Annotated in this window: 53 protein-coding genes and 1 pseudogene (2 of these 54 only partly in view); 17 read left to right on the top strand and 37 right to left on the bottom strand. The window is 66.0% G+C overall.

The genetic code is table 11. The annotated features are described in order from the left end of the window. Both istA and RJ03_RS34460 read left to right on the top strand, forming a co-directional pair. On the top strand, window positions 1-1,050 hold the 3' portion of the coding sequence (gene istA / locus RJ03_RS34455) for an IS21 family transposase (RefSeq protein ID WP_036511438.1). It extends 498 nt beyond the left edge of the window; 1,050 of the gene's 1,548 nt are visible here — the last part of the coding sequence; the start codon falls outside the window, past its left edge; the stop codon is at window positions 1,048-1,050. Further along, window positions 1,047-1,854, top strand: a pseudogene (locus RJ03_RS34460) (ATP-binding protein). The gene istA and the pseudogene RJ03_RS34460 overlap by 4 nt, the downstream one beginning before the upstream one ends. Before the next feature lie 156 nt (window positions 1,855-2,010). Here the strand turns inward: RJ03_RS34460 and RJ03_RS35515 are convergent. The 5 genes from RJ03_RS35515 to RJ03_RS34485 all read right to left on the bottom strand — a co-directional run bounded on the left by RJ03_RS35515 (window position 2,011) and on the right by RJ03_RS34485 (window position 7,237). Then, entirely contained in the window at window positions 2,011-2,289 is a 279-nt protein-coding gene (locus RJ03_RS35515; RefSeq protein WP_373281748.1) for a helix-turn-helix domain-containing protein, read from the bottom strand. Window positions 2,290-2,784: 495 nt separating this feature from the next. Beyond that, window positions 2,785-3,696 (bottom strand): enoyl-CoA hydratase-related protein, encoded by a 912-nt coding sequence (locus tag RJ03_RS34470; protein ID WP_051025657.1) that lies wholly within the window; start codon window positions 3,694-3,696, stop codon window positions 2,785-2,787. Beyond that, window positions 3,693-5,210: a class I adenylate-forming enzyme family protein gene (locus RJ03_RS34475; RefSeq protein ID WP_036511442.1), complete on the bottom strand. Its 1,518-nt coding sequence runs from the start codon at window positions 5,208-5,210 to the stop codon at window positions 3,693-3,695. The genes RJ03_RS34470 and RJ03_RS34475 overlap by 4 nt, the downstream gene beginning before the upstream one ends. A gap of 238 nt (window positions 5,211-5,448) precedes the next feature. Next, window positions 5,449-6,246: an enoyl-CoA hydratase-related protein gene (locus RJ03_RS34480; protein WP_036511445.1), complete on the bottom strand. Its 798-nt coding sequence runs from the start codon at window positions 6,244-6,246 to the stop codon at window positions 5,449-5,451. 37 nt (window positions 6,247-6,283) lie between these two features. Next, window positions 6,284-7,237 (bottom strand): PDR/VanB family oxidoreductase, encoded by a 954-nt coding sequence (locus tag RJ03_RS34485; RefSeq protein WP_036511449.1) that lies wholly within the window; start codon window positions 7,235-7,237, stop codon window positions 6,284-6,286. A 154-nt stretch (window positions 7,238-7,391) separates the two neighbouring features. Between RJ03_RS34485 and RJ03_RS34490 the strand changes: the two genes are divergently transcribed. From RJ03_RS34490 to RJ03_RS34500, 3 genes are read left to right on the top strand one after another with little or no spacing between them, the layout of a single operon-like run. Next, window positions 7,392-8,177: an SDR family NAD(P)-dependent oxidoreductase gene (locus RJ03_RS34490; protein WP_036511453.1), complete on the top strand. Its 786-nt coding sequence runs from the start codon at window positions 7,392-7,394 to the stop codon at window positions 8,175-8,177. Between the two features lie 36 nt (window positions 8,178-8,213). Further along, on the top strand, window positions 8,214-9,122 hold the full coding sequence (locus tag RJ03_RS34495) for an alpha/beta fold hydrolase (protein WP_051025658.1): 909 nt from the start codon (window positions 8,214-8,216) through the stop codon (window positions 9,120-9,122). A 34-nt stretch (window positions 9,123-9,156) separates the two neighbouring features. Continuing rightward, window positions 9,157-9,828 (top strand): TetR family transcriptional regulator, encoded by a 672-nt coding sequence (locus RJ03_RS34500; protein WP_036511457.1) that lies wholly within the window; start codon window positions 9,157-9,159, stop codon window positions 9,826-9,828. A gap of 71 nt (window positions 9,829-9,899) precedes the next feature. Here the strand turns inward: RJ03_RS34500 and RJ03_RS34505 are convergent, their stop codons facing one another. The 16 genes from RJ03_RS34505 to RJ03_RS34580 all read right to left on the bottom strand — a co-directional run bounded on the left by RJ03_RS34505 (window position 9,900) and on the right by RJ03_RS34580 (window position 28,399). Further along, window positions 9,900-11,393 (bottom strand): aldehyde dehydrogenase, encoded by a 1,494-nt coding sequence (locus RJ03_RS34505; protein WP_036511621.1) that lies wholly within the window; start codon window positions 11,391-11,393, stop codon window positions 9,900-9,902. 13 nt (window positions 11,394-11,406) lie between these two features. Further along, a complete protein-coding gene (locus RJ03_RS34510) occupies window positions 11,407-12,231 on the bottom strand; it encodes a mycofactocin-coupled SDR family oxidoreductase (RefSeq protein ID WP_036511461.1) in 825 nt (274 codons plus the stop codon). A 324-nt stretch (window positions 12,232-12,555) separates the two neighbouring features. Further along, complete coding sequence (locus RJ03_RS34515; protein ID WP_036511464.1) at window positions 12,556-14,961, bottom strand: CaiB/BaiF CoA transferase family protein; 2,406 nt, start codon at window positions 14,959-14,961, stop codon at window positions 12,556-12,558. Then, complete coding sequence (locus RJ03_RS34520) at window positions 14,958-16,427, bottom strand: aldehyde dehydrogenase (RefSeq protein ID WP_036511467.1); 1,470 nt, start codon at window positions 16,425-16,427, stop codon at window positions 14,958-14,960. The genes RJ03_RS34515 and RJ03_RS34520 overlap by 4 nt, the downstream gene beginning before the upstream one ends. Before the next feature lie 18 nt (window positions 16,428-16,445). After that, window positions 16,446-17,630: a thiolase C-terminal domain-containing protein gene (locus RJ03_RS34525; RefSeq protein ID WP_036511470.1), complete on the bottom strand. Its 1,185-nt coding sequence runs from the start codon at window positions 17,628-17,630 to the stop codon at window positions 16,446-16,448. After that, the gene (locus RJ03_RS34530; protein WP_036511473.1) at window positions 17,627-18,076 is read right to left on the bottom strand and encodes a Zn-ribbon domain-containing OB-fold protein; all 450 of its coding nucleotides are present in this window, start codon (window positions 18,074-18,076) and stop codon (window positions 17,627-17,629) included. Before RJ03_RS34530 ends, RJ03_RS34525 begins: the two co-directional genes overlap by 4 nt. Further along, window positions 18,073-18,387, bottom strand: a complete 315-nt coding sequence (locus RJ03_RS34535) for a hypothetical protein (RefSeq protein ID WP_036511476.1) — start codon at window positions 18,385-18,387, stop codon at window positions 18,073-18,075. The genes RJ03_RS34530 and RJ03_RS34535 overlap by 4 nt, the downstream gene beginning before the upstream one ends. A gap of 124 nt (window positions 18,388-18,511) precedes the next feature. Then, window positions 18,512-19,999, bottom strand: coding sequence for an acetyl-CoA acetyltransferase (locus tag RJ03_RS34540; protein WP_036511480.1), 1,488 nt, complete (start codon window positions 19,997-19,999; stop codon window positions 18,512-18,514). Next, entirely contained in the window at window positions 19,996-21,033 is a 1,038-nt protein-coding gene (locus RJ03_RS34545) for an LLM class F420-dependent oxidoreductase (protein ID WP_036511483.1), read from the bottom strand. Before RJ03_RS34545 ends, RJ03_RS34540 begins: the two co-directional genes overlap by 4 nt. Window positions 21,034-21,078: 45 nt before the next feature. Next, window positions 21,079-21,888, bottom strand: coding sequence for an enoyl-CoA hydratase/isomerase family protein (locus RJ03_RS34550; RefSeq protein WP_036511487.1), 810 nt, complete (start codon window positions 21,886-21,888; stop codon window positions 21,079-21,081). A 172-nt stretch (window positions 21,889-22,060) separates the two neighbouring features. Next, window positions 22,061-22,807, bottom strand: a complete 747-nt coding sequence (locus tag RJ03_RS34555; RefSeq protein WP_036511490.1) for an SDR family oxidoreductase — start codon at window positions 22,805-22,807, stop codon at window positions 22,061-22,063. Then, window positions 22,804-24,345: a class I adenylate-forming enzyme family protein gene (locus RJ03_RS34560; RefSeq protein ID WP_036511493.1), complete on the bottom strand. Its 1,542-nt coding sequence runs from the start codon at window positions 24,343-24,345 to the stop codon at window positions 22,804-22,806. The genes RJ03_RS34555 and RJ03_RS34560 overlap by 4 nt, the downstream gene beginning before the upstream one ends. 197 nt (window positions 24,346-24,542) lie before the next feature. Continuing rightward, entirely contained in the window at window positions 24,543-25,793 is a 1,251-nt protein-coding gene (locus RJ03_RS34565; protein ID WP_036511496.1) for a CaiB/BaiF CoA transferase family protein, read from the bottom strand. Next, a complete protein-coding gene (locus tag RJ03_RS34570; protein WP_036511499.1) occupies window positions 25,790-26,434 on the bottom strand; it encodes a PaaI family thioesterase in 645 nt (214 codons plus the stop codon). The genes RJ03_RS34565 and RJ03_RS34570 overlap by 4 nt, the downstream gene beginning before the upstream one ends. Continuing rightward, entirely contained in the window at window positions 26,431-27,207 is a 777-nt protein-coding gene (locus RJ03_RS34575) for an enoyl-CoA hydratase/isomerase family protein (RefSeq protein WP_036511624.1), read from the bottom strand. The genes RJ03_RS34570 and RJ03_RS34575 overlap by 4 nt, the downstream gene beginning before the upstream one ends. Window positions 27,208-27,214: 7 nt before the next feature. Then, complete coding sequence (locus RJ03_RS34580; RefSeq protein ID WP_036511501.1) at window positions 27,215-28,399, bottom strand: aromatic ring-hydroxylating oxygenase subunit alpha; 1,185 nt, start codon at window positions 28,397-28,399, stop codon at window positions 27,215-27,217. An 87-nt stretch (window positions 28,400-28,486) separates the two neighbouring features. Between RJ03_RS34580 and RJ03_RS34585 the strand changes: the two genes are divergently transcribed. After that, entirely contained in the window at window positions 28,487-29,125 is a 639-nt protein-coding gene (locus RJ03_RS34585; RefSeq protein ID WP_051025659.1) for a TetR/AcrR family transcriptional regulator, read from the top strand. A gap of 75 nt (window positions 29,126-29,200) precedes the next feature. Here the strand turns inward: RJ03_RS34585 and RJ03_RS34590 are convergent, their stop codons facing one another. From RJ03_RS34590 to RJ03_RS34635, 10 genes are all read right to left on the bottom strand, one after another. Next, on the bottom strand, window positions 29,201-29,866 hold the full coding sequence (locus tag RJ03_RS34590) for a hypothetical protein (RefSeq protein ID WP_036511504.1): 666 nt from the start codon (window positions 29,864-29,866) through the stop codon (window positions 29,201-29,203). Between the two features lie 58 nt (window positions 29,867-29,924). Then, on the bottom strand, window positions 29,925-30,881 hold the full coding sequence (locus RJ03_RS34595) for an MlaD family protein (protein ID WP_036511508.1): 957 nt from the start codon (window positions 30,879-30,881) through the stop codon (window positions 29,925-29,927). Further along, the gene (locus tag RJ03_RS34600; RefSeq protein WP_051025660.1) at window positions 30,878-31,876 is read right to left on the bottom strand and encodes an MlaD family protein; all 999 of its coding nucleotides are present in this window, start codon (window positions 31,874-31,876) and stop codon (window positions 30,878-30,880) included. Before RJ03_RS34600 ends, RJ03_RS34595 begins: the two co-directional genes overlap by 4 nt. After that, on the bottom strand, window positions 31,873-32,970 hold the full coding sequence (locus RJ03_RS34605) for an MlaD family protein (RefSeq protein WP_036511513.1): 1,098 nt from the start codon (window positions 32,968-32,970) through the stop codon (window positions 31,873-31,875). Before RJ03_RS34605 ends, RJ03_RS34600 begins: the two co-directional genes overlap by 4 nt. A gap of 1 nt (window position 32,971) precedes the next feature. After that, window positions 32,972-33,955, bottom strand: coding sequence for an MlaD family protein (locus tag RJ03_RS34610; RefSeq protein WP_036511516.1), 984 nt, complete (start codon window positions 33,953-33,955; stop codon window positions 32,972-32,974). Next, entirely contained in the window at window positions 33,943-34,953 is a 1,011-nt protein-coding gene (locus RJ03_RS34615; protein WP_036511519.1) for an MlaD family protein, read from the bottom strand. The genes RJ03_RS34610 and RJ03_RS34615 overlap by 13 nt, the downstream gene beginning before the upstream one ends. Beyond that, a complete protein-coding gene (locus RJ03_RS34620; protein ID WP_036511633.1) occupies window positions 34,950-36,038 on the bottom strand; it encodes a hypothetical protein in 1,089 nt (362 codons plus the stop codon). The genes RJ03_RS34615 and RJ03_RS34620 overlap by 4 nt, the downstream gene beginning before the upstream one ends. A gap of 4 nt (window positions 36,039-36,042) precedes the next feature. Further along, window positions 36,043-36,915: an MlaE family ABC transporter permease gene (locus RJ03_RS34625; RefSeq protein ID WP_036511522.1), complete on the bottom strand. Its 873-nt coding sequence runs from the start codon at window positions 36,913-36,915 to the stop codon at window positions 36,043-36,045. Window positions 36,916-36,917: 2 nt separating this feature from the next. Beyond that, a complete protein-coding gene (locus tag RJ03_RS34630) occupies window positions 36,918-37,601 on the bottom strand; it encodes an ABC transporter permease (protein WP_373281749.1) in 684 nt (227 codons plus the stop codon). Window positions 37,602-38,477: 876 nt separating this feature from the next. Then, window positions 38,478-39,482, bottom strand: a complete 1,005-nt coding sequence (locus tag RJ03_RS34635; RefSeq protein WP_051025661.1) for an ABC transporter ATP-binding protein — start codon at window positions 39,480-39,482, stop codon at window positions 38,478-38,480. A 458-nt stretch (window positions 39,483-39,940) separates the two neighbouring features. Between RJ03_RS34635 and RJ03_RS34640 the strand changes: the two genes are divergently transcribed. Continuing rightward, window positions 39,941-40,786, top strand: coding sequence for a lytic transglycosylase domain-containing protein (locus RJ03_RS34640; RefSeq protein ID WP_245552487.1), 846 nt, complete (start codon window positions 39,941-39,943; stop codon window positions 40,784-40,786). Window positions 40,787-40,829: 43 nt separating this feature from the next. Here RJ03_RS34640 and RJ03_RS34645 read toward each other — a convergent pair whose 3' ends face one another. After that, window positions 40,830-41,822 (bottom strand): GNAT family N-acetyltransferase, encoded by a 993-nt coding sequence (locus RJ03_RS34645; protein ID WP_036511644.1) that lies wholly within the window; start codon window positions 41,820-41,822, stop codon window positions 40,830-40,832. Between the two features lie 142 nt (window positions 41,823-41,964). On the opposite strand from RJ03_RS34645, the gene RJ03_RS34650 reads away from it, so the two are divergent. Both RJ03_RS34650 and RJ03_RS34655 read left to right on the top strand, forming a co-directional pair. Then, the gene (locus tag RJ03_RS34650; RefSeq protein ID WP_036511526.1) at window positions 41,965-43,134 is read left to right on the top strand and encodes an aromatic ring-hydroxylating oxygenase subunit alpha; all 1,170 of its coding nucleotides are present in this window, start codon (window positions 41,965-41,967) and stop codon (window positions 43,132-43,134) included. A gap of 43 nt (window positions 43,135-43,177) precedes the next feature. Further along, entirely contained in the window at window positions 43,178-44,329 is a 1,152-nt protein-coding gene (locus RJ03_RS34655; RefSeq protein WP_036511528.1) for an acyl-CoA dehydrogenase family protein, read from the top strand. A gap of 61 nt (window positions 44,330-44,390) precedes the next feature. Here RJ03_RS34655 and RJ03_RS34660 read toward each other — a convergent pair whose 3' ends face one another. Next, on the bottom strand, window positions 44,391-46,034 hold the full coding sequence (locus tag RJ03_RS34660; protein ID WP_036511531.1) for an FAD-dependent oxidoreductase: 1,644 nt from the start codon (window positions 46,032-46,034) through the stop codon (window positions 44,391-44,393). Between the two features lie 146 nt (window positions 46,035-46,180). Here RJ03_RS34660 and RJ03_RS34665 point away from each other — a divergent pair, with 146 nt between their 5' ends. After that, on the top strand, window positions 46,181-47,350 hold the full coding sequence (locus RJ03_RS34665; protein ID WP_036511534.1) for a thiolase family protein: 1,170 nt from the start codon (window positions 46,181-46,183) through the stop codon (window positions 47,348-47,350). 95 nt (window positions 47,351-47,445) lie between these two features. On the opposite strand, the gene RJ03_RS34670 is transcribed toward RJ03_RS34665, so the two are convergent. After that, window positions 47,446-48,207, bottom strand: a complete 762-nt coding sequence (locus tag RJ03_RS34670) for a 3-hydroxyacyl-CoA dehydrogenase (RefSeq protein ID WP_036511537.1) — start codon at window positions 48,205-48,207, stop codon at window positions 47,446-47,448. An 83-nt stretch (window positions 48,208-48,290) separates the two neighbouring features. After that, on the bottom strand, window positions 48,291-48,614 hold the full coding sequence (locus RJ03_RS34675; RefSeq protein ID WP_036511540.1) for a hypothetical protein: 324 nt from the start codon (window positions 48,612-48,614) through the stop codon (window positions 48,291-48,293). Between the two features lie 440 nt (window positions 48,615-49,054). On the opposite strand from RJ03_RS34675, the gene RJ03_RS34680 reads away from it, so the two are divergent. The 7 genes from RJ03_RS34680 to RJ03_RS37695 all read left to right on the top strand — a co-directional run bounded on the left by RJ03_RS34680 (window position 49,055) and on the right by RJ03_RS37695 (window position 55,256). Next, window positions 49,055-49,921 carry an SDR family NAD(P)-dependent oxidoreductase gene (locus RJ03_RS34680; protein WP_036511543.1) on the top strand — a complete coding sequence of 289 codons (867 nt, stop codon included), beginning with the start codon at window positions 49,055-49,057 and terminating at the stop codon, window positions 49,919-49,921. Continuing rightward, window positions 49,921-50,157 (top strand): ferredoxin, encoded by a 237-nt coding sequence (locus RJ03_RS34685; protein ID WP_036511547.1) that lies wholly within the window; start codon window positions 49,921-49,923, stop codon window positions 50,155-50,157. Before RJ03_RS34680 ends, RJ03_RS34685 begins: the two co-directional genes overlap by 1 nt. After that, window positions 50,154-51,386: a cytochrome P450 gene (locus RJ03_RS34690; RefSeq protein ID WP_036511550.1), complete on the top strand. Its 1,233-nt coding sequence runs from the start codon at window positions 50,154-50,156 to the stop codon at window positions 51,384-51,386. Before RJ03_RS34685 ends, RJ03_RS34690 begins: the two co-directional genes overlap by 4 nt. 303 nt (window positions 51,387-51,689) lie before the next feature. After that, window positions 51,690-52,301: a TetR/AcrR family transcriptional regulator gene (locus tag RJ03_RS34695; RefSeq protein WP_036511552.1), complete on the top strand. Its 612-nt coding sequence runs from the start codon at window positions 51,690-51,692 to the stop codon at window positions 52,299-52,301. Between the two features lie 191 nt (window positions 52,302-52,492). Then, entirely contained in the window at window positions 52,493-52,828 is a 336-nt protein-coding gene (locus RJ03_RS34700; RefSeq protein ID WP_036511555.1) for a histone-like nucleoid-structuring protein Lsr2, read from the top strand. Window positions 52,829-52,934: 106 nt separating this feature from the next. Continuing rightward, window positions 52,935-53,978: a site-specific integrase gene (locus RJ03_RS34705; protein WP_036511558.1), complete on the top strand. Its 1,044-nt coding sequence runs from the start codon at window positions 52,935-52,937 to the stop codon at window positions 53,976-53,978. Window positions 53,979-54,242: 264 nt separating this feature from the next. After that, window positions 54,243-55,256: a hypothetical protein gene (locus tag RJ03_RS37695; RefSeq protein WP_157163610.1), complete on the top strand. Its 1,014-nt coding sequence runs from the start codon at window positions 54,243-54,245 to the stop codon at window positions 55,254-55,256. Between the two features lie 811 nt (window positions 55,257-56,067). On the opposite strand, the gene RJ03_RS34710 is transcribed toward RJ03_RS37695, so the two are convergent. Together RJ03_RS34710 and RJ03_RS34715 are read right to left on the bottom strand one after the other, a co-directional pair. Continuing rightward, complete coding sequence (locus RJ03_RS34710) at window positions 56,068-56,499, bottom strand: pyridoxamine 5'-phosphate oxidase family protein (protein WP_036511562.1); 432 nt, start codon at window positions 56,497-56,499, stop codon at window positions 56,068-56,070. A gap of 28 nt (window positions 56,500-56,527) precedes the next feature. Beyond that, on the bottom strand, window positions 56,528-56,851 hold the 3' portion of the coding sequence (locus RJ03_RS34715) for an alpha/beta fold hydrolase (protein ID WP_036511565.1). 576 nt of this gene lie beyond the right edge of the window; only the last 324 of its 900 coding nucleotides appear in the window; its start codon lies beyond the right edge, outside the window; the stop codon is at window positions 56,528-56,530.

The raw sequence follows: 56,851 nt of genomic DNA on the forward strand, positions 1-56,851 counted from the left end.
GGCCGGGTGGTGAAGGGGTTGATCTTCACCGCGGTGTATTCGCGGCACATGTTCGTGTTCCCGACCTACCGAGAAACGTTGAACGACGTCATCGCCGGATTCGAAGCTGCGTGGGTGTTCTTCGACGGCGTGTTCGCCGTGGTGGTGCCCGACAACATGAAAGCCATCGTGGACCGGGCGAACGCGACCGATCCGCGGTTGAACGACTCGTTCCGCGAGTATGCCGAGTCCCGTGGGTTCGTGGTGGATCCAGCCCGGGTCCGCAGTCCACAGGACAAGCCACGCGTCGAACGCTGCGTTCCCTATGCTCGTTCGAATTTCTTTGCCGGCGAACGATTCCGGGATCTCGACGACTGCCGCGACAAGGCTGCACGGTGGTGCCGGGAGATCGCGGGCATGCGCGTGCACGGCACCGCCCGGCTACGCCCGGCCGAGGTGTTCGCCGCTGAGGAGCACCCGATGCTCAAACAGTTGCCCGACACAGTGTTCGACATCCCGACCTGGTCGAATCCGAAGGTCGCTCCGGATCGGCATGTTCAGATCAGCCAAGCTCTCTACAGCGTTCCCGGTGATCTGGTCGGGCAACGGCTGACCGCTCGCGTCGACCCGGCCACCGTGAAGCTCTACTTCCGCGGCGAGCTGATCAAAGTCCATCCCCGCATCGAGGCCGGCCGTCGGCAGACCGATCCGGCGGACCTGCCCAGCGAGTTGACCGCCTACGCGATGCGGGACTTGACTACGTTGCAACGCAAAGCTTTCGATCACGGAGCTCATATCGGCGCCTACGCCGCAGCGGTGCTGGAACATCCGCTGCCCTGGACGAAAATGCGGCAGGTCTACCGGCTGCTCGGACTGGTGCGCCGCCACGGCCCCGACAGCGTCGATGACGCCTGCCGCCGCGCCCTGGACGCCGAAGTGGTCGACGTCGGGCTCATCGACCGCATGCTCACACGCGGCGCTACCGGCCAGCAGTTGACGTTGCTGCCGCCACCTGCACCGTCCCGATTCGTCCGATCCACCACCGATTTCGCGGTCAGGAGGCCCTCATGAGCACCACCCGCCGACCCGCCGCGTCCCCGGCGGTCAAACCGATCGAGATCACACCGGAACTGAAATCGCTGATGCGTCGGCTAAAACTCGGCCAACTGCTGGACACCCTGCCCGAACGGCTGGCTCTCGCACGATCGAATCGGTTGCCGCACCACGACTTTCTGGAAATGCTGTTCGCCGACGAGGTCGCCCGCCGCGACCGGCAATCCGAGCAACGCCGCGCCAAGATCGCCCACCTGGACCCGCAGATGCAGCTGCAAGCATGGGACGACTCGACCGCGGTCACCTTCGACCGCGAACTCTGGGCCGAGCTGACCTCGCTGCGGTTCCTCGCTGACGCCTACAACGTCTTGATCATGGGACCAGTCGGTGTTGGAAAAACGTTCCTGGCCAACGCATTAGGACACGTTGCCGTTCGCCGCAACCACAGCGTCCACACCGAACGCGCCGACAAACTGTTTCAAACGACTACGCGGCGCACGCCTGGACGGCAGCTACGAAGACGAGATGCGCAAGCTGCACCGAGTCGACCTGCTGATTATCGACGATCTGGCTCTGCACCGGCTCGAAGCGCCCGAGACCAACGATTTCTACGAACTGATCGTCGAGCGCCACCGCAAGGCCTCCACCGTGATCACAAGCAACCGGGAACCACCGGAAATCCTGACCATGATGGCCGACCCTCTGCTGGCCCAATCAGCGATGGACCGACTCCAATCCGTCGCCTACGAACTCGTCGTCGAGGGCGAGTCATACCGGCAACGCCAGAAACCACGCCGCGGCAACCCCGCCGCCTCGGATTGACCAACCACCCGATCGTCGGCCACGATCATCACGCGGCCCGCGACCGGACCAACTGGTCCCATGCTCATGGCAAACCGGTGGTCCCATAACCCTGGCAAGCGACAGAAATAGAGGCCCTGATAAATGGTCTCGTGGCAGACATGCCAGTGCAGCTGGTCAGGGTATTCGGTGCGCAGCCATCTCGCGGACACCGCATCCTTGCTCGCGCAGCACCGCGATGCGTTCGCGTTCGAGCAGTGACAGGAAGCGGGACGAGCGCAAATCCTCACGCAGGACAGTCGGAGGCAGACCTCCACGCTGAGATCGCCAGTAGTACCCGGTGGTTCGGCCGATCCCGAGCCGTCGACACGCCTCGACCGTGCCGACACCGGCCGTCGTCAGCTTCCAGTACTCGTGCTCCAGAGCCAGTCGACGCTTGCGGCCCGGTCGTCCCATCTCCACCCGATTCTTCTAGCAGGGCGTTGCGACGAATCCTCGAACCCACGGCCCGCAGTGATCAGTATTCACGTTCCGCCGACAGCTGAAGGCGCGAGCGGTTCCAGGCTTCGTCAGCCGGTCATGCCCGGTATGAATCAGAAACAAGCTCTTTCGTCGAGCTTCTCGTCCGGACGTCGGGCGGTGCGACGGGGGTGGCTGCCTCGAAGTCCGTTGGTGTTCGAGCTGCCCGACACCGAGCGGGGTGGATGCGAACGTCCACAACGGAAGCGGCGACCGAATACGTCTTCGGTCTGATCGACGGGCTGACTCCCCGGCCGCCCGGGATGGTACGTAACATCTTGTATTGCAGGGCATTTCGCGGCCGCTTCACACAAAGTGTTTCGAGCTGGGTTCGAACCAGGAACCTCTCACGTGAGAGGCGCGAAGTTCACACAGTCCCTCGGACTGACGCGGGATGGGACATTCGTTCTCGTCTACGGAGCGCCTAGGGCATCAACCCGCGGCTGCGGTGCTGGACTCGCCGGACTCGCTGCGGGGACCGGGCAGAAAGTCGAACAAGTCAGGCAAACCACCCGAGATCCGATCCGGAAACTGCGGTGCCCGCTTGGCCAGAAAGGATTCGACGCCTTCCTGTACATCATCCGATACGCCGCGCAGGTAGATCGCCTTCGATTCGGCCTGGTGCGCTGTCTCGGGGCTATCGGCGCCGAGCATGCGCCACATCAGCTGGCGGGTCAGCGCGACCGAGACCGGGGCGGTGCCCGAGATCAGTTCCCGGGCCAGCTCGATCGCACGGTCCAGTACCCGCTCGGCAGACACCAGTTCACGAACCAGCCCGGAGTCGAGCGCCTGTCGCGCACTCACCATGCGACCGTTCAGGGTCCATTCCAATGCGGTGGAGATGCCGACGACGCGAGGCAAGAACCAGGTCGAGCATGCTTCGGGAACCAGCCCGCGGCGGGTGAACACGAAACCGAATTTCGCTGTGTCCGAGGCGATTCTGATATCGGCGGGCAGGGTCATGGTGGCGCCGACGCCGGCAGCAGGCCCGTTGATCGCGGCGATCACCGGCTTGAGCGAACGGTAGATTCGTAGTGTGACCCGGCCGCCCTGGTCGGCGGGCGCGCCCCCGGTGTCCGGATCGTCGCCCAGCACGAAGGTGTCACCTCCGGCGGCAAGGTCGGCTCCGGCGCAGAATGCACGCCCGGTGCCGGTGAGTACGACCGCGCGGATCGTGTCGTCGGCGTCGGTTTCGTCGAACGCAGCGATGATGCGCTCGCACATAGCATCGGTGAACGCGTTGAGCCGGTCCGGGCGATGCAAGCGCACGATCGCGATGTCGCCGCGCCGCTCGGTCAGGACCGGATTGTCGTCGACGGTCACCGTGTCTGTGTTCGCACTCATCGCACCTTCTCGAATCGCTCTGCGACATCGCGGTATTCGTCGCGGATCGCGGTTTTGGACAGTTTGCCGCTGGGCAGGCGCGGCAGGGGCTCATCCCGGATTACCACGTAGCGCGGCACTTTGTAGTCGGCCACCAGGGCGTCGCAGTGCGCGACGATGGCGGCGGCGTCGACATTGCCGCTGATGGTGACGATGGCCGCGGGGGTCTCGCCGAATCGCTCGTCCGTCGCGGCGATCACGGCCACTTCCTCGACTCCGTCCAGATCGGCGATGACGCGCTCGATCTCGACAGGCGAAATATTGATGCCGCCGGTGATGATCAGATCCTTCATCCGATCGACGAATTTCACCCGACCTTGTTCGTCGCGGGTGCCGAGGTCGCCACTGTGCAGCCAGCCCTCGCGCAGCGCCTGCGCAGTGGTCTGCGGGTCGTTCCAATAGCCAGGGGTGACGCCCGGCCCCCGGACCACGATCTCGCCTTCCTCCCCCGGCGCCGCTTCGGTGCCGTCGGGGCGGACGACCTTCAATTCGGTGAATATCGAACCGGTGCCGCACCTTTCGGGGTGACTGAAGGCTTCGTCACGGGTGGTCGCGGTCGCGACGCCGCCCGCCTCGGTCATGCCGTAGATCTGTCGCAGGGCCACGCCCTTGTCCGCCCAAGCCTGCAGCAGCGCCGGCGCGACCGCCGCACCGCCGACGATGGCGGTGCGCAGCGATGACAGGTCGGTATCGGCGAATTCCGCACTGCGAGCGATGGATTCCCAGATCAGCGGCACGCCGAACAGCGCGTTGACCTGGTGTCGTCCGATGAGCCCGACCGCGCGTCCCGGCCGGAACTCCTTTTCCACGACGAGCGTGTTGCCCAGGACCACCGACATCAGCAGGCCCCAGACCAGGCCCGGGGTGAACACCAGCGGCAGCAACAGGAGCGAGGTGCACCCGGGCCGGAAGCCTTCCTCGGTGAGAGTCGCCTCGAAGACGATGCTCAGCAGTGTCCGGTTGGTGCAGATGACGCCCTTCGACAGCCCGGTGGAACCGCTGGTGAACAGCAGCGCGACGGGCTCGTCCGGCTCGACGTCGATGCGGAAATCGTCGCGTTCACCCGATCGCAGCGCGGTGAAGTCGTCGAAGGACAGCGACCGGAAATCACCGCCCAGCGTACGCGTCTGCTCTATCCGTTCGGCGAACTCGACCGGTGCGATGGTCAGTACGGCGCCGGAGTCGTCGAGCACCTTGCGCAGCTCGGCCGCGGTGAGCCGCGGGTTGAGCGGCACCAGCACCGCCCCAGCCTTCAGCACACCGAGCGCGAGTACCGGCCAGGTGAGCGAGTTCGGCCCCAGCACGCCGACCCGCTCGCCCGGCTGGATTCCTGATTCGGTGATGCGGCGCGCCACCCGGCTCGACCAGTCCTGCAGCTCTCGGTAGGTGAGCGTCTCGTCCTCGACGATCAGGGCGGGACGGCCCGGTGTGGTGTCGGCCCACCAGTACAGGGCGGAGGCGATTGTCGCAGCCATTGTGGTCCTTCTCGTTGTGAAATGGCCTCGGGCTCAGTGGTTTCGGAGCGCTACTCCGGGGGACTCACGAGCCGGGACGGCCGGCGATCCGGCGTCGGAATTCTGGATGATTCGCGATGGGCACCGGATACGGCGCGGGGTGCTCGCCGCCGTCTCGTCCGGTGGTGTGACCCACACTACAGTTAGTTACATATTACGTCAATCGATATTTGTCATATGTTTCACGATCGGTCCGCCGCTACTGCCCGCTCCAGTTCGGTTTCCGTTTCGCCGCGAAGGCACGCGGCCCCTCCTTGGCATCCTCGCTGCTCATCACCACCCGGGTAGCGGCGCGGCTGAGCTTCCAATCCCCCTCGGCCCAGCCGTTGTGCGCCATGGCGCTTTCGTGCATGACGCGTTTGCTCTCCTGCACCGCCACCGGCGCGTTGGCGGCGACGACCTCGGCCAGCTCGAGCGCGGCAGCGAGGGCGCCGCCGGCCGGAGCGACGGCATTGACCAGGCCCAGTTCGAATGCCCGCGCTGCCGAGATCGGCCTGCCGGTCAACGCGATCTCGGCCGCGACCTTCGGCGGCACCTGCCGGTGCATGCGCAGAACCCCGCCGGCCGCGGCGATGAGTCCGCGAGTCACTTCGGGCAGCCCCAGCGACGCGCCTTCATCGATGACGGCCAGGTCCGCCGACAATACGATTTCGGTGCCACCCCCGAGCGCGAAACCGTTGACCGCGGCGATCACGGGTTTGGGAATCCAGTGGCGCACGATGCCGGCGAAATCCCATTCTCGATGTTCCGGGTCGTAGACGTTGTTTCCGGCTGCCAGTTCCTTGAGATCGGCTCCGGCACAGAACGCCCGGCCGGCGCCGGTGACGACCACGACGCGGACCTGCGGGTCGCCGGCCGCGCTCTCCAGCGCCGCTCCGGCCGCCGCGGAAAGATCCGAGTTGACGGCGTTGAGCGCGTCGGGGCGATTCAAGGTCACCACCGCGATGTGGCCGTTCACTTCGTAGCGTGCGGCAGGTTCCGGCTGGGGCACGGTCATCTCCTGACGTAGGGATTCGGTAGTGGCGGAATAGTTTTCAGAGATCGAGAATGAGCCTGGGTGTCCGGCTTCGAGACACGCAGATCATCATCGCGTCATCGGCGGCTTGCTCGTCCTCGGAGAGAACGGAATCGCGATGGTCGGGCCGTCCGCCGAGCACCGCGACCTCGCAAGTCCCGCAGGTTCCTTCGCGGCAGGAGAACTCGGCGTCGACGCCGGAGCGTTCGAGCGCGTCGAGTACGGATTCATCGGCACCGACCGTGATCACCGAGCCGGTGCGCGCCAGCTCGACCTCGAACGAGTCGGACACCGCATTCGGATCCGCCGCCTTCGGCGCGAACCGTTCCACATGCAAGGTGAGGTGATCTCTTGCGGCACAGGCGGTTTCCACCGCCCGCAGCAGCGGCTCCGGCCCGCAGCAGTACACCGCCGCGCCCGCGCCCAGGCCGTCGAGCGCGGCCTCGAGGTCGAGCAGGCCGGATTCGTCTTGCGGGCGCGCGTCGACCCGATCCGGATGCGCTGCGGCCAGGTCGTCGGCGAAGGCCATACTCGTGCGTGTGCGGCCGCCGTACAGCAGCCGCCACGGCAGCCCGCGGGCGTCGATCGAGCGCAGCATCGGCAGCAACGGTGTGATGCCGATACCGCCGGCGATGAACAGGTAGGACTCGGCCGCGGACAGCCGGAAAGCGTTGCGCGGACCCGCGATCGTGATCAGGTCGCCGACCTCGAGCTTGTCGTGCACATAGGCCGAGCCGCCGCGACCGTCCGGCTCCAGCAGGACGGCGACCATCAACGATCCCCGATCGGACGGATCACCGCACAAGGAATACTGCCGGGTCATGTCGCCGAGGACGAGGTCGATATGGGCACCGGGTTCCCACGTGGGCACCGGGCCACCGTCCGGGTCGGCCAGCGTCACCGTGACGACCCCGACGGCCGCCACTTTCTTGCCGATCACCCGCATCCCGCGGGGCGCCCGATCTTCGCTCATCGAACCGATCCGTTCACTACAGCCATTCTCTAAATCTTAAGCCATTAGTTTTACAGTACGCAATACCCAGCTAGATGGCCGCTTGCTTCTCGCCAGATGCCCGTATAAAACCTATAGGCGATAGGACAGCGAGAACCCGACGGGAGAGCAGCACATGGACACGGCAGACCATCGCGGCGGATCGGTTCTCGACCTCTTCCGGCTCACCGGCCGCGTCGCGGTGGTCACCGGGGCCGGCACCGGACTCGGAGCGGGTTTCGCGCGTGCGCTGGCCGAGGCGGGCGCGGATGTCGTCGTCGCCGCCAGGAGGCGTGACAAGCTCGAGAACGTCGCGGAAAGTGTTGCGGCACTGGGCAGGCGGTGCCTGGTGGTGCCGACCGACGTGACCGACCCCGACCAGTGCGACACCTTGGCCCGGGCTGCGATCGACGCATTCGGCCGGGTGGACATCCTGGTCAACAATGCCGGGGTCACCCATGCCGCAGCGGCGACCCGCGAAGATCCCGACGATTACCGAAGGGTCGTGGAGGTCAACCTGTTCGGCGCGTACTGGGCAGCTCGCTCCTGCGCCCGGGTCATGCTCCCCGGATCGAGCATCGTGAATGTCGCGAGCATGCTCGGCCTGATCAAATCGGTGCTGCCTCAGGCCGCCTACGCCTCCAGCAAAGCTGGGCTGATCGGACTCACTCGCGACCTGTCCCACCAGTGGTCGGGACGCAAAGGCATCCGCGTCAACGCCATAGCCCCCGGTTTCGTCGACACCGACATGATCGGCGAGATGGCCGACGACACGCTGTCGGAATTTCTGCGGGACTGCTCGCTCGGGCGCACGGCCACCCAACGCGAGATCGACGCGGCGGTCGTCTTCCTGGCCGGCCCCGCGTCGGGCTACATCACGGGGTCGACACTCGCCGTCGACGGCGGAACATCCGGACACTGAACCATTCACGCATCGCGACCGAGGAGCCCGACACCTATGACAGCTTCCGCCACCGTCGTCCGACTGCCCGGCGACGGCATCACCCTCGTCGCCGACCACTGGCGCGCCGACGGCGACGCGCCGGGCACCGTGGTTCTGCTGCACGGCGGCGGGCAGACCAGGCATTCGTGGCAGCGCACCGGGGCCAGGCTGGCCGAAAACGGCTGGCATGCAGTGGCAGTCGACGCCCGGGGACACGGCGACAGCGACTGGGCGGCCGACGGCGATTACGCGATCACCGCGCATGCACGGGACGTGGTCGCGGTGGCGGGCGCACTCGCCGGGCCGGTCGTGCTGGTCGGCGCGTCGATGGGCGGGCTGGCCGCGCTCGTGGCGCAAGGCGGTCATCCACAGCTGGCCCGCGCACTGGTTCTCGTCGATATCACGCCGAAGTCCGAACCGGCCGGGGTCGACCGGATCACCACCTTCATGCGCGACGGGCTGGCCGGATTCGACTCGCTCGACGCGGCCGCCGACGCCGTCGCCGCCTACAATCCGCACCGGCCCCGGCCGTCTCGATCGGACGGTCTGCGCAAGAATCTGCGGCTGCGTGACAACCGCTGGTACTGGCACTGGGATCCGCGCATCCTGAGTGAACGCGACAACGGCCCCGACCGCGCCGGCGTGCGCGAGCAGCGCGCCCGCGCGGCAGCGCGCCGTATCTCGGTGCCCACGTTGCTGCTTCGCGGCGACCGGTCCGATGTGATCGGCGACGACGGCGTCCGCGATCTGCTGGCGTTGATTCCCGGCGCGCGCCACATCGACGTGGCCGGCGCCGGCCATATGGTCGGCGGGGACGACAACGACGTCCTGACTGGCGGTCTGCTCGAATTTCTCGCCGACGCGGTGGCGCACCCCGGCCCCGCTCGGGCACCGGCTACCATCAAATTTAAAGGCGCTAGGTAACTGACCTGGTGCGCCACCGAGTGGAAAGCCGCAGATGCCCCGACCGTCGCAACCGTTGATCAGCCGCTCCGCCGTGATCGCGGCGTCCATCGAGATCATCGATTCGGAGGGTCTCGATGCGTTCAGCCTGCCGAAGCTCGCCAAATACATCGGCGTGAGCGCGCCCTCGCTGTACCACCATTTCGCCGACCGATCGGCGATCCTGTCGGCGGTCGCGCGCCACATCGCCGGTGCGGGCTCGATTCCGCGTCGCAAACCCGGGCCGGATTGGCCGGAATTCTTCGTCCAGCTCGCGCTGAACTTCCGCCGGTCGATTCTGCGTCACCCCAATGCTGCGCCGATTCTGCTGCAGTATCTGCCGCGCGATCTGCTCATCGGCACCTACGAGGAGACGGCTCGGTTCCTCGAGGCCTCCGGTGTTCCGACGCACCTGCACGTACAGATCCTCGACGGGATGGAACGACTGACACTGGGGGCGGCCCTCACCGACGCCGTGCGCGGCGCCAGTACGCGCACCACGATCTTTCCCCACGTGGATCCCGGGTCGCAGCCGGTGCTGGCGCGGGCGCTGGCGCAGAACACGCTGACCTCCAAGGGCCTGTACGAGGAGATGGTGCGCAGTTTCCTCTACGGCGTGACGCGTAAAGAGAACACCGCGGTGACCCAGGACTCGGAAACCTCGTCGGTGTCGGCCCAGGGCCACTGACCCACTCATCGGAGCCCGGTCGGTAAACCGACCGGGCTCCGGTATCGCGCTGCGGCCGAGCCGTATTCGAGCTATTGCTGCGGGGCCGGCATGTGCACGGTCTTGGTCTCGAAGAATTCGTCGAGTCCCTCGACGCCGCCTTCGCGGCCGATTCCGGACTGCTTGTATCCGCCGAAGGGCAGCGTGAAGTCGATGACCGAACCGTTCACACTGACCGTTCCGGTCCGAATCCGTTGTGCCAGTGCGTAACCGCGGTCCAGGTCCTCGGTGTAGACAGCGCCCGACAGACCGTAGATCGAGTCGTTGGCGATCGCGACCGCGTCGTCCTCGTCTTCGTAGGTGATCACCGAGATCACCGGGCCGAACACCTCCTCCTGGGCGATGCGCATATCGTTGCGCACCCCGTCGAGCAGCGTCGGGGCGACGAAGTATCCCTGAGTGACGCCCTCGGGTGCGCCTCCTCCGACCACGACGTGGGCGCCGTCGGCGACCGCGGAATCGATGTAGCTTTGTACCCGGTCGCGATGGCGCGCACCGGCGAGCGGGCCGAGGAAGTTCTGCGGCTCCCACGGATTTCCCATAGGCAGTGCCCCATATGCCGCAGCCAGCGCCGCGACCACCTCATCGTGACGCTGCCGGGACACCAACACGCGGGTCAGCGCGATACATGCCTGCCCCGACTGCATACATCCGCCCATCGGCAAAGACTGCAGCACGTGATTCAGGTCCGCGTCGTCGAGCACGATCGCGGCGGATTTGCCGCCCAATTCCAGGGAGACCCGGGCGATCCGGTCACCCGCCAGCGCCGCGATCCGGCGACCGGCCGCCGTGGAACCGGTAAAGGTGACGTGATCGACGTGGGGGTCGGTGACCAGCTTCTCGGAGACCTCACGATCCGCCACGAGCACGCTGACCACGCCCGCGGGCAACACGCCCTCGTCGACCAATTCGGCGATCACGTCCGCGAAAACCGACGGCGACAACGGTGCGTCGGGGGCGGCCTTGAGGACCACCGAACATCCGGCGGCCAGAGCGGGGGCCACTTTGAAGGCGATGGTGCCGATGGGCCCGTTCCACGGGATGATCGCGGCGACCACACCGGTGGGCTCGCGCAGAATCCGGGATACGCCGCCGTCGGCGCGCACCCGGTCCTCGCGTTGCTCGAACCGGCGCGCCTCGGCGGCCACCGCGTGGAACAGTCCCGCGCTCATCTGCTGGGTCGGCCCGCTGACGCTTACCGGGACCCCGACCTCGAGCACCCCGATGGTGGTCAATTCCTCGATCCGGCGTTCGAGACGGGTACCGATCTCCTCGATCACGTCGGCCCGCTCGGCCATTGTCTTCGCCGACCAGACGCCGGAATCGAAACTGCGCCGGGCCGTTTCGACCGCGCGCGCGACATCGTCGGCGGTGGCGCTGCGAATCCGAGCGTCGCGTTGCTCACTCCACGGGTCGATCAGATCGATCCATTCGGCACCGGACGAGTCGACCCAGCGCCCTCCGATGAAGACCTGTTCCCGGTCGGCGACCGTCGGCGCGGCGACGGCGGTGTCGGTGGTGGTCATCGACATTCCTTTCTCAGCGGTTGTTGTAGCCGGCATCGACGGGCAGGGTGACGCCGGTGATGTATCGCGCCTCGTCGGAGGCGAGGAAGACCAGCGCGTTGCTGACATCGACGGCCTCGATCAGCTCGACCGGCATCGGGTTCTTGTAGGCCTCGTCGTTCATGACCTCGGGATGGGCATTCACGAAGGCGCCATACTCGGCATTGGCCACCATCGGCGTATTCACACCGGTCGGATGGATCGTGTTCACCCGGATCGAATGCTCGGCCAACTGCTTGGAGTACAGCCGCATCAGCCCGACGACGCCGTGCTTGGCGGCCGAGTAACCGGCCTGTCCCGGAAAGGTGTTGAGCCCCATACTGGTCAGCCCTGCCGCGGAACTGGTGATCGTGATCGAGCCGCCTCCGCCGCGCTCGATCATCGGCGCGACGACCACCTCGAGGGTGTGCCACACCCCGGTGAGCATGGTGTCGACGGCGTCGTGCCACGCCTGCGCTTCGACACCCTGGTCGATCACCGGCATGATGCCCGCGTTCGCGACGACGACGTCGACGAATCCGAACTGTTCGACCCCGGCGTCGTAGGCGCGCTGCACATCTTCGAGGTTGCGGACGTCGCCGATCGAGGTGACGATGCGCCCGCCGGCCTCCTTCACCAGACGAGTCGTCTCCGCGAGGTCCTCCTCGGTGGCCATCGGATAGAACACCGAGTCGATCTGCGCGCAGATGTCCATGCCGACGATCGCGGCACCCTCCTGCGCCAGCCGCACCGCGTGCGAGCGACCCTGCCCGCGCGCGACACCGGTGATGAAAGCGACCTTGCCTTCGAGACGTCTCATGGAATTCCTTCTCTCACTGCATTTTCCGACCGCCGATTGATGTCGGCGGGGACGCCTGCGGGCGCCGGGATGCGCTCTCGCGTACCGAATCGCTCTGGCTGCGGCTCGTCTACCGAGCGGGGAGCCTGTGAATGGCGTCACATGACAGTAGCGCCGAATGAGTTGGGAGTCAACAACGGACGTTTTTTGTCATATATATCGCCGGCGCGTCGACCACTCCTTCCACAAGGCTGTGAACAGCACAAATGCGCCGACAGTTCAGTAATCCGTCAGCGCATTCGCGAGCATTTCAGCCCGAAATAAATCTATCCCAAATAGTTTTATTCAGCCTCGAACCGGCGCCGTCTCCAGGTCTCCGGACGGCAATTGCAGCGCTCCCTCACTCACCAGCTCGTCGATCTCGGCCGGCCCCAGCCCGAGCAACTCCGAGCAGATCTCGCGAGTCTGTTGGCCCGGCAGCGGGGCGGGCCGCATCGGCGGATCGGCGATCTCGCCGAAACCAGCCGCACGAGCGGTCGCGGGCAGGCCCGCAGGGAGCAACTCGTGCTCGACAAGCGTGTAGGTCGCGCGGGCCGTGAGCTGGGGATCGGTAAGCAATTGCGGTAAGCGCAGCATCGGCCCGGCCGGTATCCCCGCCGCCTGCAGGGTCGCTGCCGCCTCGTGCGGATCGCGCTCGCCGAGCCACTCGGCCAGTAGCGCGTCGCACGATTCGCGAGCGCGAACCCGCTGCGCGGCAGTGGCGAACCGCTCGTCGTGTTTCAGCTCGCGGCGCCCGAGGACCTCACACAGCCGCCGCCAGTCCTCGTCGTCGCGAACGGTGACCGCACACCATTCGTCGTCCCCCGCGCAGGCGTACACGCCGCCGGGCGCCCGGTGCGGATCCGCATTGCCGGGCGCGGTTACCGATCCCGGACGCAGGCTCTCCTCCACGAGCTGGGTCCCCAACTGGACGAGCGCGGTATCCGCCTGCGCCACTTGGATATCGGCGCCCCGGCCGGTCCTCGCGCGGGCGATCAGCGCCGCCAGCACCGCACTGGCGGTGATGTGTGCGGCGATATGGTCGGGGTAGACGGTCTGTCCGTCGCAGAGCAGTTCTTCGTTGCCGGGATAACGCCACAGTGCCGACACTCCGCACGACGCGCGAACCAGCGGTCCGTAACCCAGCCGGGTGCGCCACGGCCCGGTCGCGCCGAATGCGCTGGATTCCGACACGACGATGCCGGGGTTGATGGCGGCGAGCCTGTCGTAGGACAGGCCCATGGCCGCAAGTGTGCCGGGTTTGAAGTTGGCAAGGACCACATCCGCTTCGGACACCAGCCGGCGAAACAGTTCCGCACCGTGCGGGTTGCGCAGGTCGAGGCCGAGGCTGCGCTTGTTGCGATGCCCCCACGCGACCGAAGCCGCAAGGGCCGCACCGCGTTTCGATTGGCGCAGACCGTCCGGAAAGTTCGCGTTCTCGATTTTGATCACGTCGGCGCCGTAGTCGGCGAACTGCCTGCTGAGCTCCGCGCCGAATACGATCACGCCGAGGTCGAGGACCCGGAGTCCGGCGAGTGGGGCGCCCGACGGATCGGCGGTGCCCACCACCGTGGTCCCACCACGTGGCCGCACGAGGTCGTCGTGTTCGCCGGGTCGCGGCGCTCGCGCGCGGATTCCGGCCCGATGCCCGTCGATGGTGACATAACCCGAGGGCGCCTTCGCTCGCACCCCCGGCACGATTTCCGTCTCGATCAATGCGCCGGATTGCTGGAAATGCGGGGTGACCAACACCTCGGCCGGGGTGTGCACGCCACCGACGGGCACACCCCGGCGAGCGCCCTCGGCCACCAGTTCCGCCTGCGTGCAGGTAGCGAACAGGGCACCGATCAAGGGGTGCAACGTGCCCGCCGCGGCGAAGCGGGCGGGGATGGTGTCGTATTTCGGATCAGCGAATTCCGCTGGTGCCCCGAGCCATTCGAACATCGCCCGCCACTGGCGCTTGGCCAGCAGACAGATGCGGACGTGTCCGTCCTTGCAGGCGAAGACGGGATAGAAGTCGGCGGCGTTCGGGCGGCCGCGCGGGAAGTCCTCCGAGCGCCCGGCCGCCGCGGAACCCTGAGTGCCGAAGCCGGGATCGAAGCCGTGCACGACCGCTTCGAACGCCGAGAGATCGACGGTCTCACCGCGACCGGTCTCCAGTCGGCGCCGGTAGGCCAACAGGGTCGCCCACACCGCGTGGGCACCCACGGTCTCCTCCACCAGGCCCGCGGGTGGCAGCAGCGGTTCGGCGCCGGGGGCACCGGAACGCGACAGCACACCGGACATCGCGTACAGGACCTGTTCGGTGGCCGACCACCCCGAGTAGGGGCCGGTCCGGCCGAAAGGGGTGATCGATGTCCACACCAGACCCGGTGCGACAGAACGTATCTCGGCCGCGTCGATCCGCCTCTCGGCCAGGAACCCCGGCGGCGTCGATTCGACGACGATATCGGCATCCCGGGCCAGCTCCCGGAAGCGATCGATGCCCGCGGGCGTGGCAAAGTCGATCGTGATGCCGAGTTTGTTGGCGTTGCGCAATGCGAACGCGATACTCGTACCCGCGACTGTGGGCCCCTCCGAACGCGAGCGCGCTCCGCCCGCGGGTTCGACGCGGATCACCTCCGCACCCAGGTCGGCCAGGTAGCGGCCGCATGATTCCCCGAGCCCGTCGGTGAGGTCGAGAACGCGAATTCCGGCCAGCGGCAGAGTCATGGCCGGCCTCCTGTGGTCGACGCCGGACCGCCGAAGTACACCGATTTCGTGCGCAGATACGGCGCGAGCCCCTCCGGCCCCAGCTCCCGCCCCAGACCGGAGGATTTCACCCCACCGAACGGGGCTGCCAGGTCCAGCAGATAGTGATTGACGCCGAATGTTCCGCTCTCGATCCGGTCGGCGATCGCCAGACCGCGTTCCTCGTCGGTGGTCCACACTGTGCCGCCGAGGCCGTAGGCGGAGTCGTTGGCGAGGGCGATCGCGTCCTGCTCGGTGTCGAACGGCGTGATGGTCAGGACGGGACCGAAGATCTCCTCCTGCGCGATGCGCGCGTTGTTGTCGACGCCGTCGAACACCGTCGGTTCCACGAACCAGCCCACCGGCTGATCGTCCGGAGTGCCGCCGCCGGTGGTGATCCGGTAGCCGTCCGCGCGCCCGGACTCGATATAACCGAGCACCCGGTCGCGTTGTGCGGCACTGACCAGCGGCCCGATCTGGGTAGTCTTGTCCAGCGGGTCACCGATGCGCAGCGCACGGACGGTTTCGGTGACCGCCTCGACCACGTCGGTGTAGCGCGAACGCGGGGCCAGAATGCGGGTACTGGCGTGGCAGGTCTGGCCGTTGTTCACCAGCGAGACCTCGAGCAGTTTCGCCGCGAATTCCGTCAGGTCGGCGTCGTCGGTCACGATCGCCGCCGATTTTCCGCCGAGTTCGAGTGTCACCGGGCGCAGCAATCGCCCGCACACCTCGCCGATGGCCCGGCCTGCCGGTGTGGAGCCGGTGAAGGCGACCTTGTCCACGCCCGGATGTTCGACCAGGTACGCCCCGGCCTCCCGCCCCGCGGGCACGATGTTCACTACACCGGCGGGCAAGCCCGCCTCCTCGGCGGCCTCGGCGAATACGTAAGCGTCCAAGGCGGTTTCGGGTGCGGGCTTGAGGACGACGGCGCAGCCCGCGGCGAGCGCGGGTGCCAGTTTCATCGCCGCCAGCGACTGTGGATAGTTCCACGGCGTGATGGCCGCGACCACCCCGACCGGCTCGCGCCGAACCGCCGTGCGGCCCCCGAACGCGCTGGGGCGCACCTCGTCTCGTTCCGCGTCGCGAATCAGGCGGGTGTAGTACTCGACCATCAGGGCCGGGGCGTAGCCGTTGACGTTGATCGACGTCGCGATCGGCATGCCGTTCTCCCGGCTGGCCAGCACGGCGGTCTGCTTGGCCCGCGCTTTCAGCGCTGCCGCGAAACGGTCGAGGCGATCGGCCCGCTCGGCGTAATCGAGGGAACGCCAGGAGGCCAGTGCCTTGCGGGCCGCGGCTACGGCCCTGTCGATATCGGCCGGGGCCGCCAGCGCGGCCGTTGCGAGTACCTTTTCGGTCGCGGCCTCGATCACCTCGACCGTCGCGCCGGTCGCGGGTGCCGCCCACTGCCCGTCGACGAACAGGCTGGTTCGATCCTGGTTGGTGTCCATAGTCCGTCCTCGGGTAGGTCAGAGGGTGTCTTCGTGCCCGAACAGCGTCGAGCTGACCAGCGGCGCCATCGGCCCGCCGATGAACAGCGAAATCCGCGCGCCCGGTACGGGATTGGTGGAGGTGCCGCGGATCTGCCGTACCGCCTCCACCGCCAGGCCCATGCCGTTGACGAAGGAGTCGGCGATATTGCCGCCACTGGTGTTGACCGGAAGCTTCCCGATCCCGGCGGTCAGGTTGTCGACGGTGAGGATCTCCCCGGCGGCCGGACCGGCGGGCGCGAACCCGTGATCGATCAGCGCGGCCACCGCGGGTCCGCTGAAATTCTCGTAGACCTGCACCACGTCGACGTCGTCGTGGGTCACACCGGCGGCCGCCCACAGCCGGTCGGCAACGCCGGGGCGTCCGGGACGGCCGGCGAAACCGGCACTGGTGTAGAGGTCGTCGTTGTCGATCAGCGCCGAGTAGCCGCCGGGCGCGCCCTGCGCTCCCGCCAGCACATAGGCGGCATCCGGCCGCATCGAGCGAGCGCGTTCGCCGGATACCAGCACCAGGGCGACCGCTCCGTCGCTCTCGCGTGAGCAGTCGAACAGATGGAACGGCTCGGTGATCAGGCGGGAGGACTCGTAGGTCGCCTCGTCCAGTGGTTTGCCGTACCCGGCCGCGGTGGGATTGTTCTGCGCGTGCCGATAGGCCGCCAGCACCAGCGCGCGCATCGCCTCGCGTGGCACGCCGTCGTGTTCGAGCAATCGCTGGGTGCGCAGGGCGCAGACCTGGGCCGGCGAACCGACACCGTGTGCGAGGTAATGCGGTCCGTAGAAGTACTTCGCGTAGCCCAGGCGGCCCGTATCCTCCTGCGCCATCGAGCGGTAGACGACCACCGTCTCGGCCTGGCCGGTGGCGATTGCGACCGCGGCGTTGTTGATCGCCGCGGCGACCGTACCGCCGCCACCGCCCCACATCATGTTCGACCACCGCACGTCGCGGACCCCGAGCGCGCCGCCGAGCGTAGCGCCGTCGTGCCCGCCGCCGGCGTAGGAGACGAATCCGTCGAGCTCATGCGGCGAGACACCGGCATCGGCGCAGGCCGCGACGATGGCTTCCAGGGTCATTCGCAACTCACCGTGCGGAGCCTCACCGCGCTTGTAGTGCAACTCCGCCGCACCGACCACCGCGGCGGCGCCGCGTAGCATCCTCGCGCTCATGCTCGCGCTCCTTCCAGGTCGGCTCGGCGCCACCGCAGCAGAGGCCACTTCGCCCCCGGATCGAGTTCGATCCGGCCGACCACCGGATCGCCGATGCGCACGGTGTCGGTCTCCTCGCCGACGAGAAGTCCCAGGACCCTTCGGTTTCCGGCGCCGGGCAGTTCCACCAGGACCGTCACGTACGGCACCCGGTCGGCCAGTTCGGTGATGAAGGGGTAGTGGCTGCGAGCCCAGCTGTAGACGGTGCCGACCGGCTCGACCTGCTCCCAGTCCGGATCGAAACTGTGGCAGGAGGCGCAGATCCATTGCGGGCCCCAGATCCATTCGCCACAGTGCCGGCAATGCTGCAATCGCAACTCGCCGGCGACAAGGCCCTCCCAGTAGGGCCGATCCAGTCCGTCGTCGGCGGGGCCCCACGGCAGTTCCAGCTCCGGTGTCTCGCTCATGCCGATTCTCCGGCCACAGAGAAGTTCTCCAATGCCGCGGCTTTCCAGGCACCGTCGCGCAGTTCCCAGATCGAACGCAAGCCGATGGTGCCCTCCGGGGTGTCGTAGACGGTTTCCCCGATCTGCTTGTCACCTTCGGCGCGTACATCGCGGATCCGGAATCCGTGTACCTCTCCGCGCGGGACGGTGACACCGTCGAACACCGCGGGCAGATTCTCTTGCACCATATCGGCCAGGGCGGCCTTGAAATCACCCTGGGCTACGGCACCGACATGACGTTCGTACATTTCACGAAAGTCCTGATCAGGCATTGGAAATCTCCTAGTTCCCCTGATGCGACGCGAGGCGTCACGATGACTTTTACCTTAAGCCTTTAGGTTTATTCGGTCAATGCGAGACCCCGGCCGGAACGGATCCGTCCCCGGTCGCGAGGTTTCAGTCGCCGTCGAATCGAAGGTCGCCGTCGGCACCGATCTCTACGACCGCCCCGGCCACTTCGGCACTCACGAGATGCTCGACATCCGCGGGTCGGCGGGTGGAGGCCAGCGTGCGCCCGCCGTCGGGAGTCCGCGCCGCGACGAACCCGGCCTCGGGATTGCCGGCGCGGTCGTAAACGACGGTCCACGCCTCGACCGCGGCAGGCCCGGCATAGCCCGGGTGCGCCCGTACCGTCGGCTCCCGGTCGACACGCTCCTGCACATCGACTCGCCGGAACCCCGCGGGCGGCGGCTCGCTGCTGTAGACGCCGAATGCATGTTTGGTCAGGTAACCGCCGTTCGCCGTGAGCAATCCGAAGCTGCCCGGTGCACGACGCAACCGGGTCGCGAGGGTGGCGATGGCGTGGGTGCTGTAGTTGTTCCACGGCCCGCCCGCGAACGTCAGTCCTCCGGTGACGGTCAGGGGCCGGGCAGCATCGTCGGCCGGCAGACCGAGTTCACACGCCGCCACCTGCACAGCGGAGGGAAAGCACGAATACACGTCGATGTGAGCGAGATCGTCCACGCCGATTCCGGCCAGCTCCAGCACGCGCGCGCCCGCGTGCCGGATCGCCGGCGAGCGGTCCAGGGCGCCGCGTTCGGCGATGTCGTAGGTGTCGTGCGCCTCGGTTCCGGCGTGTGGGAAGATCCAGTTCTCTCGCGGAATCCCCAGTCGGGCAGCCACTTCCACCGAACACAGCAGCAGTGCCGCACCCTGGTCGACCATGTTGTTGGAGTTCATCAGCTTCGTATACGGCGAGGCGATCCACCGGTTGGCGGCGCTGGGCGTGACGATCTCCGCGGCGGTGTGCACGCGTGGGGTCCAGGCATGCGGATTGTTCGCGGCGACCTCGCTGAAAGGTGACCACAGCGCACCGATCGCCGCACGGTGCTCGCCCACCGAGCGCCCGGCGGATATTCGCAACGCCTGTTCGAACAGCGGGTAGATGTAGGCGGGGCGGTCGAGTCCGGCCCGCTTCTCGGCGTCCGAACGCATCGGAACCTCGGGCACCAGCATCGGCGCCGCGGCGACCGTGTCGTCCTGGACGGTCCAGTCCGGCCGAATTCCCTGCGCGCGCAGCTTCATTCGAGTGCGCCAGGATTCCGCGCCGCCGACCAGGACCACGTCGCAGCGGCCGGCGGCGATATCCTGCGCGGCCTGGTTGACCAGTACCTGTGGCGTGCTGCCACCGCTACCGGTGTAGCCGGTGTGGCGCGGTGTGGCGCCGATTCGTTCGCCGACCAGCGCGCCGGGATCACGGTAGCGCCACGACAGCATGCCGACGATCCGCACGGAGTCGACCAGTTCCAGCAGGCGCGCGGTGCCGGCCTCGGTCGCGGCGCGCGAGGCGGCGTAGACGATCAGGTCGACGGGTTCACATCCGCCCTCGCGCTCGTTGATCTGACCGCCACCGACCAGGATGGGGGTGCGGGGGTCCAGGCTCATGAGCGCACCGCCTCGAGGATTCGCTCCCGGGATTCGGGTTTCGGCCACCCGCCCAGGATGATGGTGGTCAAACAGGTTGGCTTCCAACGATTCACGATGTCCTCACAGATCTTGTCGACCGGTCCGACGAGGGCGACGTCTTCCACCATCGCCGTGGGCACCGCCTGTGCGGCCAGATCGGCCCGGCCGCCGAGATAGAGACGCTGGATTTCCGCGCAGACCTCACCCCAGCCCATGCGGGCGAATACGTCGTTGTGGAAGTTCGCGCCCTGCGCGCCCATCCCGCCCGCGTAGAGTGCGACCACCGGTTTGAGCCGGGCCGCCGCGCGATCCACGTCGTCGCCCTCCGACAGCCAGCACACGTTGGCGATCTCGAAGTCCCCGGCCGTGCGGCGGGCACCCTCGCGCGCGAACCCCTCGGCGAGGGCGGTGCGATAGAACTCGTCGGATTTCGGTGAGAACCACAGCGGTGTCCAGCCGTCGGCGATCTCGGCGGCCAGCGCGACATTCTTCGGGCCCTCCGCGCCGAGATAGACGGGAATGTCGCGGCGCAGCGGATGCACGATGGACTTCAGCGGCTTACCCAGCCCGGTGCCGCCGTGGTACGGCAGTTGATAGTGCTTGCCCGCGAAGGTTACCGGCTCCGTCCGCTCCCACACCGCCCGCATGATCGCGATGTATTCGCGAGTCCGTTCCAGCGGCCGGGGGTAGGGACGGCCGTACCATCCTTCGACCACCTGCGGACCGGAGGCGCCGATACCAAGGATGAGCCGTCCGCCGCTGAGATGGTCGATGGTCTGCGCGGCCATCGCCAACGCTGTCGGGGTGCGCGCCGAGATCTGGCATACCGATGTTCCCAGGGCGATCCGGCCGGTCTTGGCGCCCCACCAGGCCAGCGGGGTGAGCGCGTCCGAGCCGTAGGACTCCGCGGTCCAGAAGCTGTCGACACCGAGTGCCTCGGCCTCGGCGATGGTCCGTTCCATCCGCCGGGGCGGTTGCGCTCCCCAGTATCCGGCCATCACGCCGACCTTCATCGCACGTACCCGTCGTTCGATACTGTCGTCAAAGCTGTTGTCCTGTCAGTGGTTCCGATAGACGGGCGCGCGCTTGTCGAGGAAGGACCGCACCGCCTCGCGATGGTCGCGGGTCGTGGCGGCCAGGATCTGCGTCCGGTTCTCCAGGTCGATCGCGGCGCGCAGGCTCGGCGTCTCGAGGTTGGACCACATGACCTCTTTGGTCATCCAGACCCCGAACGGGCTGTTGCCGGCGATCGCCTCCGCGGTGTCGAGTGCGGTGTCCAGGAGCCGGTCGGCCGGCTCCGCCGAGGACGCCAGGCCGACCCGCTCGGCCTCCTCGGCGGTGACCGACCGACCGGTGAGCAGGATCTGTGCGGCCCTGGCGAATCCGATCATCCGTGGCAGCAGCCAGCTGACCCCGATATCGCAATTGGACAGCCCCCGGTTGATGAACGAGGCGTGCAGCGCGGCTTCGGCGGCGATGATCCGGATATCGGCCATGAGTGCCAGCGCCATACCGCCGCCCGCCGCCGCCCCGTTGATCGCCGCGATCACCGGGGCCCGCACACCGCGAAACGCCTCGACCAATCCGGCGATGTGCTGCTGCACGCGCAATCCCGCCTGCGCCCGCCCCTCGTCCTCGGCCGCACCGGGCGGCGCGCCGTATCCGCGCAGATCGAGGCCGGCACAGAAGGCTCGGCCGTTGCCGGTGAGGACGATAGCCCGGACTTCCGAGTCGTGGCGCACCTCGGCCAGCACCCGGTGCAGCGCCTCGATGAGTTCGGCGTTCATCGCGTTGAGCGCCTCCGGCCGGTTCATCCGGATCAGCAGGATGCCGGGCCGGGGATACTCGGTCTGGATCACATCGGACATGTGTCTGACTTCCTCGAATCGTCGGCGGACGGTCACGCAGAAAGCGCTGCCACCCTATATAAAGCTAACGCCTTTAGATTAATAACACAAGGTAGAGACGCAATCGGAAGGCGGCTGAAGATATTGATGCCGGGCGGCGGGCCGGCTGGCGACCGCCCGCGCCCGGTGCGGCTCAGATCCCGACCGGTCCCCCGAGCCAGACGCCGATCTCCTCGCCGGAGACGTGCTGCCCCGCATCGCTGACCAGAAACGACACCGTGTCGGCGATCGATTCGGCCGGTATCCGCGGCCAGTGTTCGGCCAGCGTCCGCGCCGCATCCGTTCCGCCCGAGGCGATGATGTCCGTCTCGACGAAACCGGGCATGACCGCGTTGACCGTCACGCCGCGCCGGGCGAGTTCCTGCGCCATCACGCGCGTCATTCCGGCCAGTCCGGCCTTGGCCGCCGCGTAGGCGCTCATCCCCGGCGAGGGGCGTCGTCCGCCGGACGGGCTGCTGACGAACACGACTCTGCCCCAGCCTTTTTCGTACATCGCGGGCAGGGCGGCATGGGTGCAGTAGAACGCGCCGCTGAGATTCACGCCGATCACCCGATCCCAGTGCTGGGGCGAGAGCTGCCGGGCCGAACCGAACAGGTTCATCCCGGCGTTGTTGATCAACACGGTCGGTGCACCGAATTCGGCGGTGGCCTGTTCGATCAGGCCGGTCGCCCGATCGGCGTCGGACACGTCGGCGCGGATGGCAGCGGCCCTGCCGCCGGCGTCGGTGATTTCCCCGACCACCTGCCGCGCCGGTTCTTCGCTCGCGGAATAGTTGACCACCACAGCCATTCCGTCGGCGGCCAGGCGGCGTGCGATCGCCGCCCCGATTCCCCGGCCGCCGCCGGTGACCACCGCGACGCGCGTCGCCTCGGCGCTCATGCGGTAGCGGTGGTCGCGCGGACGGCGATGGCGTGGGTGGGCGCTTCGGGAAACCGCTGCCGCAACAGCGGTTTGGCCATCTTGCCGGAGAACGTCCGGGGCAGCGGCTCATCCAGCGCCACAGCGTGTTTGGGGCGCTTGAACTTCGCCAGATTCGCAGCCGCGAGAAGCTCGATCTCGGCCACCACTTCGGCGGCCGGACGATCGCTGTGGAACACGACCATCGGCACCTCGCCCCACCGGTCGTCCTTGACGCCGATCACCGCCAGATCCGCGACGCCGTCGATAACGTGCAGCACCCGTTCGATCTCGGCGGGATAGACATTCAGGCCACCGGAGATCAGCATGTCCTTGCTGCGGTCGACGATCTTGAGGAATCCGCTCTCGTCCTGCAAGCCGAGATCGCCGGTGCGCAACCAGCCGTCCACGAGCGTGGCGGCGGTGGCCTCCGGCTTGCGCCAGTACTCGCGCATCACGTGCTCACCGCGAACCAGAATCTCGCCCACCTCCCCGGGAGGCGTGTCCGCATTCGGGTCGCCGATCGTGACCTGCGTACCCACCAGCGCCAGCCCGGCGTAGCCGGGACGAGCGGACGCGTCGGCGTAGTTCAACGTCGAGACCATGCCCGACGCCTCGGTCAGCCCGTACACCTGCGTGAGCGGAATGCCCCGTGAGCAATAGAAATCCACGAGATCCACACCCACCGGTGCGCCGCCGGTTCCGGCGAAGGTGAACGTCGCCAGTTTGCGCGCGCCGAAGTCGGGCAGGGTCGTCATCCGCTCCCAGATCACCGGCACCACCGTCGTCGCGGTGATTTGTTCGCGCTCGAGGGTGTCCAGAGCGATCTGCGGATCGTATTCACGCAACAGCACCATCGTCGCCCCGGGGACCACGACCAACTGCATGAAGATCGACAGCACCGATCCGGTGTAGACCAGCGGCGCGGCGCACAACACCCGGTCGCGCGCGCTGAAACCGTGGCTGACGGTCTGCGCGATGCCCGGAGCCATCGCATTGCGGTGGGTCACCACCGCGCCCTTCTGCACACCGGTGGTACCCGAGGTGTAGCAGATGAAGGCCGCGTCATCGCCGGCGATGTCCACTCGCGGCGCGACACCGGGGTCGGCCAGGGTGTCGTACCGCCGATGCGCACTGCCGCCGATCGCGAAGATGTCGAGCGGAATCTGTTCGGCGGCAACCTCCAGCAAAGGGGCGAACTCGTCTTCGATGACCACCACCCGCGGCCCGGAATCGACCACCATCGGCGCCAATTCCCTTGCGGTGAGCCGGAAATTGAGCGGCACGCTGATGGCGCCGATCTTCAGGGTGGCCAGGATGACGTGCGCCAGCTCGGGACGATTGAGCATCATGACCGCGACGCGATCACCCTTGCCGACGCCACGCGCCACCAGGCCGCGGGCGAGCGCGTCGGTCACCGCATCGAGTTCGGCCCACGTCTCGGCGTGATCACCGAAGACGATCGCCTGCTGATCGGGGCGGGTCTTACCCCAATAGCGCGTCAGATCCGCCAGATTCATTCGAGTACCTCCTCGTTCGCCGACCGTTCGGCCGCGAGCACCAGCGGATGTGACCGCCCTCACTGCGTGTCGTCAAACCTAACAGCTTTAGATTTTGCGCGCAATACCTCGGCAAGCTCCCGAAACCGCCTACAGCAGGCATGAAAACAACACCCACACAATGGTTTTCGTGTGAGTGTCGTTTGCTCATGCGCTATTCATTCCACCTTTTCGGCGGTCCTCGCATACAGGTGGCGATCGGCTACCGTAGCGATGCGCGCGTCGTCGTATCCGGCGATGTCCCGCAGCACCCGCGCGGTGTCCGCCCCGGCCCGCGGCGGCAGTGCGGGAGCGAATTCCTCCCCGGACACCCGTACCGGACTCACCAGGAATTCGAGTTCTCCCACCCCGGGGTAGTCGACCCGATAGGTAGTGTCCCTGGCCCGGAAATGTGGATCGTCGAACATCTCGGCCACGGTGTTGACCGGGCCGCCGGCGATACCGTGCGCGAGGAACAAGTCCATCCATTCCTGGCGAGTGCGCTGGGCGAAGATCTGCCGCAGCTCTCGCCACACGTGCTCCGCGCGCCGCGGCGCGTCCTCGTCGGCGGCGGTTAGGTCGATATCGGCCAGATCCTCGCGACCGACCGCCACGAGGAAGTTGCGCCAGAATTTCTCCACGTGCGAGCCGAACAGCACGGCCTTGCCGTCCTCGGTCCTATACGCCTCGAGTCGTGGCCAGTCCGGCAGTCGCCCGTCGGGCAACCACGTCGGACGCGGGATCGATCGGTCCCGGTTCAATTCCGCGTCGCCCAGATCCGGCATCCATGCCGCGGCCACGTCGATGCCGGAGACCTCGACCCGGCCGCCGGTGCCGGTCACGTTCGCACGATGGAGTGCCGCCAGCAATCCCATGGCCCCGTACGCACCGAGGGCGTACATCGCGATCGGCGGGCTGGTGGAGCCCGCGATCCCGTCCACCGGCGGCTCGTCCGGAGTGGTGACCTCGCGCAGCCCGGCATAGGCATCGAAAACCGGGCCGCCGGTGCCGAGCCCCTGATACGGGCCGTCGGTGCCCATCCCGGAGACGGTGCACAGCACGATCTTCGGGTTCATCTCCCGTAAGCGATCGAATCCGAGATCGAGCCAATCCAGGTAACCACCGCGCATTCCCTCGATCACCGCATCGCACGAGCGCGCGAGATCGAGGAACGCCTGCTTCCCCTCTGCCGAGCGCAGATCGAGTGCGACCGACTTCTTCCCGCGATTCCACCGCAGATGCATGAAGGCCGGCCCGTCCGGATCGCCGACGGCGCGACTACCGCCGACGCGTACCGGGTCACCGAGCGGTCCGGACTCGACCTTGATCACTTCGGCGCCGAGGTCGGCAAGATGCCCGCCGAGCGAGGCCGGCGCCAACTGCGCGACTTCCAGAATGCGCACACCGTTCAGCAACGAGAATCCACTCATTCGCCGGCCCCTTCCAGTTCCTTCGAAAGATTGTGTGTCTGTTCGGGTTTCAATTCGATCCACAAACCCTCGGCCTCCGCGACGAGCACCCCTTCGTGGTGCAACGTCCCACGCAGGAACCGTTTGCGCCCCTGCTGCCCGACCAGTCGCGCGGTGACCGTGAGTTCGGTGTGCAACGGTGCCGGTGCCCGGAAGTCGACCTGCAGCCGGGCCGTTCGCGCCCACGGGCGGCGATGATTGGCCAGCCGGGCCAGGATCTCGTCGAAGATCAACGGCGCGACACCGCCGTTCATCGCATAGCGTCCCGAGTGGAAGCGGCCGACCGTCACCCGGCCGATCGCGGTGGTCTCGGTGATCCGATCCAGGTGCACCGGCGGTGCCAGCGCCTGGCCGTGGCCGGCCGATTCCCAGCGCTTGCCCGCGATCTGTTCGTCCTCGTCAACCTCGAAACCGGCCAGGGCCGTGGCGATCTCACGTAGGCGCGCCGCGGCGTCGGCGGCGGCTCTCGGTGTCGGCCGGCTACGGGTGACCGCCTCCTGGGCCGCGCGCAACGCGTCGATGAGCCGGGCGAACTCGTCGTCGGTGGCGACCGTCGGGGCGAACGGATCGTCCCAGGTCGGTTGCCAGATATTCGGATTCACGAGGCACCCCCCGGGGCGGGGGCCGGCTCGTGGCCGAAGAATGCCGAGAACATATCGGTGATCGACCGTTGTCCGAGTGTCGCTCGAACGACCGAGTTCTCGCGTTCATAGCGCTCGCGCAAGCCCTGCCCCGGACCATCGAGCAGCAGTTGCTTGATATGGCGCAGCCCGTCCGGCGGTTGTGCCGCAATCTGTTGCGCGATCCGTACCGCTTCCCCGGCTACGTCGGGCGTGTAGCGCGTGAGCAGACCCATCTCGTAGGCCTCGTCTCCCGCGACAGCTCGTGCCGTCATCAGCAGATCTCGCGTCCGGGCACCGCCGATGAGGGTGTCGAGCAGCCAGCTCAGGTTCACCCCGCCGTACCTGGCCGCGCTCACCGCCATCGTGGTCCGCGGGCCTCCGACCCGCAGATCGGAGCACGCGGCGTACATCGTCCCCGCCGCATACGCCAGACCGTCGACAGCGGCCACGGTCGGCTTCGGGTAGCGCAGGTAACGCCAGAGCATGTCCTCCCGCTCGGCGGTGGACTGCGCCAGCGCCTGCGGCGTCATCGCGTCGAGCTCCTTCAGGTCGTAACCCGCGCAGAATGCCCGGCCACCCGCACCGCTCACGATCACCGCCCGGATCGAGTCGTCGGTGGCGGCCTCGGTGAGCGCGGTATCCACCTGCCGCTGCAGTGCTATCGACAGCGCGTTGTGGGCGTGCGGCCGGTCGAGGGTCAGCCTGAGCACACCGGGCACCGGGCGGTCGCGGCGCAGTTCGTCGGCAACCATCGCCGTGCTATCGCGCCGCGACCGGCGCAGCCGCGCGCTCGGCGTCGAGCGCGGCGACATCGTCGGCGACCATCTTGTGAAAAACCTGACCCGGCAGTTCGTTTCGTCCGTAGATCAGCTCGTCGACCTGTCCGTGTGCCGCGTTCGCGGTGATCGTCTTCGTGACGAACCAGTCCTCGGCGTGCAGCGTCTCCATCAGCAGATCCCAGTTCTTCTGCAGGATTCGCTCCTCCCGCGGGGTCTGCGGCTTTGCGGGCGACAGCAGCCGGATGGTGCAGTAGCTGACATTCGGATCCTGGGCATCGGGGACGATTGTCCAGATCTCGAAGTGATTGGGCTCGGTGACCAGCATGGTGCCCGGATAGATCGTGTAATTCGCCAGCGAATAGTCGCGGACGTCGAAGGCGTCCGGATCGGCGTCACGCACCTCGGTGATGGACTTGCGCGCCACCACCAATCGCCAGGAGCGGCCGACGGGATCGAAGGCGGTGATATTGCCCTCGAGATAGTTGCAGACCGTCTTGGTGTGCAACTGGCACAGATGGTAGGAGTCCTGGACTCCGTCGACCGCGATCTTCCAGTTCATATCCAGCCGCCAGGTCTCCTTGCGCACCTGGTAGGACTCCCCCATGCCGGTATCGGCGACCTCGGCATCGTGCTTGTCACCCAGAATCGCGGCGATATCCAGTTCGGCGCCGGCGGTGGGCACGACCCAGACAAGCCCGTGGCGCACCTCGCACGGAAATTCGACCAGCCCGTACTCGCCGCGATCCATACCGTCGAACCCCTCGGCGTGCGGCATACCGCGCAGCGATCCGTCCTTGCCGTAGGCCCAGTTGTGATAGGGGCAGGCGAAGACGCGCTTGCATCCGGACTCGGCGAACTCGACGCGGGATCCACGGTGCCGGCAGACGTTGGCGAAGGCCTTGACGCTGCCGTCGTTCTGCCGGACCACCAGCAACGGTGTGCCGATCAGCTCGGTGGTCAGGAAATCGCCCGCCTTCGCCAGCTCGTCGACGTGCGCCACGATGTGCGGAAAACGGCGCACCACATCGCGCTCCTTGGCCGCGAGGTCAGGATCATCGAAGACCGAAAATGAAACGCGCAGAAGCTCTTCCGCGTAATCAGTGGTGTTGTTGTCCACGTGGGCGATGAGCCTGCGCGTGAGCCTGATCTTCTCGTCGCGATCCATACTCCGAGCGTGGCACACGATACAATCATTGTCTAGTGTCTTATCTAAAGGTTTTCGATTCTTCGAGAACTTGGTACGGTGCTTCCCGTGACTGGACGCGGCACGGACATCGAGCGCCCGGCCGATACTCGATCGGCCATCCTGGCCGCGGCGGAATCCTGTTTCGCCCGCTTGGGCATCGCGGGCACCACCATGGAGGATGTGGCGAAGGCCGCGTCGAGCTCGCGTGCGACGGTGTACCGCTATTTCGCCGATCGAGACGCCCTGGTGACAGAATCGGTGGTCCGCCGCGCCCGCGCCAACATGGATTCCGCGCGTGCATTCATCGCCCGCCACCCGACCATCCAAGCCAGCATCGTCGAGGGCATCTGTGCGGATATCCGGCGCGGCCGCCGCGACCCGATGGTGCATCGACTGGTCTCGCCGGCGGAGATGGTGCTCGCGGCGAGATTGCTCACCGAATCCGGACGAGCCGTGGACCTGACCTACGAATTGTGGGAGCCCGTTCTCGCCGAGGCCCGGGCCGCCGGCACGCTGCGAGCCGATCTCGACATCCGCTTGCTGTGCGAATGGATATCGGAATTGGAGATCTACTACATCAGTCGCGGATCGACCGCGGACGCCGAAGACCTCGACCACATACGTGGGAAACTGCGCACTTTCCTGCTTCCCGCGCTACTGCCCGACCGCCCGAAATCCCATCCGCGGCCGACCATTACGACGTAGCGCCTTCACCCGTTTTCGACAGGTGAAGGCGCCGCGACGCCGGAGTCCGGTCGGCGCGCCGGACCCGGTTGTTCATCATCGTGGAGCGTTCGCACCGCTCAGTGCGGACCCGACACCGCCGATATCGGTGATGGTCCAGTTGTGGTGGCTGTCCAGGCTGAGCTGATAGGTCGCCGTGGATTGGATCCCCTCCGGCGCCTGACTGTTCTTGGTCAGCACGCTGACGAAACAATCCACGGCGTAGATGCCGTTGTTGGTCGAACGCACCTTGGCGGCAACGGGTTTCGCCGTCGACACCCACTGCAGCGGGGTGATGATCTGCTCCATCGAGCCTGCGGCCTGGGTCAGCCGGTTCGACAGTTCCGGGCTGGTGCCCTTGGTCAGACGGGTCCGCCACGCGGCCAGATCCTGGAAGTTCATCTCCGCCGCCGCGGTCGCGTAGTCGAGCGCGATCTGTTCGGCGTGGGCGGTGTCGGCGCGTTCGGCCCGGGCGGCGGCGATCTGATCGGATTTGTCGCTCAGCTGCCAACCGAGTAGTGCGACCGCGACGGCGAGCACGAGGACCAGCGCCCCGACGGCGAGGGTCTTCAGCTTGATCGACGACTCTCCGGTCCGGCGTCCTCGGCGCAGGATCGAGGACAGCGGGGCGGAGTGCCGGCCGCCGGCTCGCTCCGCCTCGGCGGACGTAGTCGCGGTGTCGGTGGGCTCGGGATCGGTCAGTACCGAGGGGGAATTGGTCATGATGGCCTTCTTCGAACGCTGATGGTCACTGAGTGCGGGGTCGGCGCAGGTTCAGGGGCTACCTCCCCGCTGGTCGGATATGCACGGTGACGGCGTCACCCGACTCGGTGGAGGCGAGCGCATTGTCGAGGAAACGTCCCAGGTCGACGGTCGACATCGCCGCGGCTCCGGCACGGACGCCGGGCAGCAGGTCGACGCCGAGGGTGTGCAGATCGCCGGAACTCTTGTCCAGGAACGACTGCAGCGCGTCGATCAGCGGAGCCGCACCGTCCTCGATACTCGTCAGTGGTCCGAAGGAGGCTGCGAAGTGCACACCGCCGAGCACATCGGTGAATCCTGATCCGAACTCGGCCAGCTTCGGCGTGGCTCCGGCGAGATCTGCGGGGACGGTATCGGTGCTCTGCAGCAGCGGCTGCAGTGCCGTGAGCAATTGCGTCAGATCGCCCGATCGCTGGGTCAGGGTCTTCGCGAGTAGTTCACCGGCCCGCGACAAGTCGTTCAGGACCCAGGGGTCCTCCGGAAGCGCGACGTCCACAGTCTGGAATATCTCCCGAATGCGTTCGGGCTCGACTTGTTCCAGCATCCGGGTCAGACGGGCCGACAATTCCTGGAAGGTGGTCGGCACTACGACGTGCGCGGTCGGAACTTTCGCGCCGTCCCCGAGATAGGGTCCCCGCTCGGTGGTCGGTTGCACGGCCAGATACGCCTCGCCCAGCGCCGATAGATTGTCCACCCGGAATCGGCTGTCCACCGGAATGCGGTAGCCGTCGTCGTAGTTCCAGGAGATCTCGGCATGGTCCGCCGAGGGCGTCACCGCAGTGACATGCCCGATGGCGACGCCACGCAGCAGCACCCGCGAACCGACCACGAGCCCATTGGTGTCCGGCACGGACATGCCGGCGGTCCGGATATGTCGAAACGCGCCGGTTTCCAACCCGATGTGGTCCAGATACACGAACGAGGACGCGGCGATGACCGCCATTCCCGCGACCGATGCGACGGTTTTCAGATTCATTTCACTGCCCCCAGCATGCGCAGCAGATTTTCGACATCAGCCACGATCCGGTCGCCGTGATCGGTATCGATGGAGCGGATGTTCACCGACGGGTCCTGCACGAACGGCAACAGGGTCGTGCGCAGGAACTCCGACAGCTTCGCGGTATCCGCTGGGGCGCGATCCCAGATGTCGCGCCCGATTCCGCCGGTTTCGGCCAGCGAATCGAACAGCGGTACCAACCACAAGCCGCCCTCGTACACGCTGCCGACAGAGGGAAGGATCTGGCTGATGTAGGAGACGATGCTCACGGCGGTTCGCCGCCAATAGTGTTCGGTCTCTTGCCCGAACAGGGTGGCCAAGGTTTGTCCTTTGGCATCGATCGCACCGCCGGTGTCGCGGAAACCGTTGAGCATGCGATCGATTTCGTTGGTATCGCCGGCCAGATCCCGCATATCGCCCGCGACCACCGAAGCCAATCGTTGCACGTCGTGAGGCTGCGGCATGACGGTATTGATTCCGGTCATCGCGTCCTCGATCTTTCGGATACTGCCGCCGTTGACGAAATAGGCGAGGACCGCCATGGTGTCTTCCAGTTGCGGCGGTGAACTCGTGTGGTCGACGGTCACGGTCGCGCCCGGCCGCAGATACGGACCTTGCACGACCGGTCCGTGATCGAGCGCGATATAAGTGTCACCCAACAGCGTGTTCTGCCGGATCACCGCGCGCACGTCGGCGGGCACCTTCGTCCCGTCCTTGACATGTGCGCTGACATCGACGAATTTCCCCGAGGCGGTCAGTTTTTCGACCTCGCCGACCCTGAGTCCGTCCATCATCACATCGGCGCCGGTCGGCAGATTCATCGTGCTCACGAATTGCAGGTCGAGCTGATAGCCCGCGCCGACGCCGCCCCGGACCGAGGGTAGGTCGTCCGGCCCGACCGAGCAGGCGGTGGTGGCCAGCAGACTGCAGCCGAGCGCCGCGGCGGCGGTCTTCCATCGTGTGGTCGTCTTCATCGCTGACCTTTCGCGAGCACCATGTCCAGCAGGCCGGCGATCGGAACCTGCACGTGGCCTTGGTCGGCCGAGCAGCTACCGGGCGCGCTGTGGTTCGCCGCCGCGCACAGTTCGGGAGCCGCCGGTGAATCGAGCTGCACCGTGGGCGGGCGGTAGTCGATCGACATCCCGCCGTCGTTCGCCGCCTGCTGCCGCAGCATCGACGCGACCGGAGGAATCGAATCCAGTAGGCCGGCAATATCTTTGGAGCGGGTCGCGGCCAGGTGGATGACGTCGGCGACCGGGCCCTGCAGCAGTGGCCAGAGGTCCCCGCCGTAGTTGGTCTGGATGTCGTGGAGCAGGTTCACCAGCCAGCCCACGCCCACGCAGACGTCGACCACTCCGGGCCACAGATCGATGCCGGCCCGTACTACTTCCGGCATCTGGTCCAGTATCGAGCGGATGGCCGGCCATCGTTGCAGCGCCTCGTCGGTGAGTGGCGCCATGTTCTGGATGATGGCGCCGATATCGGCGGTCAACCGGTCCGGGCTCGCCGCCGCCGCGGAGGCGTGCAGCATCATGGCCCGCGCATTCTCACCCTGGCCGCGCAGTGCCTGTTCGAAGCCGGCTACGGCCTTCTCGAAACTCTCCTTGCTGTCGTTCGGGCTCAGCGCGTCGATGAAATCCGCTGCCGATCCGGCGATTTCGGAGATGCTCTTCGGCGTGAAACTGTGATCTTCGGGAATGCATTGTCCCGCGGTCAGTTCCGGCCCGGACCGGTAGTTGCCGACCAGTTCCACGCTGCGGTCGGCGAGAATCGACTTGGACCTCGTCACCGCCCGCACATCGGCCGGGAACCGGCGGCCGCCGTCGAGCGAGAACGTCACCTCGACGTGATCGCCCGCCGGCCGGATCCGGTCCACTCGTCCTACCTGCAAACCCATCTGGGTTATCGGATTCCCGGGGTAGAGACCGACCGCGTCCGGCATCTGTGCGCAGAATCCCGATTGCGATGGCGGGCCGTCGGGTTCGACGACGGTGAAGCCGACGCCGCCGATCAGCGCGAGCGATACGACCGCACCGGTGCCGATCAGATATTTCCTGTTCACCTTCATCTCAACACGTCCGCCCGGGGAGAGGAATACAGACATTCGAGGCCAGAATCGTGCCTCCGGAAACCGTCGCGAGCCCCTGCGGCGTGAGCCAGGCCTCGAGTTGTGCGCGCAGGCCCTGCAACTTGTCCATCGCGGGACCCATGGTGGTGTCGAGACTTTCGATCGACTTCTTCACCTGATCGACCACGGCGCGAACCTGATCCTTGTGATCGAGATAGAACTTCATCTCCGGCTGCACCCGCATCAGCACATCGCCGAGCAGGCTGTAGGCCTCGTTGAATCCGACGTGCGCGTTGTCGTAGGTGGACACGACGACATCGATCTGGCGAATGAGATCGAAGACGAAGTCGCGGTTGGCGTCGAACGACTTCAGATATTCCGAGGCCAGTCCGGTGATCTGCTCGACCTGACTGCGCTGGCGATCCATCACCGCGGCGATGCTGTTCATCCCGGAGATCAGTGAACCGACCGAGGTCGAATTGTGTTGCAACGCTTGGGCGACCTGGTCGATATTCGCGTCCACAGTGGTGCCGTCGACCTTGTCGGTCACGTGCGGCGCCGCTTGCAGCACGTCGCCGATCGAATAGGGCACGGAGACGTGATCGGCGGGAAGCACGCGCGATCCGAGGGGAGCGCGGCCGAGCGGAACGATGGTGACCGCGTATCCGCCTACCGGGGTCAGCATCCGGACCTCGACATGGGAGTCGTCGCCGATGAAGGTGTCGTCGGAGACCTGCGCCTCCACCAGCACCGTGTCCGGACGGAAGGCCACCTTGGTGACCTTGCCGACGGTGATGCCGGCCACCCGCACCTCCTGGCCGGTGGCCAGGGCCGCGGCGTCGGTGGTCTCGAACGCCACGGTGCGCTGGCCGACCGGGTGGGTGTAGAAGAGTGTGGTCGCACCGAGGGCGACGACCGCGGTCACGACGACGACCGTCCCCAGCAGGGTTTCACTCGCCACGATCCGGCGCATTACTCGGCGCATACCACGACCTCGCTCCCGTTCAGCAAAACCTTGACCTCCGAGGGCAATTGGGCGACGCCGTGTGTGCAGTTCATCGCCGCCGGCGCCGCCGAGACCTGCGGCAGTTGCAGGCCGGCGAACGCCACGGGCAGCAGTCGCAGGGCATCGGCGGCCTGCGGCAGCGAGGCGAAGGCGTGGGTCAGCAACGTGTCGACATCGACGTCGCGAGAGAAACCCAGTTCGGTGATCAGCTGGTGGACCGGGGTGAGGAATTCCGGTCCGAATTTCGCTGTCTTCGGGAATTCACTCAACACCGTCATCGCCTTCGCGATGGGAAAGCTCAGTGATCGCATGAACTCGATGACCTGTGGTGATTTGCCGCCCATCGAATCCGATATCCGCGACAGATTCGTAACCAGTGCGGAGATGACTTGTTCGCGGTCGTGCGCCAGGTCGGCGAGCTTCTGAACACTGTCGAGCATGGGCGCCAGACCGGAGCCGTCGCCCTGGAGCAGGGTGATGGCGTTCTGCATGAAAGTGTTGATCTCGTCGGTGCTCATCGTGCTCAGCACCGGCTGTAGACCGTTGAACAGTTGCGTGATGTCGAACGAGGGCCGGGTGCGGTCGGTGCCCAGATGTCCGACCGGGCGGCCCGCCTGCTCCGGTTCCTCGAGGTCGACGTATCGAATTCCGGTGAGGTTCTGGTACTTCACGGCCAGAACCGTATTGTCCAGCAATCGATACGGTGCTTCCAGCGAAAAAGTCACCTCGGCGATGCTCGCCCCGTTCTTGCGGGTGAGATCGATGGCCGAAACCTTTCCCACTCGAACGCCTTTGGTTCGGATGTCGCCGTTGACATGCAGCCCGGAGACATCGGTGAACTCGGCGGAATAGCTGCGTGTATCACCGTGTACCGGGTTCTTGATCGCGCTGAAGATTATCGAGAACAGCACCACCGCCAACACTGCGGCGACGCCGAGCTTTCCGAGTGTGACGAACAGTTTCGTGCGCGGAGTCATCGATGTCCCTCCCCCGCCGGTGTCGTCGGAATTCCGGTGAGCGCCAGAGGCGTGGCGAACATCGGCAGATCGTCGACGACGACGCGCAGGTTGAGCGTCTTCTTGCCGTTACGGTCGCTGAACGCGGCGTTGTACCGGTCGATCAGCGCCGACAGCTTGTCGGGTACCGTCGCGCCGCCGAGGATCTGCGGCACGGTATCGGTCATCGCCTGCACGAGCTGGGTGGCGGGCGTCAGCTCCGTGCCGTGGGAGGCCAGCAGATGTCCGGCCTTGCCGAACAAACTGTTCGCGGCCAATCCGAGGCCGCGGTCGGTCTTGTCCATGAACGCGTCGTCCACGCCGAACGAACCGTCCGGGCGCTGGTTGTATCGGCTGTCGTAGACGTTGTAGAGCGCGTCGACCGCCTGTGTTCCGAAAGCCGGTAGCACCTCGAGGATGTCGTCGGCTCGGCGCATCAGTTCGGTCGGCAGCGCGCGTTGCGTGGCCGCTATCCGGTCGGCGAAGACGATGCCCGATTGGATCAGCGGAGTCAGGCCGTCGGTGTAGCGCACCACCTTGTTCAGCGTGGTCACCATCGACTGGGTCAGGGTGCCGTCGATCGCGAGCGATCCCTTCTCCAGCATCGTCGACATGGTGAAGTCGCCGGTGGGCATCTTGTTCAGCGTGCTGCCGTTCACCAAACGGTTTCCTTCGGGGCGCGAGATGAGATCCACCGCGGTGATGCCGAAATAGTTCTGCGGCCGGAAATCGAGATCGAAGGCGTCGGTGAGGCCGGCCGAAATATCCGAGCGCAGTCGCACACTCATCCGCACGGTCCCGGGGTCGGTCTTCTCCAGGCGGGTGATCTCGCCGATCTCCGCGCCGTGCAGGATGACCTTGGTGCCGGTTCCGACACCCGGCCCGACATAGGGCACCTCGATATTCAGTGCCAGCCCCGCCGGCTTGTGCAGACGCGGATAGACCCACAAGGCGATCACCAGTACGACGGCGATCACCAGCGCGACCGCAGCGGCCGCCAGCTCGACCATGCGCTTCTGGTGCCGGTCGGTGCCGCGCAGGAAATCCTGGTTGCGTGTTTTGGCCATCACCCTATCCTTTGAAAACCAGTAGCGGGGACAGTCCCCAGATCGCCACTGTCATCGCGAAATTCAGCACGACGATCGCCACGAGACTCGCGCGGATCGCCCGTCCCGATGCGGCACCGACGCCCGCGGGGCCGCCGGTGGCGAAATAGCCGTAGTAGCAATGGATCAGCGTCACCACAGCACAGAAGGTGACCGCCTTGATCACCGACGCCGTCAGATCCGGCCAGCTGAGGAACTGGGCGAAATAGTGGTCGTAGGTGCCGGGCGGCTGATGGTGGAAGACCTTGACGATGACCCCACCGGTGAAGAAGGCGATCACCAGCGCCATGAGATATCCGGGCAGCACGACGAGCATCCCGCCGACCAGCCGCGTGCCGACGACGAACGGAATCGCGCGCAGGCCCATCGATTCGGTGGCATCGATTTCCTCCGAGATACGCATGGCTCCGATCTCGGCGGTCATGCGACATCCCGCCTGGGCGGCGAATCCGATACCGGTGATGATCGGCGCGATCACACGAATGTTGCCGAAGGAACCGATGATTCCGGTCAGCGCACCGAATCCGAGCAGATTCAACGCCATGAACGCTTCGATCGCGACGACGGCGCCGACAGCGACGCCCAGGAAGAACATCAGGCTCACGACGCCGCCGTCGACGATCAGCGAACCGCTGCCCCACGCCATGTTGTTCATCGTCTTCACGGTCTGTTTCCGGTAGTGACGGATCGTCACCGGCAGCAGATACAAGGTTTTGGTGACGAACAGCGCGACCTGGCCGATTTCGCCGACGAATTCGCTCACGCCTCGAACGAGTACGCGGATCGGGCGGGCGGCGAAGGCGGGCCGGGGAGAAGAGGATTGCGAGGGTGTACTCATGATCACGCCAATCGGGCCGGGAAGAACATCATCTGCAACTGGCTGATGAGCAGATTCGTCATGAAGATGCAGAACACGCTCAGCACGACCGAGGCATTGACGGCATTCGCCACACCCTTCGGGCCGCCCTTGGCCTCCAGCCCGCGCAAGCTCGCGATCAATACCACGATGGCGGCGAAGACGAGCGCCTTCAGTACCGAGAACGCCAAGTCGGTGGGCGTGGCGAAGGCACCGAAGGACTGCCAGAAGCTGCCCGGCACAACATGATTGACATTGGCCGAGATGATCAGGCCGGCGAAGACGCCCGCGGCGATGATGATGATGCACAACACCGGCGCGATCACGATCATCGCCAGGAAGCGCGGCATCACCAGTCGTTCGACCGGGTCCACGCCCATGACGCGCATCGCGTCGATCTCCTCGCGAATCGCGCGGGCGCCGAGATCGGAGGCGATGGCCGAGGCCGCCGCACCACTCATCAACAGCCCGGCCGCCATCGGCGCGCCCTGTCCTACGACGCCGAGTCCACTCGCCGCACCGGCCAGCGAATTCGCGCCGACCTGGTTCATGATGCCGCCGACCTGAACCGACACCTCCGCCCCGATCGGAATCGCCATGAGCAGTGCCGGCAGGGCGGTCACCTTCAGCAGCAACCACATCTGTTCGACGAGTTCGTATACCGGCATGCGCAGGCGAACGGTGTCGACCACCGAGTACCGCACTACCGCTGCGGTCAGGTGTGCGGACCGGCCCAGCGTCGCGAGGCTGTCCAGCGGCGCGCGCCGCAGGTGGGCCAGTACCCGGCCGGCGCGTGACAGGACGGCCGAGGGTGGCGACCCGGCCCGATGGCTCGGCATCGGGCCGCTCGAGTCGGGTAATGCGTGCGCGATCAACGGTGCCTGCGTAATACTCATCGGTGGCACCTCCCTCCGTGGATATCGGCGCGTGCGACAACTGCGCCGGTTGTTGCCGGGGTATCGATGGATGACGTGCGAGAGTCTTTTCGCCTCCGGTGAACGACAACTACCGAGGACGAAATCGCCTATCGCTCAGAGTTTTGCGCGTCGATTGCCATTCGTCAGCCCGCGAACCGAATGCACGTGACTCGGCGAACGCCGGTGCGCCGCCGACCGAAAAGCCCGATTCCCGCAAACGGGATGCCGAGTAGCGGGGGCCGGGAGAGTTCCTGCGCGGTCTCGTGTCGGACGATGTGGAGATCTGCGCTGTCCGTTGTATCCCGCGTCCGCCGGTGCCACGTCGGGCACGAATTCGGGGACCGGAAAAGGGATCGCAGCATTCCAGATCGGTTCGGCGACATTGCCTTCGAGCGTCATTGTTCGATACTCCGATTCACGAGACCGCATTCGCCGCTGATGGGCGGGCAGTGGAGCCACGCACGAATTCCGAGAACGACAGTCGGACCACCCCGTTGTGACCCGCATACCCGGACGATGCACCACGTGTCGTGGCTCACATAAAACATACTTCGTTTTACGCGTGACGTCAATCGTAATTTGTAAAACAGCTCGGTTTACGTTTCGCCACCCCGGGCAGCTGCCCGATCACCGACCGGGGGCCGTGAGCGAGTGCGCGGCCACGAAACTCGCCTCGACAGCCGCCCGCGCCGCGGCCGGCAGCGTGGGCAGCAACTCGCGAACTCGGGCCTGCCGCCGCGCTACGGCGCGGCGCTCCGGCATTCCGGGCGTGGCCGCCATCTGGGCGACAATCCCGTCGATCTCGTCCACCCCGCCGATGTGATGCCCGGCGTCGGCCAACGCCTGCTCGCGCACGATCTGCGCCTCGTCCTTCTCCTCCGACATGCCGATCGGGCCGACCATGCGGCCGTTGAGAAATTGCCGGACCACCGGTTCGTCGGAGGTGAGCAGCACCTCCCGCGGACCGAACATGACCAGGTCGCGCCGGAACAGCATGCCGATGTTGTCCGGCACGGTCCGCGCGAGATTGATGTTGTGCGTGACGATCAGGAAGGTCGCGTCGATCTGGGCGTTGATATCCAGGAACAGCTGGCTGATGTAGGTGGTCCGCACCGGATCGAGCCCGGAGTCCGGTTCGTCGACGAGGATGACCTGCGGATCGAGAACCAGCGCTCGCGCCAGCCCCGCGCGTTTGCGCATACCTCCGGAGATCTCGCCCGGGAGCTTGTCCTCCGCACCGAGCAGGCCCGTCATCTCCAACTTCTCCATGACGATGCGCCGAATCTCCGCCTCCCCTTTGCGGGTGTGCTCACGCAACGGGAACGCCACGTTGTCGAACAGGTTCATCGAGCCGAACAGGGCGCCGTCCTGGAACAGCACTCCGAACAGCTTCCGGATCTCGTAGAGCTGAGCGGTCGAGCAGGTGGTGATGTCGGTGCCGTCGACGTAGATCGATCCGCACTCGGGACGAAGCAGGCCGATCAGCGACTTCAGGAATACCGATTTGCCGGTACCCGAAGGGCCCAGCAGAACGCTGACCTCCCCGGCCGGCAGCGTCAATGTCACATCGCGCCAAATAGTCTGGGAACCAAAGCTTTTGGTGATTCCGACAGTGCTGACTTCGACACCCATACCTACTCCTGAGCAGAAACCGGCGCGAGAGTGGCGCCGGTGGCCGATCACAGACAGTTCCAGCTGTGATACACAGAACGTACTTCGTCCAACGTTAGACGGATCACAATTTCTGTGCAAGGATAGCGGTTACGCCTCATTCGACGAGGCGTTTCACCACAGCGGAGGGGCACCGCGCCCCGGGCGGCTCGACCGCTCGTCGCGGTGGCGAACAGCGAAATCCGCGAACCAGGAGCTGCCCGATGCGGTCACATCGTCGTGCGCAATCGAGAAGTACGGATCGAAACACGCGGGGACACAACCCGGCCCTACTGTCGGCAATCGCGGTCACCGGAATGCTCGTCGCGGCATCCTCGGCCGCCGGCGGCGAACCCGCGCCTCAACGGCCCGATCGCGCCGGTCATGCCACTGAACACAGTGCAGCACAGCGAATTTCGTCGGACACCGCGAGCGGACCCATGCTGGTGCCGGCCACCGTCGCCGCCTTTCGTCCCCACGCCGCGCCACCGGCACCGCCGGCAGCACCGGCCACCACGAAGGCATCACCGCCGACGCCGGAAGTTCCGCAGGGCGCGGCGGCGGGAATCCCCGAACCGGTGCTGGCCGCCTACCGCAATGCCGAGCTGGTCCTCGCCCGGTCACAACCGAGCTGCGGTCTCACCTGGAACCTCCTGGCCGGCATCGGGCGTATCGAATCCGGCCATGCCCGTTACGGCGATGTCGACGCCCAGGGACGGACCAATTCCCCGATTCTCGGCCCGGCCCTGGACGGAACGCTGCCCGGAAACGAAATCATCAGGACCGCAGGCGGTTACGTCCGAGCCGTCGGTCCCATGCAATTTCTGCCGAGCACGTGGCAACGCTGGGCCAGTGACGGCAACGACGACGGAATCGCCGACCCCGACAACATCTACGACGCGGCGCTGGCCGCCGGGAGGTACCTGTGCGCGGGCGGTGCCGATCTGCACGACCCGAACCAGACCCTGCAGGCCGTCCTGCGCTACAACCACTCGATGTCCTACGCGTCTAACGTGCTCACCTGGTCACACATCTATGCCGGCGCAGGCGGAACTGCACCCGAACTCGTTGTCCCGCAGCTGGATACATCACCCGGACCCGCGCCCGCCGGTGATCCGACGCCTCCGGCGAATGACGACCCCGGCGCCATCCCGTCCGGGAACGCGCCCTCCCCATCCACACCGGCACCGGCACCGGCACCGGCACCGGCACCGGCACCGATGATCTACATCCCCGGACTACCCCCGATTCCGTGCGGCATCTTCTGTCCGCCGCCACCGCGGTAGGGCCACGGCGCCCGCCGTTTGGACGATCGACGGCGGGCACCCGCTACCGTGCCGGGAAAGCAGCAACGTCGTGCCACTGTCCGATCTGGTAGCAGGCGTGCGCCTCCTCCTGTTCGAAGGACGACAGCCTCAGCAGACGGACCGCGCTGTGCTCATCGGGGTCGATGCGCATGAGCGCCAATTGGGCTCCGGCACTGCGCAGTTCGTCCAGCGCCCGGCTCAGCAACGCCTCCCCGAGACCACCGCCGCGAATTTCGGGAACCACGATCAGGGCACGTACCCAGGCCGCCCGCAACTCGAGATGCCGAACCGGACTCGGATCGAACCAGACCAGGCCCGCCGGGCGCGCGCACCCCGCCGCCGCGAGCAGCATCCGGCCGCGACGTTCCGCCAACTCGGAGCGGAACCGGTCGAACTGGGCCGCGGTCAGCCCCTGGCGCGCCAAAACCTCACCGGCCGCCGCGACCGCGTCGTCGTTGAGGTCGACCGGCCCGTCAACCGTCACGCCGCCGGGCAGGGCTACCGGCTCCACGGGCACCGCGAACGGTCCGGCCAGATGCCGCAGCATCGTCCACTGCCGGGCGACCGGCGCGATATCGAATCGCCGGGTCAGCCGCTCGGAGGCGGGATGGCTGCCGTAGGCCCAGCATCGCAGCGCCGTCGCTCCCCGGCCACACCAGCCGTCGGACCCACCGACGTCCAGCCCCAGCTCCTCGACAAGCAGCGTCGTCAGCCCGCGCGAGCGGTAGTGGGGATGAACCGTATAGGCGACCGTGCCCTGACCGTCCACGTCGATCGACAGATTCAGATAGGCCACCATCACCATCGGCGCGTCCGGGCGCGCGCTCAGGTCTCGGCGCGCCTTGATCGGCAGATGCCACACCGACCGCACCTCGTCCGAGACGGCAGACACGGCGCTCGGCGGGACCACCGAGAAACCGGCTTCCTCGTCGTAGCGAGCCGCGGCTTCGACCAGCGCCGTGGCCTCGTCGCCGTCCTGTTCGCCGAGTCGCCGACACCAGGTGTAGTCGATCATCGTCCCGCCCTTCTTTCGCTGCGCCGGTTTACACATAAATCTACATGGGTTAGATTTAAGATGCTATATCGACAGCTCAGGACCATATCCGAAGCGCTCAGATGAATATCCGAGCCAAGCTGCAGAACATTGGAGATACGCCATGACCGAGGTCGGGGCCCCCCGTGAAGAACGAATCCGTCGCGCACTGACCCATCTGCGCAATGACACCACCGACGAGTTCGGCCACGTCACCTGGTTCGAGCCGACGGAGTTCACCGATCCAGGCGTCGCCCAGCGCGAGCGCGATCTCATCTTCGGCCGGGTACCGTCGATCGTCGCGCACGGCTCCGAGATCCCCCGCGCGGGCGACTTCTTCACACTGCAGATGCCCCGCAACAACATCATCGTGGTGCGCCAGCGCGACGGCGGGGTGAAGGCGCTGGTCAACCTATGCCGGCATCGCGGAGCACTGCTGGAGAAGGAGGAGAAGGGCCGGTGCCGGCTGTTCTCGTGCCCGTACCACCGCTGGTCCTACGACATGGACGGCAGTCTGCGCACCATCACCCGCGACAACACCTTCGGCGAGCCGGAGCGCGCGACACTCGGACTGATCGAGCTACCGACCGAGGAACGCCACGGCTTCGTCTGGGTGGTCGACGACGCCGACGCCGAGATCGACGTCGCCTCCTGGCTGGGTCCGGACATGGATGCCGTGCTCGCCTCCTACGACCTGCAATCGAAGGTGTGCGTCCAGGGCGAGGGCTTCGACGAGCCGGTCAACTGGAAGATCATGCAGGACGCCTTCCTCGACGGCTATCACATCCAATACGCACATCCCAACACCGCGGCCAAGCACATCCATACCAACGTGATGGCCTTCGACGATTTCGGCCGGCATTGCCGGTTCATCGCGCCGCGTAAATCGATCGACCGCTGGATCGAGGAGGATCCCGGTGACCGCAGCCTGGCCGGTGACATCACCGAAACCCACTTCCTGCTGCCCAACAGCACTCTGCTGCGCCAGCCCGACCATTTCCAGTTGCTGACCTTCCGCCCCCATCCGTCCGATCCGCAGCGCAGTCGCATGGAGATGCGGCTGATCGTCCCGCCGGTCGAACAGACCGAGTTGAGCGAGGAGAAGTGGACACGACTGTGGGACAAGAACTGGCAGATCCTGCTCGATGTGCTGCACGCGGAGGACTTTCCCCTGCTGCGAGATTCGCAGCGCGGGATGACCAGTGCCAGTGCGGGACGAATGGTGCTGGGGCAGAACGAAGTCGCCAATCAAGTCTTCCGTCGAGAGACGCAGAAGCTGCTGACGCAGAAATGACCACAGCGCCGGGACACACCTGTCCCGGCACAGGAGGATTGCAGTGAAAACAGATCTCTTCGAGTCCGACCACGAACTCTTCGGCCGGACGGTTCGCGGCTTCGTGGAACGCCACGTCATCCACAAGATGGAGAAGTGGGACGCGGACCGGCTCATCGACCGCGACACCTGGCGCGCGGCCGGGCAACAAGGTTTGCTCGGATTGGCGGTGCCCGAACAGTACGGCGGGGCCGGCGAAACGGACTACCGCTTCCGTGTGGTGATCCAGACCGAGATCGCACGAGTAGGAGCCTCAGCGCTCCAGTCCGGGTTCTCCACCAACGACGACATCGTCCTGAATTACCTACTGCGGCACGCGAATTCCGAGCAGCGCGACCGGTGGCTGCCCGGATTCGCCACCGGTGAGACCATCGGCGCCATCGCGATGACCGAACCGGGTGCCGGCAGCGATCTGCGGTCGGTGCAGACGAGCGCGGTGCGCGAGGGCGACGAGTGGGTACTCAACGGATCCAAGACCTTCATCACCAGCGGCATGCTGGCCGACCTGGTCATCGTATTCGCGGTCACCGATCGAGCGGCGGGTTCGCGCGGTTTCAGCCTCTTCGTCGTCGAGGACGGCACTCCCGGTTTCACCCGCGGCCGCAAACTCGACAAGGTCGGGCTGCACGCGCAGGACACCGCCGAACTGTTCTTCGACAATGTGCGGATTCCCCATACCAACCTGCTCGGTGAACTCGGGGGCGGATTCGGTTATCTCATGCAGAGCCTGCCGCTGGAGCGGCTCGGAATCGGTATCGCCGCACAGGTTTCCGCGGAGGCGGTGCTCGGCTGGACCCTCGATTACGTGAAGGAGCGCCGCGCGTTCGGCAAGCCCATCGGGGAATTCCAGGGACTCGGTTTCACCTTGGCCGATATGCAGACCGCCATCGAGGTATCGCGGGCCTACATCGATCGCTGTGTTCGTGAATACAACCGGGGCACACTGACCGCGGTCGATGCCGCGAAGGCCAAGCTTTGGGCCACCGAACTGCAGGGCAAGGTCATCGACGCCGGCGTTCAGCTGCACGGCGGCTACGGCTACATGATGGAGTATCCGGTCGCGAAGGCCTACATCGACGCCCGCATCCAGCGCATCTACGGCGGCACCAACGAAATCATGAAGGAGATCATCCATCGCGATCTCATGCGTGCCTGAGATGACGGCCGGCGCGGATGTCCGCGCCGGCCGTAGTCGTTGCGCCGGAGAGTGTTTCGAGTCAGTGGGACGCCGCACCGGCCGCCGACAGCATCTCGGCGATCTCCACGAACTTGATCCGCGGACGGCCGTCGACACGGCCCGCTCGGCGCTCCGCCGCATCGATCGACTTCCATCCGCTCGACCCGAGCCGCTCCGGGCGGCGGTTGTCGAGCAGATCCTCCAGATCCTCGCGCGAACGAGTAGGCGTGCGCAGCCGACCGGCGGCGAAATCCTCGACCAGCGCCCACACCGTCTCCCGGGAGCAGTACCGGTTGGTGCCGATCACTCCGGACGGACCACGCTTGATCCAGCCCGCCACATACGTTCCCGGAACCGGATCGCCGCTTTCGGGCTCGATCACGCGCCCGCCCCGGTGGGGAATCGTTCCGTCGGAATCGCGGAACGGCAAGCCCGGCACAGCGATTCCGCGATAGCCGACCGATCCGAACACCACGCCACAGTCGACCGAGACACGCGCGGCAGTCTCCCCCGCGGCACTCACACCGCCGGGTTCGGTCCGCGCGAACTCCACCGCCCGGACAGCCGTCGCGCCATGAAAGCTTGTCGGCGACAAAAAGTATCGAAAGACGATGCGGCGGTTGCTCGTTCCGGCGGCGCGTTCGGCCAGTTGCCGCGCTACCTGGTTCTTGAGTCGGATCACCGGGTCCAGCCCGGCCGGCGAGCCGAATTCATCGCACTGTACGTCCAGTCCGTCGACCTGCCCCAGGCCCAGCAGTTCGGGCGTGGTGAAGGCCGCGTGCTCCGGTCCGCGCCGCCCCACGACCACCACCTCGCGAATCCGGCTGGCCGACAACGCTTTCAGCGCATGATCGGCGATATCGGTGCGCGCCAGGGCCGACACATCGGTGACCAGGATGCGGGCCACATCGAGGGCGACATTGCCGTTTCCGATCACCACGGCCCGCTCACCGGACAGGTCGAATACACGCTGCGCGTGATCGGGATGGCCGTTGTACCAGCCGACGAAGTCGGTCGCGGTGTGGACGCCGGTCAGATCTTCGCCGGGCAATGCGAGCGAACGGCCCTGCGAGGCCCCGGTCGCGTAGATCACCGCGTGGTGGTGGTCGAGCAACTCCCCGGCGCTGACGTGAGTCCCGACCTCCACGTTCAATTGCAGGCTCACCTGCTTGCGACTCAAGGTCCGAAGGAACGTGCTCGCAACCTGTTTGGTGTGCTGATGATCCGGCGCCACCCCGTAACGAACGAGCCCCAGCGGGGTCGGCAGGCGCTCGAACATGGTCACCTCGACCTCGATGTCACGCCGCGTGACCAGCTCCTCCGCCGCGTAACAGGCCGAGGGGCCCGATCCTACGATCGCGACCCGCAACGGCCCGCGATCGGTCAGCTCGAGCCGCGGCGCGTCCGCTGCCGGGAGCCCCGGTTCCAGCCCGCTACTGAAGTACACCGCGTTGACCTCCCGATACGGCTCGGTCTCCGGCGTGAGGTCACCTTCGGGAACGATCGCGTCGACGGGGCACTCATCGATGCAGGCGCCGCAGTCGATGCAGGTCTCCGGATCGATGTGCAGCAGTTCGGCGCGACCGAAGCCCGGTTCGCCGGGCCTGGGACGAATGCAGTCGACGGGACAGACCGACACGCAACCGGCGTCGTTGCAGCAGGGCTGGGTGATGACGTGCGCCATCTCTCCTCCGGATCCACGGCACCTCGACCCGTTCACGGGCAGAACACCGTACGACTGACGTTATTTGTAATTTGTTATACGCTGAGTGACGGGCGCCACGCAATAGCCCGTGGACACCTCGGCGACCCGAAAGAGAGGAATCACCTATGACAACGGCAGTCATCGTGGATGCCGTCCGCACCCCGTCCGGCAAGGGCAAACCGGGCGGCCAACTATCGGATCTCCATCCCGCCGAATTGCTGTCGGCCGTACTGCGCGGACTGATCAACCGCACCGAACTCGACCCGGCCCTGGTGGACGACATCATCGGCGGCTGCGTCGGACAGGCCGGAGAACAGGCGCTCAACATCACGCGCAGCGCCGTTCTGGGCGCCGGATTTCCGGAGGAGATCCCGGCGACGACCATCGACCGGCAATGCGGTTCGAGCCAGCAAGCCGCCCATTTCGCCGCCCAAGGCGTCATCGCCGGCGCCTACGACATCGCCATCGCGTGTGGCGTGGAATCGATGAGCCGGGTACCGATGGGCACGGCGACACTCGGCAAAAACGCCTTCGGGCCGGGCATCACCGCCCGCTACCCCGAAGGGCTTGTAGGACAGGGGATTTCCGCCGAACTGATCTCGGCGCGCTGGAAGCTCGACCGGAGGACACTGGACGAGTTCTCGGCACGATCGCATGCTCGCGCGGCGGCCGCCGACTTCTCCGCGGAAATCCTGCCGATCGCCGTCGGCACCGACACGCGGGTGACCACCGACGAAACCGTACGACCGTCCACCGATGTCGAAGGTCTCGCCCGATTGAAGCCCTCCTTCTATGACGAAGGCTTCGCCGAACGTTTTCCGGAGATCGACTGGGGCATCACACCGGGCAATTCCTCGCCCCTGACCGACGGCGCATCGGCCGTGCTGATCATGAGTGAGGAGAAGGCGAACGCCCTGGGTCTGCGCCCGCGCGCCCGTTTCCACAGTTTCGCCGTGACGGGCAGTGACCCGCTACTGATGCTGACCGGAGTCGTGCCCGCCACCCGGAAGGTGCTCGACAAAGCCGGCTTATCGCTCGATGACATCGACACCTATGAGGTCAACGAGGCGTTCGCGCCGGTGCCGCTGGTCTGGCAGCACGAGTTCGGCGCCGACCCCGAACGACTGAACCCTCGCGGCGGCGCGATCGCGCTGGGCCACCCCCTCGGCGCCTCGGGCACTCGCCTGCTCACCACGATGCTGAACCACCTGGAGCAGACCGGCGGGCGCTACGGCCTGCAGACCATGTGCGAAGGCGGAGGAATGGCCAACGCCACCATCATCGAGCGACTGTAATTTCGAGCGGTCGCGATGACACCAGCGCCCGAACCGTTTCGACGGTTCGGGCGCTGTCGTTCCGGCGGCATTCAGCCCGCGACGGGGGCACGCATTCAGCGAGGCGCCATACGAATCGCACCGTCGAGGCGGATGGTCTCGCCGTTGAGCATCGGATTCTCCACGATGTGGCGGGCCAGGGCCGCGTATTCGGTGGGCTGCCCCAGCCGCGACGGGTGCGGCACCTGGGCACCCAGCGAGGCGATGACCTCGTCGCCGACCGTCTCGAACAGCGGGGTGTGGAACAGGCCCGGCGCGATGGTGTTCACGCGGATGTTCACACTCGCCAGGTCCCGGGCGATCGGCAGGGTCATGCCGACGATGCCGCCCTTGGAGGCGGAGTAGGCGGCCTGACCGATCTGGCCGTCGAAGGCCGCGACCGAGGCGGTGTTGATGATGACACCGCGCTCCTCACCCTCGAGCTCGGTGGCGGCGATGCGCTCGGCGGCCAGCCGGATCACGTTGAACGTGCCGATCAGGTTGACGTTGATGATCTTGGTGAAGTCGGCCAGCGGGAACGCGCCCTTCTTGCTGACCGTCTTGATCGCATTGCCGATACCGGCGCAGTTCACCGCGATCCGCAGGGTGCCCAGCTGCGCGGCGGCATCCAGCGCGGCGCTCACCTGCTCCTCGTTGGTGACGTCGGTCGCGGCGAAGACCACACCGTCGCCCAGCTCCTTGGCGATCGCCTCACCGTTGGACGACGGCAGGTCGATGATCACCACCTTGGCGCCCTGGCCGTGCAGTTCCTTCACCGTGGCCAGGCCCAGACCCGACGCGCCACCGGTGACCACGGCGACCGCATTCTCGAGCTTCATACGAGGTCCTTTCTCTACATCGGTCGACGACATCGCCGACCTACCGCAATATACCTATAGGTTGTAGGTTTAGCGCAGCCACTCTACGGCATCCAGAGGCGGGCACACGGCAATGGAGGCAGATCGGGATGAACTTGATCATCGATCACCACAAGGGAATCGGAACGGCGGCGCATCCGCGCGGCGAACGCCTCGGCTATTTCGCGAGGACACTGATAATCCACGGCGACATCCGAATGACTGAACCGCACCCGCACGCGGCATCGGCGCGAGTCGAGGACGTACCGCCCCAGCGCGACGAGGTGCCGCAATGCGGCGGCGCGGCGAGCGCACGGCGCACCGGACCAGTGCGCATGCTGCTGCATGATCCGGTGTGCCGCTTCCACCGTCATCCCGGTCGGCACCATGGCGCAATCACCTTGCAGGTCAGTCCGTTTCGGAAACCACGGCCACGGCGGTGCCACCGCGGCCGTCATCGCGGCTCCACACCGGCAATACCGAACAACACGAGTTCCAGCGTCTCGGATGGAAACCGATGCACAACAAGCCTCACTGGTCACTGCCTCCGTAACGATCCCTCGAACACTGCACAGCTGCGCGCAGCTTCCCGCGCAAGCACCGCCACCAGGGTATATACAATTAACGAAATACGTCAATCGTTCGTCGAGAGTCCGCTGACAAATGACGATTGACGTCAGTCGTCTAATGACGTAGCTTCGAGTGTGAGGCACAGCACTCCGAACCTCGGATGGTTACGCTCCGGCACTTCCGCTGCCGGCCCGCTGTCGCCTCCGTCAGGACCGGCCTCTCCGCGCCGGCCGCATCCTTCTGGAAATCGGAGTCCCCAATGAAGCTCGAAGGCAAAGTCGCCGTCATCACCGGAGCCGGTTCCGGCTTCGGTCGTCAGTGTTCCCAGTTGTTCTCCGCCGAGGGCGCCCATATCGCGGTCGTCGACATCGACCCCGAGCGAGCCGCCGGAACGGTGGAACTCGTCGAGCAGCAGGGCGGTAAGGCCATCGCCATCACCGCCGACGTCAGCGTCGAGCAGCAGGTGAACTCGGCCGTCGCAGCGGCCGTGGAACACTTCGGCAAGTTGGACATCATGTTCGCCAACGCGGGCGTCGTCTCACGCGGCGGAGTGCCGTCGGTGGCAGGCGGCGAGGAGATCGAATTCCAGGACCTGACCGACGCGGACTGGCAGCACGTGCTCGGCGTGAACCTCAGTGGCGTCGTCTACGCCGCGAAGGCGGCGGTGCCGTACCTGCGTGACAACGGCGGCGGCACGATTCTGGCGACCTCCTCGGCGGCGTCGCTGGTCGCCTACCACAACATCGCGATGTATTCGGCCACCAAGGCGGGCGTCAATGGTCTGGTCCGCGGCTTGAGCCTCGATCTCGGGAAATACGGCATTCGGGTCAATGCCATCTGCCCTACCCACGGCATGTCGCCGAACTTCCTGATGCCGCCGGGATCGCCGGTGGTCGGACAGTCCTACGAGCAGGTCGCGGGTCCGTGGGATCCGTCGATCTCCCCCATTCCGCTCAAGCTGAACCGGCCGCCGTCGTTGCTCGACAACGCCAAGGTGGCACTGTTCCTGGCCTCCGACGACTCGCAGTATCTGTCCGGTCTCGTGCTGCCCTCGACCGACGGCGGCACCCTCGCCCGCGTCGGCATGTGGTTCGCCGAGGACAAGGGTTCACCCGGAGATCTGTGATGGCCGATTCGCCCACTCACCTGGTCGTCGACCGGACAGCCTGCGCCGGCCACGGACTGTGTTACGCCACCGCGCCCGGACTACTGGACTCCGACGATTTCGGAAATCCGGTCGTCCTCGGTGATCCGGTCCCGGTCGAGCAACTCGACTCCGCACATCGCGCGACAGCCGCATGTCCCGAACGCGCACTGACGCTTACGAGCGCCCTTCCCCTATCCGAGGAATCACCGCTATGACCACCACCGCAGAGGTTTCCGCCGATCTGGTCGTGGATTTCGACATCTACGACCAGTCGCTGGCATTCCCCGAAGACACCGTGCAGGCCCGAGTCGCAGAACTCGCAAGCCGGGGGCCGGTCGTCTATTCCACCGCTCACGGCGGGCACTGGATCGTCACCCGATACCAGGAGATTCACGAGGTTCTGCGTGACCCCGAAACATTCTCCAGCCATCCGAACAATCTCACGACCACCACCGCGGGTTTCGGCAAATTCATTCCGCTCGAACTCGATCCGCCGGAACACACCGGCTATCGGCTCGCCCTGCAGCCGTTGTTCAGCCCGAATCGCATGAAAGCGCTCGAGGACGATATCCGGGCCGTCGTCAACGAGTTGATCGACGGATTCGCGGCCGCGGGCACATCGGAATTCATCGCCGACTTCGCCCACGAATTGCCCACCCGGGTCTTTCTGTCCCTGATGGACTGGCCACTGGCGGACGCTCCCATGTTCACCCACGCCACCGATGTTCTGCTCACCGGAATCCCCGGCGCGACAGAGGAAGAGTCCAACCAGGCCCGTGGTGAAGCGGCGTTCAAGATGCTGGCCTACTTCCAGAACATCATCGATGACCGCAAGGCCAACCCGCGCGACGACATCACCTCACAGATCATCCACACCGAGGTCGCGCTCGAAGACGGCACTCGCCTGCTCACCGACGAAGAACTCAATCGGATGTTCTTCCTGCTGCTCATCGCCGGACTGCACACCGTGCAGGGCTCGCTGGCCTGGAGCATCATCCATCTGTCGCACAATCCGGAGCAACGCGCGCAGCTGATCGCCGACGAGAGCTTGATCCCCTCCGCGGTCGAGGAGATATTGCGCATCGAGGCCGCCGTCGTGCCCGGCCGGCGAGCCACCCGGACCACGCAGCTGGGCGGCGTCACGATCGCCGAGGGCGATCAGCTCATCCTGATGCTCTGCTCGGCGAACCGGGATTCCGGCGAATTCGAGGATCCGGAAGCCCTGCTCCTGGACCGCACGCCCAACCGGCACCTGTCGTTCGGCGCCGGCGCACATCGATGCCTCGGTTCCCACCTCGCGCGTATCGAACTTCGGCTGGCGTTGGAGGAAATCCACCGGCGCATACCGGATTACGCCCTCGTCGAAGGTGATCCGCCCGTCATGCACGCCAGTCAGGTGCGTGGTTGCGCGCGCCTACCCATCACCTTCACACCGAACAAGTGAGCAACCGAGTGAGGGCCGCGCCGCGCGGCCCTCACTCGTCTCACCGACATCGAATCGGGGTAACGGCCGATGTGAGAGTCCTCACCGGACCTCCCGTCGACGCGCATGCGGAGGCGACCGATCTACGCTGGTCATGGTCTTCCAGACACGTTCGGGCGCAATGCTTTTCGCTATTCCCGGCACCGTCGGCCTGTCGGACGGATAGCGACGGCTTCGAACGAACAACAAATAACGAGTATTGTCCATGGTGTCATCGGCTGTGCAAACACACGCAGAAATTCCCATGGAGGGCAGGACCAGAGAATGGCTCGACGTAACAGCAACGTCCTGAGCGGGGACGTCGAAGAGGCGCGCGGGCAGATCCTCGAAGCCGCACAATCGACCTTCCTGCATTTCGGCGTCGCCAAAACCACAATGGACGACATCGCCAAAGCCGCGGGCGTATCCCGCCCGACCATCTATCGCTACTTCCGCGACCGCGACACCCTCATCGCGGAACTCATCCGGCTACGGTCACGCAAGCTCTTCGTCAAAGGAACGAAATACGTCCTGGAACGTGAGCACTTCCGCGACCAAATCGTGGACGGCTTGATATTCCTGGTCGACCGCGGCCGGAAAGACCCGCTCATCCGATTGATCGTCAGCCCGGAACACATGGACCTGGCCGCCGCCGTCGTCGGCACCTCCCGGCTGGCCAGCGACCTGACCCTCGAGATGTGGGGCCCCATCCTCGACCGCGCCCGCGAAACCGGCGAACTGCGCCAGGACATCACCAACGAAGAAGCGTGCGAGTGGCTGGCGTTGGTGCAACTGATCCTGGTCGGCCGTCTCGACTTCGAAGACCCCGACGACCCCGCGCATCGGCGGCTGCTCGAAACATTCATGCTGCCGGCATTCCTGGCACCGGGAGCCTGAGCCGGCGCGACGAACAGGCTGAAACCTTCGTCGGCGTCTCCCCTGGGCACACGATCATTGCAGTCGCCTTCATACGAAAATTCGCTCCGTCGTGAACGGGCGCGCCGGTCCCAGACAGTTTGGAACCAGTGATCTCTCGCGCGAGGATCCTGGCAGGCACACTGGCCGCTCGGCGTGCGGAGGAGGATTACGTGGCGAAGAAGGTCATCGTCGAACTGATCGACGACTTCGACGGCAAGTCGAAAGCCGAAGAGACAGTCCCGTTCAGCATCGATGGCGTCGAGTACGAGAGCGATCTGTCGAACAAGAACGCCCGCAAATTGCGTAGCGCGTTGGAGGAGTGGACTGCTGCGGCCCGCAAGGTTGGCCGGATTTCCCGTGCCAGGGCCAAGCACACGACGCGTACCGCAACCGGCAAGCAGCAAACTGGCGCGATCCGCGAATGGGCAAAGAACAACGGCTACAACGTATCCAGCCGCGGGCGGATTCAGGCCGACATCATCGAGGCATACAACCAGGCAGGCTAGACCGACTCAGACGAGCCCAGCCCGTTACCCGACTGAAGCACCACCGGTCGGCCCGTGCCGACTGACACAGCTGGCTCCATCGGGCGAGACCGGGAGCGTGGCTGCGATGCATCCAGCAACAAGACGCTTTCAAGGTTTCTCCGACCTCGAGGCCGATACCGCCTACACCGAAGGCAACGTCGAGGACTATCGGCGCGAGATCTACGTCTCGACCGACAAACGCGCGGATCCCACGACGATCAAAATCGAGAATTCCGTGGGCAATCTGCAGGTATGGCAGGCCACCACCGGTGAGCTGGATCGCCATCTCAAGCGCCTCGTCGGACTGGGCAAGCGACGTAAAGCCAAGCAGCACAAGATCATTCTTCGTGCGATGATGCAAATCGCGGTGCGTCACGGCGCCATCGACACCAACCCGGTCGACGGCGTGAGCGCGTTCACCCGGCGCGCCACTCGCGCCCGCGGAAAGGTCGCCGACCACGACACGTTGCCCGCCTTCCGCGAACAGGTACGGGCATGGGCACGCGGCGAAGAGATACCCGGCACCCCCGCCTATAGCTGCGGTCCGCCGCGCGACTGGTCGGTGGTGTGGGTGGTGGATCTGATCTGCGGCACCGGCCTGCGTCCGCACGAGGTTTTCGCCGTTCGCCTGGACGACATCGATCTCGATGCGCCTATTCCTTACCTCGACGTCACCGGACCGCTGGTCGAAGTGAAAGGAGCGGGCACGGGAGGGTGGGTGCGCCAGCCGTTCCCCAAGTCGGTGCACGGCTGGCGCAGGATGCTGCTGCCGGAGCATTCGGTGCAGGCGTGCCGTGAGGCGATGAAGGACCTCGAGGTGACCGGCCAGCCCAACCCGCACCGCGTGCTGTTCCCAGCCCGCAACGGCTCGCTGCGCAATCCGAACAATTTCGGTCGACTGTGGCGGGCCGCACGCGGGGACAACTACGCATGGGTGACACCACGGACCTTCCGCCGGGTGGTCGCCACGGTCATCGACAACGCCTACGGCGACCCCGAACGCGCCGCGCGACAGCTCGGCAACACCGAAGCCGTGGCCAAAGCCCACTACATCGACATTCCAGACACCGCGCCCGACAATCGGGAGGTCCTCGAGCAGTGGGCCCGCGGTGCAGACCCGAAAACGTGAGATTTCTGTGAGATCGGATCGAATCCCGGGTCTATCTCGACCAACGAAAAATCCCCTCCGACCTGGTCGGAGGGGATTTTCTCGGTCGGGCTGACAGGATTTGAACCTGCGACCACTTGACCCCCAGGTCGGCTGGGTGGTCAAAGTGGCAGGTAGGCAGGCATTTTCAGTTTTGCGCTGGCTGGCAGTGACCAGCCGGTTGTTCGCCATCGTTTACAGCGTGTGGTCCCGCTCTGGTCGAGCTCTGCGTTAACGTTCGGGCTTGTGAAAGCTACAGTGGCCCTCGTTGTTTCCGCATCAGTTGCCGCCTGCGGATTTGGCGTCGCTGCACTCAATCGCCAGCTGCATTGGGGGATCGAGTGGGGGCCGCTCGGTAGCTGGATGAGTGCGTTCCTCTCGGCCGTCGCTGTAAGTGTCGCCCTCTGGGTGGCGTTGGAAAACGATTCAGAGAGAAAGCGGGAACGCCGGGAGAAGAAGGAGCGCGCGGCAAGGAGGGCACGAAGGATCCACTTCTCCGTGGCCGCCGCCGGCGAAGATGGTTTCATCTGGCGGCTGAATGTCCGAAACCACGATGATCGGCCGATCTACGATCTACGCTTCGAGCCAGGCTGGGTTGTGGACTGGCCGAATCAAGCCGCATACGCAGATGTAAAAGTGAACTTCCAGCCGCCAACACGCATGATTGCAGCGGGTGGTGAGTGGCGCTCCGACGTCCTCAACGTGACGGTGCGTCATCTGCCCATCGCGAATTTGAATGGCACCTTGTACCTGCCTGCGGCGACATTCGAGGACGACGACGGCTACGTGTTCTGTTGGCACAACGATCCGATAGAGACCATCGTTGCGCAGGGGCGGATCACCGGAACATGGATCCTTCAAGATGAGTGCGGCGCATACCCTGCTGACCAGCCAGCGTTCACTACCGCTCGTAGACTGCGAGAGAATTCCCGCCCTTCTGGAAGCGCGACCAAGCAGGAAGCCGATGGGCACCTTGAACGCAGCGGCCCGTTCCGATTTGATGGGCAAGTGGATGATTCGGAGCTTCAAGGAGATTCGTCGTCACGATTGTCAGCGCTGAATGCTCTATACAGCGTTGCGGCGCAGCGGGAATTCGCAGTCCAAGCGGGGACGGTCGCGGTCTACACCGTTGCCTTCGCTTTCGCTGGAGGCATGATCGCCGCCGTCGCCGGTCATCCAGATATATTCCGCGGATCCCGCGTTGCCGTTACCAATCTGGGCGCTGCTGCTCCTGGTTGTGGTCCTCGGCAGAACAGCTGAACCAAACCGACGAGTTGCCCGCAATCTACAGTCCAGGCTCGACGCGATCGCGGGACTCGATCGTCGGGCGGTTGAGGATCGTGCCAAGGACCCTGCTTGGCCAGTAGTTGTCGCAGCTGCCTTCGCCGTGCTGAGCCCATTCGCGGTACTGGTCGTGATGACGATCTACTGCCTAGTGCGCGCTGCATCATCGGGGTGGGGATGGCTCTTATGGGCCGTGTTGTATTTCGCCTTCTTTCTCGTGTGGTGCGTTGCCAGTCGTAGCACTCGCTTTAGCGAAGGATTCATGCAGAGAGGATCGGGAGGAGCCTCCGCCGAAGAAGGCGACGCGAGCCCATCCGCCGAGTAGCGCGCTGACAATGCGTGTTTGACTGCGGAAGGCTAGGTCGGGGACGGCAGGCGTCGTGCCCAGCATTGCCTCGTTGATAAAAGTGGCTGGAGAGCAAATGTCTGCGTTCTGCCACCTCGCCAAACCGGCGCCGCTCGGCGGCGCGCCAGCGCCGCCCTTGACGATCCACCTTCCCTCGCGCTACCGGATTGGCCCGCTCTCACTGTGCTGGCTGACGCCTTGGTCGCGCGCTCTGGCCGGTCAGGTCCGTGCGCACCCCGAGGGTTACCTCTTCCGCGCCTCGCAGAAGACCCGAATCAACACCCGGGAGGGACTCGCCACCGCCCTCGCCCCGTCGCCCGCGCCGTCGGCGAGTCAACCTTCACACCGACATGGCGGATCGAAAACGACCGGGCGACCGCTCCCGGCTGAACCTGCTCATGTCGAACACTACTTCGCCGACCGGACGCCGGAACAACGCTGTCAGAGATCACCCGAGTAGTCCTGGCTGATCCAGCGGTCGGGGCGGATGGTGAACAGTACGGAGTCGTTGCCGTCCATCCGGTCCGCGAAGGCGCGGCCTTCCTCCGGACCGAGATAGCGGCTGGCGATGCTCACCCGCGCCTCCCGGGGCGAGGGGGTGGCGGCCTCGACGACCGTGCCCTCGACGATGACGTACTGATAGGGCAACTCTTCGCGCTGCACCGTCAGTGTCACCACGCCGGCTTCCCGCATCAGCCTGGCCTTGCGGCGTGCCGCGCCGGTGTTGATGCGAATATTGCCGCCCGGGGTGTAGTCGTACCAGATCGGCGCGGTGGCGGGCGGACGCCCGTCGCCAGCCGCGACCGACAGCACTCCGATGTGCTTGCCCGCCAGGAACTCTTGACGCTCGGCTTCCGAGAAAGGTTTCGGCATAAGACGTCGAACGGACCGGGCTGCGCCGTTATTCCGGCCGAACGCGCGAATCCCATTGGGCGAGGACGGTCCGCAAGGTGGCCACCAGCGCAAGCGGCTGATCCATCATCGGGTGATGACCGGCCTCGGCCAATTCGACCACCGTCGCGGGTCGCCCGAACAGGCTCGCGATCTCCAGCGCCCGCTCCCGCGTCACCAAACCACGTTCGCACCGAATGTAGAGCACGGACGCGTCCACGGCCCGCAGCGAGCCGAGAGGTGGGATACGCCCGTCCTCGAGGCGCTTGCGCAACATCTCGGGATCGAACTTCCAGCCCCACCCCGCACCGGTGTCCCGCACCGATTCCTCCGC

Origin of the sequence: Nocardia aobensis NBRC 100429 (genome assembly GCF_000308375.1) — a bacterium.
Lineage (GTDB): Bacteria > Actinomycetota > Actinomycetes > Mycobacteriales > Mycobacteriaceae > Nocardia > Nocardia aobensis.

Excerpts from the sequence above, each read along its gene's own strand:
- RJ03_RS35515 (WP_373281748.1), bottom strand. The coding sequence starts at position 2,289 with ATGGGACGACCGGGCCGCAAGCGTCGACTGGCTCTGGAGCACGAGTAC.
- RJ03_RS34470 (WP_051025657.1), bottom strand. The coding sequence starts at position 3,696 with ATGAGTGCGAACACAGACACGGTGACCGTCGACGACAATCCGGTCCTG.
- RJ03_RS34475 (WP_036511442.1), bottom strand. The coding sequence starts at position 5,210 with ATGGCTGCGACAATCGCCTCCGCCCTGTACTGGTGGGCCGACACCACA.
- RJ03_RS34480 (WP_036511445.1), bottom strand. The coding sequence starts at position 6,246 with ATGACCGTGCCCCAGCCGGAACCTGCCGCACGCTACGAAGTGAACGGC.
- RJ03_RS34485 (WP_036511449.1), bottom strand. The coding sequence starts at position 7,237 with ATGAGCGAAGATCGGGCGCCCCGCGGGATGCGGGTGATCGGCAAGAAA.
- RJ03_RS34490 (WP_036511453.1), top strand. The coding sequence starts at position 7,392 with ATGGACACGGCAGACCATCGCGGCGGATCGGTTCTCGACCTCTTCCGG.
- RJ03_RS34495 (WP_051025658.1), top strand. The coding sequence starts at position 8,214 with ATGACAGCTTCCGCCACCGTCGTCCGACTGCCCGGCGACGGCATCACC.
- RJ03_RS34500 (WP_036511457.1), top strand. The coding sequence starts at position 9,157 with ATGCCCCGACCGTCGCAACCGTTGATCAGCCGCTCCGCCGTGATCGCG.
- RJ03_RS34505 (WP_036511621.1), bottom strand. The coding sequence starts at position 11,393 with ATGACCACCACCGACACCGCCGTCGCCGCGCCGACGGTCGCCGACCGG.
- RJ03_RS34510 (WP_036511461.1), bottom strand. The coding sequence starts at position 12,231 with ATGAGACGTCTCGAAGGCAAGGTCGCTTTCATCACCGGTGTCGCGCGC.
- RJ03_RS34515 (WP_036511464.1), bottom strand. The coding sequence starts at position 14,961 with ATGACTCTGCCGCTGGCCGGAATTCGCGTTCTCGACCTCACCGACGGG.
- RJ03_RS34520 (WP_036511467.1), bottom strand. The coding sequence starts at position 16,427 with ATGGACACCAACCAGGATCGAACCAGCCTGTTCGTCGACGGGCAGTGG.
- RJ03_RS34525 (WP_036511470.1), bottom strand. The coding sequence starts at position 17,630 with ATGAGCGCGAGGATGCTACGCGGCGCCGCCGCGGTGGTCGGTGCGGCG.
- RJ03_RS34530 (WP_036511473.1), bottom strand. The coding sequence starts at position 18,076 with ATGAGCGAGACACCGGAGCTGGAACTGCCGTGGGGCCCCGCCGACGAC.
- RJ03_RS34535 (WP_036511476.1), bottom strand. The coding sequence starts at position 18,387 with ATGCCTGATCAGGACTTTCGTGAAATGTACGAACGTCATGTCGGTGCC.
- RJ03_RS34540 (WP_036511480.1), bottom strand. The coding sequence starts at position 19,999 with ATGAGCCTGGACCCCCGCACCCCCATCCTGGTCGGTGGCGGTCAGATC.
- RJ03_RS34545 (WP_036511483.1), bottom strand. The coding sequence starts at position 21,033 with ATGAAGGTCGGCGTGATGGCCGGATACTGGGGAGCGCAACCGCCCCGG.
- RJ03_RS34550 (WP_036511487.1), bottom strand. The coding sequence starts at position 21,888 with ATGTCCGATGTGATCCAGACCGAGTATCCCCGGCCCGGCATCCTGCTG.
- RJ03_RS34555 (WP_036511490.1), bottom strand. The coding sequence starts at position 22,807 with ATGAGCGCCGAGGCGACGCGCGTCGCGGTGGTCACCGGCGGCGGCCGG.
- RJ03_RS34560 (WP_036511493.1), bottom strand. The coding sequence starts at position 24,345 with ATGAATCTGGCGGATCTGACGCGCTATTGGGGTAAGACCCGCCCCGAT.
- RJ03_RS34565 (WP_036511496.1), bottom strand. The coding sequence starts at position 25,793 with ATGAGTGGATTCTCGTTGCTGAACGGTGTGCGCATTCTGGAAGTCGCG.
- RJ03_RS34575 (WP_036511624.1), bottom strand. The coding sequence starts at position 27,207 with ATGGTTGCCGACGAACTGCGCCGCGACCGCCCGGTGCCCGGTGTGCTC.
- RJ03_RS34580 (WP_036511501.1), bottom strand. The coding sequence starts at position 28,399 with ATGGATCGCGACGAGAAGATCAGGCTCACGCGCAGGCTCATCGCCCAC.
- RJ03_RS34590 (WP_036511504.1), bottom strand. The coding sequence starts at position 29,866 with ATGACCAATTCCCCCTCGGTACTGACCGATCCCGAGCCCACCGACACC.
- RJ03_RS34595 (WP_036511508.1), bottom strand. The coding sequence starts at position 30,881 with ATGAATCTGAAAACCGTCGCATCGGTCGCGGGAATGGCGGTCATCGCC.
- RJ03_RS34600 (WP_051025660.1), bottom strand. The coding sequence starts at position 31,876 with ATGAAGACGACCACACGATGGAAGACCGCCGCCGCGGCGCTCGGCTGC.
- RJ03_RS34605 (WP_036511513.1), bottom strand. The coding sequence starts at position 32,970 with ATGAAGGTGAACAGGAAATATCTGATCGGCACCGGTGCGGTCGTATCG.
- RJ03_RS34610 (WP_036511516.1), bottom strand. The coding sequence starts at position 33,955 with ATGCGCCGAGTAATGCGCCGGATCGTGGCGAGTGAAACCCTGCTGGGG.
- RJ03_RS34615 (WP_036511519.1), bottom strand. The coding sequence starts at position 34,953 with ATGACTCCGCGCACGAAACTGTTCGTCACACTCGGAAAGCTCGGCGTC.
- RJ03_RS34620 (WP_036511633.1), bottom strand. The coding sequence starts at position 36,038 with ATGGCCAAAACACGCAACCAGGATTTCCTGCGCGGCACCGACCGGCAC.
- RJ03_RS34625 (WP_036511522.1), bottom strand. The coding sequence starts at position 36,915 with ATGAGTACACCCTCGCAATCCTCTTCTCCCCGGCCCGCCTTCGCCGCC.
- RJ03_RS34630 (WP_373281749.1), bottom strand. The coding sequence starts at position 37,601 with ATGCCGGTATACGAACTCGTCGAACAGATGTGGTTGCTGCTGAAGGTG.
- RJ03_RS34635 (WP_051025661.1), bottom strand. The coding sequence starts at position 39,482 with ATGGGTGTCGAAGTCAGCACTGTCGGAATCACCAAAAGCTTTGGTTCC.
- RJ03_RS34640 (WP_245552487.1), top strand. The coding sequence starts at position 39,941 with ATGCTGGTGCCGGCCACCGTCGCCGCCTTTCGTCCCCACGCCGCGCCA.
- RJ03_RS34645 (WP_036511644.1), bottom strand. The coding sequence starts at position 41,822 with ATGATCGACTACACCTGGTGTCGGCGACTCGGCGAACAGGACGGCGAC.
- RJ03_RS34650 (WP_036511526.1), top strand. The coding sequence starts at position 41,965 with ATGACCGAGGTCGGGGCCCCCCGTGAAGAACGAATCCGTCGCGCACTG.
- RJ03_RS34660 (WP_036511531.1), bottom strand. The coding sequence starts at position 46,034 with ATGGCGCACGTCATCACCCAGCCCTGCTGCAACGACGCCGGTTGCGTG.
- RJ03_RS34665 (WP_036511534.1), top strand. The coding sequence starts at position 46,181 with ATGACAACGGCAGTCATCGTGGATGCCGTCCGCACCCCGTCCGGCAAG.
- RJ03_RS34670 (WP_036511537.1), bottom strand. The coding sequence starts at position 48,207 with ATGAAGCTCGAGAATGCGGTCGCCGTGGTCACCGGTGGCGCGTCGGGT.
- RJ03_RS34675 (WP_036511540.1), bottom strand. The coding sequence starts at position 48,614 with ATGGTGCCGACCGGGATGACGGTGGAAGCGGCACACCGGATCATGCAG.
- RJ03_RS34680 (WP_036511543.1), top strand. The coding sequence starts at position 49,055 with ATGAAGCTCGAAGGCAAAGTCGCCGTCATCACCGGAGCCGGTTCCGGC.
- RJ03_RS34685 (WP_036511547.1), top strand. The coding sequence starts at position 49,921 with ATGGCCGATTCGCCCACTCACCTGGTCGTCGACCGGACAGCCTGCGCC.
- RJ03_RS34690 (WP_036511550.1), top strand. The coding sequence starts at position 50,154 with ATGACCACCACCGCAGAGGTTTCCGCCGATCTGGTCGTGGATTTCGAC.
- RJ03_RS34695 (WP_036511552.1), top strand. The coding sequence starts at position 51,690 with ATGGCTCGACGTAACAGCAACGTCCTGAGCGGGGACGTCGAAGAGGCG.
- RJ03_RS34705 (WP_036511558.1), top strand. The coding sequence starts at position 52,935 with ATGCATCCAGCAACAAGACGCTTTCAAGGTTTCTCCGACCTCGAGGCC.
- RJ03_RS34710 (WP_036511562.1), bottom strand. The coding sequence starts at position 56,499 with ATGCCGAAACCTTTCTCGGAAGCCGAGCGTCAAGAGTTCCTGGCGGGC.